Source organism: Campylobacter sp. GB48 (assembly GCF_049221845.1).
Lineage (GTDB): Bacteria > Campylobacterota > Campylobacteria > Campylobacterales > Campylobacteraceae > Campylobacter_D > Campylobacter_D lari_C.
This window is the reverse complement of the sequence record NZ_JBMJAR010000010.1, coordinates 1-47,253: the sequence shown is the minus strand read 5'-3', so window position 1 is coordinate 47,253 and position 47,253 is coordinate 1. Positions and strand designations below refer to the sequence as shown.

At 29.3% G+C, this 47,253-nt stretch carries 46 protein-coding genes and 8 tRNA genes; 37 read left to right on the top strand and 17 right to left on the bottom strand.

Annotated elements, in window-relative coordinates; translation table 11 throughout:
- Nucleotides 1–679 precede the first annotated feature (679 nt).
- Together ACOTVC_RS06335 and ACOTVC_RS06330 are read left to right on the top strand one after the other, a co-directional pair.
- Entirely contained in the window at nt 680–1,144 is a 465-nt protein-coding gene (locus tag ACOTVC_RS06335; protein ID WP_039628094.1) for a hypothetical protein, read from the top strand.
- 22 nt (nt 1,145–1,166) lie between these two features.
- Nucleotides 1,167–1,619: a DUF411 domain-containing protein gene (locus ACOTVC_RS06330; protein ID WP_214116958.1), complete on the top strand. Its 453-nt coding sequence runs from the start codon at nt 1,167–1,169 to the stop codon at nt 1,617–1,619.
- Nucleotides 1,620–1,629: 10 nt separating this feature from the next.
- Here ACOTVC_RS06330 and ACOTVC_RS06325 read toward each other — a convergent pair whose 3' ends face one another.
- The 3 genes from ACOTVC_RS06325 to exbB are packed head-to-tail and all read right to left on the bottom strand — an operon-like array spanning nt 1,630 to nt 3,093.
- The gene (locus ACOTVC_RS06325) at nt 1,630–2,283 is read right to left on the bottom strand and encodes an energy transducer TonB family protein (protein ID WP_421628013.1); all 654 of its coding nucleotides are present in this window, start codon (nt 2,281–2,283) and stop codon (nt 1,630–1,632) included.
- Nucleotides 2,280–2,669 carry a TonB system transport protein ExbD gene (exbD, locus tag ACOTVC_RS06320; protein WP_421628011.1) on the bottom strand — a complete coding sequence of 130 codons (390 nt, stop codon included), beginning with the start codon at nt 2,667–2,669 and terminating at the stop codon, nt 2,280–2,282. Before exbD ends, ACOTVC_RS06325 begins: the two co-directional genes overlap by 4 nt.
- Nucleotides 2,662–3,093, bottom strand: coding sequence for a TonB-system energizer ExbB (gene exbB, locus ACOTVC_RS06315; protein ID WP_149062773.1), 432 nt, complete (start codon nt 3,091–3,093; stop codon nt 2,662–2,664). The genes exbD and exbB overlap by 8 nt, the downstream gene beginning before the upstream one ends.
- A gap of 155 nt (nt 3,094–3,248) precedes the next feature.
- Here exbB and ACOTVC_RS06310 point away from each other — a divergent pair, with 155 nt between their 5' ends.
- The gene (locus ACOTVC_RS06310) at nt 3,249–5,342 is read left to right on the top strand and encodes a TonB-dependent receptor domain-containing protein (protein WP_421628009.1); all 2,094 of its coding nucleotides are present in this window, start codon (nt 3,249–3,251) and stop codon (nt 5,340–5,342) included.
- Here the strand turns inward: ACOTVC_RS06310 and ACOTVC_RS06305 are convergent.
- Both ACOTVC_RS06305 and rho read right to left on the bottom strand, forming a co-directional pair.
- Nucleotides 5,339–6,871, bottom strand: coding sequence for a DNA polymerase III subunit gamma/tau (locus ACOTVC_RS06305; protein ID WP_421628008.1), 1,533 nt, complete (start codon nt 6,869–6,871; stop codon nt 5,339–5,341). The genes ACOTVC_RS06310 and ACOTVC_RS06305 overlap by 4 nt on opposite strands.
- A 2-nt stretch (nt 6,872–6,873) precedes the next feature.
- Nucleotides 6,874–8,178, bottom strand: a complete 1,305-nt coding sequence (gene rho / locus ACOTVC_RS06300; RefSeq protein ID WP_214116556.1) for a transcription termination factor Rho — start codon at nt 8,176–8,178, stop codon at nt 6,874–6,876.
- 174 nt (nt 8,179–8,352) lie between these two features.
- Here rho and ACOTVC_RS06295 point away from each other — a divergent pair, with 174 nt between their 5' ends.
- Together ACOTVC_RS06295 and ccoS are read left to right on the top strand one after the other, a co-directional pair.
- A complete protein-coding gene (locus tag ACOTVC_RS06295; RefSeq protein WP_421628006.1) occupies nt 8,353–10,698 on the top strand; it encodes a heavy metal translocating P-type ATPase in 2,346 nt (781 codons plus the stop codon).
- Nucleotides 10,695–10,904: a cbb3-type cytochrome oxidase assembly protein CcoS gene (gene ccoS / locus ACOTVC_RS06290; RefSeq protein WP_039617783.1), complete on the top strand. Its 210-nt coding sequence runs from the start codon at nt 10,695–10,697 to the stop codon at nt 10,902–10,904. The genes ACOTVC_RS06295 and ccoS overlap by 4 nt, the downstream gene beginning before the upstream one ends.
- Nucleotides 10,905–10,915: 11 nt before the next feature.
- Here the strand turns inward: ccoS and ACOTVC_RS06285 are convergent, their stop codons facing one another.
- On the bottom strand, nt 10,916–11,221 hold the full coding sequence (locus ACOTVC_RS06285; protein WP_039617785.1) for a cytochrome c553: 306 nt from the start codon (nt 11,219–11,221) through the stop codon (nt 10,916–10,918).
- Nucleotides 11,222–11,351: 130 nt separating this feature from the next.
- Here ACOTVC_RS06285 and ACOTVC_RS06280 point away from each other — a divergent pair, with 130 nt between their 5' ends.
- From ACOTVC_RS06280 to gmhA, 4 genes are read left to right on the top strand one after another with little or no spacing between them, the layout of a single operon-like run.
- Nucleotides 11,352–11,867: a D-glycero-alpha-D-manno-heptose-1,7-bisphosphate 7-phosphatase gene (locus ACOTVC_RS06280; RefSeq protein WP_214115409.1), complete on the top strand. Its 516-nt coding sequence runs from the start codon at nt 11,352–11,354 to the stop codon at nt 11,865–11,867.
- Complete coding sequence (rfaD, locus tag ACOTVC_RS06275; RefSeq protein WP_214116560.1) at nt 11,864–12,817, top strand: ADP-glyceromanno-heptose 6-epimerase; 954 nt, start codon at nt 11,864–11,866, stop codon at nt 12,815–12,817. Before ACOTVC_RS06280 ends, rfaD begins: the two co-directional genes overlap by 4 nt.
- Nucleotides 12,810–14,183, top strand: a complete 1,374-nt coding sequence (rfaE1, locus tag ACOTVC_RS06270; protein WP_039641027.1) for a D-glycero-beta-D-manno-heptose-7-phosphate kinase — start codon at nt 12,810–12,812, stop codon at nt 14,181–14,183. The genes rfaD and rfaE1 overlap by 8 nt, the downstream gene beginning before the upstream one ends.
- Nucleotides 14,173–14,733: a D-sedoheptulose 7-phosphate isomerase gene (gene gmhA / locus ACOTVC_RS06265; RefSeq protein WP_039641029.1), complete on the top strand. Its 561-nt coding sequence runs from the start codon at nt 14,173–14,175 to the stop codon at nt 14,731–14,733. Before rfaE1 ends, gmhA begins: the two co-directional genes overlap by 11 nt.
- 7 nt (nt 14,734–14,740) lie before the next feature.
- Here gmhA and pyk read toward each other — a convergent pair whose 3' ends face one another.
- The 6 genes from pyk to ACOTVC_RS06235 form a co-directional block, all read right to left on the bottom strand.
- Nucleotides 14,741–16,192 (bottom strand): pyruvate kinase, encoded by a 1,452-nt coding sequence (gene pyk / locus ACOTVC_RS06260; protein WP_421628003.1) that lies wholly within the window; start codon nt 16,190–16,192, stop codon nt 14,741–14,743.
- Between the two features lie 12 nt (nt 16,193–16,204).
- A complete protein-coding gene (locus ACOTVC_RS06255) occupies nt 16,205–17,551 on the bottom strand; it encodes an FAD-dependent oxidoreductase (protein WP_087685340.1) in 1,347 nt (448 codons plus the stop codon).
- A gap of 108 nt (nt 17,552–17,659) precedes the next feature.
- Complete coding sequence (locus tag ACOTVC_RS06250) at nt 17,660–18,283, bottom strand: type III pantothenate kinase (protein ID WP_214099533.1); 624 nt, start codon at nt 18,281–18,283, stop codon at nt 17,660–17,662.
- Nucleotides 18,270–18,602, bottom strand: coding sequence for a hypothetical protein (locus tag ACOTVC_RS06245; RefSeq protein ID WP_087685342.1), 333 nt, complete (start codon nt 18,600–18,602; stop codon nt 18,270–18,272). The genes ACOTVC_RS06250 and ACOTVC_RS06245 overlap by 14 nt, the downstream gene beginning before the upstream one ends.
- A gap of 1 nt (nt 18,603) precedes the next feature.
- Complete coding sequence (locus tag ACOTVC_RS06240) at nt 18,604–19,599, bottom strand: hypothetical protein (protein ID WP_214099534.1); 996 nt, start codon at nt 19,597–19,599, stop codon at nt 18,604–18,606.
- Entirely contained in the window at nt 19,596–20,141 is a 546-nt protein-coding gene (locus ACOTVC_RS06235) for a hypothetical protein (RefSeq protein WP_214116871.1), read from the bottom strand. The genes ACOTVC_RS06240 and ACOTVC_RS06235 overlap by 4 nt, the downstream gene beginning before the upstream one ends.
- A 150-nt stretch (nt 20,142–20,291) precedes the next feature.
- On the opposite strand from ACOTVC_RS06235, the gene gatC reads away from it, so the two are divergent.
- From gatC to ACOTVC_RS06195, 8 genes are read left to right on the top strand one after another with little or no spacing between them, the layout of a single operon-like run.
- On the top strand, nt 20,292–20,579 hold the full coding sequence (gatC, locus tag ACOTVC_RS06230) for an Asp-tRNA(Asn)/Glu-tRNA(Gln) amidotransferase subunit GatC (RefSeq protein ID WP_087685344.1): 288 nt from the start codon (nt 20,292–20,294) through the stop codon (nt 20,577–20,579).
- A 21-nt stretch (nt 20,580–20,600) separates the two neighbouring features.
- A complete protein-coding gene (locus tag ACOTVC_RS06225; protein WP_214116869.1) occupies nt 20,601–21,170 on the top strand; it encodes a CvpA family protein in 570 nt (189 codons plus the stop codon).
- Nucleotides 21,160–21,615: a Fur family transcriptional regulator gene (locus ACOTVC_RS06220; protein WP_087685346.1), complete on the top strand. Its 456-nt coding sequence runs from the start codon at nt 21,160–21,162 to the stop codon at nt 21,613–21,615. The genes ACOTVC_RS06225 and ACOTVC_RS06220 overlap by 11 nt, the downstream gene beginning before the upstream one ends.
- A gap of 11 nt (nt 21,616–21,626) precedes the next feature.
- Nucleotides 21,627–23,129, top strand: a complete 1,503-nt coding sequence (gene lysS / locus ACOTVC_RS06215; RefSeq protein ID WP_421627999.1) for a lysine--tRNA ligase — start codon at nt 21,627–21,629, stop codon at nt 23,127–23,129.
- Nucleotides 23,130–24,371, top strand: a complete 1,242-nt coding sequence (locus tag ACOTVC_RS06210; RefSeq protein WP_421627997.1) for a serine hydroxymethyltransferase — start codon at nt 23,130–23,132, stop codon at nt 24,369–24,371.
- The gene (locus tag ACOTVC_RS06205) at nt 24,368–24,913 is read left to right on the top strand and encodes a DUF1882 domain-containing protein (protein ID WP_257906660.1); all 546 of its coding nucleotides are present in this window, start codon (nt 24,368–24,370) and stop codon (nt 24,911–24,913) included. The genes ACOTVC_RS06210 and ACOTVC_RS06205 overlap by 4 nt, the downstream gene beginning before the upstream one ends.
- 19 nt (nt 24,914–24,932) lie before the next feature.
- Entirely contained in the window at nt 24,933–25,715 is a 783-nt protein-coding gene (locus ACOTVC_RS06200; protein ID WP_214116863.1) for an SPOR domain-containing protein, read from the top strand.
- Nucleotides 25,712–26,494 (top strand): shikimate dehydrogenase, encoded by a 783-nt coding sequence (locus ACOTVC_RS06195; RefSeq protein ID WP_087685350.1) that lies wholly within the window; start codon nt 25,712–25,714, stop codon nt 26,492–26,494. Before ACOTVC_RS06200 ends, ACOTVC_RS06195 begins: the two co-directional genes overlap by 4 nt.
- Here ACOTVC_RS06195 and dnaJ read toward each other — a convergent pair.
- Nucleotides 26,491–27,612: a molecular chaperone DnaJ gene (dnaJ, locus tag ACOTVC_RS06190; RefSeq protein ID WP_087685351.1), complete on the bottom strand. Its 1,122-nt coding sequence runs from the start codon at nt 27,610–27,612 to the stop codon at nt 26,491–26,493. The two genes, ACOTVC_RS06195 and dnaJ, sit on opposite strands and share 4 nt — an antisense overlap.
- A gap of 113 nt (nt 27,613–27,725) precedes the next feature.
- Between dnaJ and ACOTVC_RS06185 the strand changes: the two genes are divergently transcribed.
- The 3 genes from ACOTVC_RS06185 to recR are packed head-to-tail and all read left to right on the top strand — an operon-like array spanning nt 27,726 to nt 30,201.
- Entirely contained in the window at nt 27,726–28,397 is a 672-nt protein-coding gene (locus ACOTVC_RS06185) for a response regulator transcription factor (RefSeq protein WP_039617824.1), read from the top strand.
- Nucleotides 28,394–29,626: an ArsS family sensor histidine kinase gene (locus ACOTVC_RS06180; protein ID WP_421627993.1), complete on the top strand. Its 1,233-nt coding sequence runs from the start codon at nt 28,394–28,396 to the stop codon at nt 29,624–29,626. Before ACOTVC_RS06185 ends, ACOTVC_RS06180 begins: the two co-directional genes overlap by 4 nt.
- A complete protein-coding gene (gene recR, locus ACOTVC_RS06175; RefSeq protein ID WP_214116953.1) occupies nt 29,626–30,201 on the top strand; it encodes a recombination mediator RecR in 576 nt (191 codons plus the stop codon). The genes ACOTVC_RS06180 and recR overlap by 1 nt, the downstream gene beginning before the upstream one ends.
- On the opposite strand, the gene ACOTVC_RS06170 is transcribed toward recR, so the two are convergent.
- From ACOTVC_RS06170 to ACOTVC_RS06160, 3 genes are read right to left on the bottom strand one after another with little or no spacing between them, the layout of a single operon-like run.
- On the bottom strand, nt 30,188–31,210 hold the full coding sequence (locus tag ACOTVC_RS06170; RefSeq protein WP_214116951.1) for a hypothetical protein: 1,023 nt from the start codon (nt 31,208–31,210) through the stop codon (nt 30,188–30,190). The two genes, recR and ACOTVC_RS06170, sit on opposite strands and share 14 nt — an antisense overlap.
- Nucleotides 31,207–33,000 carry an excinuclease ABC subunit UvrC gene (gene uvrC, locus ACOTVC_RS06165; RefSeq protein WP_421627990.1) on the bottom strand — a complete coding sequence of 598 codons (1,794 nt, stop codon included), beginning with the start codon at nt 32,998–33,000 and terminating at the stop codon, nt 31,207–31,209. The genes ACOTVC_RS06170 and uvrC overlap by 4 nt, the downstream gene beginning before the upstream one ends.
- Entirely contained in the window at nt 32,993–33,445 is a 453-nt protein-coding gene (locus ACOTVC_RS06160) for a hypothetical protein (RefSeq protein ID WP_039617832.1), read from the bottom strand. Before ACOTVC_RS06160 ends, uvrC begins: the two co-directional genes overlap by 8 nt.
- A gap of 134 nt (nt 33,446–33,579) precedes the next feature.
- On the opposite strand from ACOTVC_RS06160, the gene nhaD reads away from it, so the two are divergent.
- Both nhaD and guaA read left to right on the top strand, forming a co-directional pair.
- On the top strand, nt 33,580–34,938 hold the full coding sequence (gene nhaD, locus ACOTVC_RS06155) for a sodium:proton antiporter NhaD (protein ID WP_087689945.1): 1,359 nt from the start codon (nt 33,580–33,582) through the stop codon (nt 34,936–34,938).
- Nucleotides 34,939–34,947: 9 nt separating this feature from the next.
- Complete coding sequence (guaA, locus tag ACOTVC_RS06150) at nt 34,948–36,483, top strand: glutamine-hydrolyzing GMP synthase (RefSeq protein WP_214116723.1); 1,536 nt, start codon at nt 34,948–34,950, stop codon at nt 36,481–36,483.
- Here the strand turns inward: guaA and ACOTVC_RS06145 are convergent, their stop codons facing one another.
- Nucleotides 36,484–37,035 carry a class I SAM-dependent methyltransferase gene (locus ACOTVC_RS06145; RefSeq protein ID WP_214116722.1) on the bottom strand — a complete coding sequence of 184 codons (552 nt, stop codon included), beginning with the start codon at nt 37,033–37,035 and terminating at the stop codon, nt 36,484–36,486. It lies immediately after the preceding gene.
- 112 nt (nt 37,036–37,147) lie between these two features.
- On the opposite strand from ACOTVC_RS06145, the gene ACOTVC_RS06140 reads away from it, so the two are divergent.
- From ACOTVC_RS06140 to ACOTVC_RS06070, 15 genes are all read left to right on the top strand, one after another.
- Nucleotides 37,148–38,587 (top strand): hypothetical protein, encoded by a 1,440-nt coding sequence (locus ACOTVC_RS06140; RefSeq protein ID WP_214116721.1) that lies wholly within the window; start codon nt 37,148–37,150, stop codon nt 38,585–38,587.
- Nucleotides 38,588–38,849: 262 nt separating this feature from the next.
- Nucleotides 38,850–40,100, top strand: coding sequence for a phosphoribosylamine--glycine ligase (purD, locus tag ACOTVC_RS06135; RefSeq protein ID WP_214116720.1), 1,251 nt, complete (start codon nt 38,850–38,852; stop codon nt 40,098–40,100).
- The gene (locus ACOTVC_RS06130) at nt 40,097–40,555 is read left to right on the top strand and encodes an RDD family protein (RefSeq protein WP_214099543.1); all 459 of its coding nucleotides are present in this window, start codon (nt 40,097–40,099) and stop codon (nt 40,553–40,555) included. The genes purD and ACOTVC_RS06130 overlap by 4 nt, the downstream gene beginning before the upstream one ends.
- Complete coding sequence (locus ACOTVC_RS06125) at nt 40,545–42,581, top strand: LPS-assembly protein LptD (RefSeq protein ID WP_421628015.1); 2,037 nt, start codon at nt 40,545–40,547, stop codon at nt 42,579–42,581. Before ACOTVC_RS06130 ends, ACOTVC_RS06125 begins: the two co-directional genes overlap by 11 nt.
- Nucleotides 42,581–43,237, top strand: a complete 657-nt coding sequence (locus ACOTVC_RS06120; protein WP_214099545.1) for a phosphoribosyltransferase family protein — start codon at nt 42,581–42,583, stop codon at nt 43,235–43,237. The genes ACOTVC_RS06125 and ACOTVC_RS06120 overlap by 1 nt, the downstream gene beginning before the upstream one ends.
- Nucleotides 43,238–43,369: 132 nt before the next feature.
- Entirely contained in the window at nt 43,370–45,478 is a 2,109-nt protein-coding gene (locus ACOTVC_RS06115; protein ID WP_039641081.1) for a polyribonucleotide nucleotidyltransferase, read from the top strand.
- Between the two features lie 88 nt (nt 45,479–45,566).
- Nucleotides 45,567–45,642, top strand: a tRNA-Lys gene (locus ACOTVC_RS06110).
- Nucleotides 45,643–45,657: 15 nt separating this feature from the next.
- Nucleotides 45,658–45,733 (top strand) — tRNA-Val (locus ACOTVC_RS06105).
- Between the two features lie 20 nt (nt 45,734–45,753).
- Nucleotides 45,754–45,830 (top strand) — tRNA-Asp (locus tag ACOTVC_RS06100).
- Nucleotides 45,831–45,832: 2 nt separating this feature from the next.
- Nucleotides 45,833–45,908 (top strand) — tRNA-Lys (locus ACOTVC_RS06095).
- Between the two features lie 15 nt (nt 45,909–45,923).
- Nucleotides 45,924–45,999, top strand: a tRNA-Val gene (locus ACOTVC_RS06090).
- Between the two features lie 20 nt (nt 46,000–46,019).
- Nucleotides 46,020–46,096: transfer RNA gene (locus tag ACOTVC_RS06085), tRNA-Asp, on the top strand.
- 2 nt (nt 46,097–46,098) lie between these two features.
- Nucleotides 46,099–46,174, top strand: a tRNA-Lys gene (locus ACOTVC_RS06080).
- Nucleotides 46,175–46,179: 5 nt separating this feature from the next.
- Nucleotides 46,180–46,255: transfer RNA gene (locus tag ACOTVC_RS06075), tRNA-Glu, on the top strand.
- Between the two features lie 466 nt (nt 46,256–46,721).
- Nucleotides 46,722–46,853: a hypothetical protein gene (locus ACOTVC_RS06070; RefSeq protein ID WP_257906029.1), complete on the top strand. Its 132-nt coding sequence runs from the start codon at nt 46,722–46,724 to the stop codon at nt 46,851–46,853.
- The last annotated feature ends 400 nt before the right edge of the window (nt 46,854–47,253 follow it).

Below are 47,253 nucleotides of genomic sequence, written 5' to 3'. Positions count from 1 at the left end.
TATTTTTTGTGGTTTTTATTTAATTGTATTCCTTTTTATTTTTTAATTTATTTTTATTCTTTATTGTTTTATTTTTTTGCTATGGTTTGTATTTTTGTTTTTAGTTGTTTGTGTTTTTAGTGATTTAGCTTTTGGATTTATATTGTTTGGGGATTTAGTCGTTTTAAGTTTAAAATGTTTATAGCGAGTTTGATAAATTTGGTTTTTTTAGTTTTTACTGCTTATTTTTTTGCTTTTTTATTAATCTGAAAAATTAGGTTGTTTAGTTGTTTAGTTGTTTAGTTAAACGGTAGGATACGTTTTTATTGTGAAATTTTTTAATTAACTGTAGCTTTAAGATTTGATAGAATGCTTACTAAGAATTAGATGGCTTGATTGTTTTAGTTATTTTTATGGCTTAGATTTGTGTTGTTTGGTTATTGAATTGTTTTAATGGTTTATTTGATAGGTTGGGGTTGGGTGATGAGAAAATAGTAAATTGTTTGACTATTTAGTTGGATTATTTTATTATAGATATTTTTGTTTACGACATTATTTTTAAATTTTTATGATTTTAGATTGTGATTTATGTTTTAGTTGAAAAGGTTGATAATTTTTTAATGGTTTGCTAGGTTTGTAACTTATATATTGGAATATTTTTTGCTTGTTGTAATTTATAAATTTATTCAGGAGCATAAAGATGTTTCGTATAGAGGAAAATCGATTTTCTAATCACTCATATGATATTTTTAGTTCAAAACAAAAAAATGAAAAACAAACTGTGCAATCCCATCAAGAACAAGCATTTTCACTTGAATTAAATTCAAGCATCCAAGAAAAAAATAGCTTATATGATAGACCTTTAAAGGAATTGTTTCAAGAAGCAAAAGAAGCTTCAGAGAATGCCTTGAAAGAATACAAAGAGGAAATGTATTATAATAAAGAGACCGGTAAATATGAGAAAAAATTTACAGAAAGTAATGAAAAATACAAAGAAAAGATAAAAGAGAAAATAGAAGAGCAAATTAAAGAAAATATACAAAATAGTTTGCAAGATAAAATTTCTCATATCAATATTCAATTAAGTCCTAAGCAGTTAATAGCACAAGCACAATTTGAAGAAAAACAAAAAGCGACTCTTAAAACATCGGATGTTTTTATGTAATTATTTAAGATAAAGGAGAATTATGAAAAAAATTATTAGTGTTTTAGCATTATCAAGTATAGCTTTAATTGGTGGAGATAAATTATTGAATATTTATGAAAGTCCCACTTGTGGATGTTGTGATCTTTGGGCTAATTATATGAAAGATAAAGGCTATAAAGTGCAAATACATAAAAGCGAGGATTTTTTAAAAATAAAAGAAAAAATGAATATTCAACCTGTGTATCAAAGTTGCCATACTGGTGTAATTGATGGTTATGCCATAGAAGGACATGTTCCTGAAGATGCAGTTGCTTGGCTTTTGAAAAATAAACCTGAAGATGTTATAGGTATTTCTGCTCCTGGTATGCCTCAAGGAAGTCCTGGGATGGAGCAAGGTTATGAAGAAGAATATCCTGTAGTTTTAATGCTTAAAAATGGAGATTATAAAATTTATGGGATCTATAAAGGACATAATTTAATTACCACAAACTAAGCAATTTTGCTTAGTTTATTTTATATATTAATGGTATTCTTATACGAAAAGTTTTTTCATATTGTGGAAAATTCTTAGATGCTATACGTATAGTTTCTAAGGCACTATCGTTCAATAATTTATATTTTGATGGTTTTAATATTTTTAAGTTTAATAGATTTTTATCTTTAGTCCATGTGAATTCTACTAAAATTTCACCACTCATTCGCATTTTTTTGGCTTGTCTAGGAAAGATTAAAGCTTCATCTATAGCTTGTTTGACTTCTTTTAAAAGCTCATTATTATTAGCTAAAGATATGCTTTCTTGAGAAGTTATTGGAGTGTTTTTTTCTTGGGTTAAAGTTTTTTGGGGTTTTATTTCTTCATTTAATTGATTTGTTATCTTGGCATTAGTTAAAGTATTTACTTTTTTAGGTTGAACAACAGACTTTTCTTTTGTTTGTTCTAGTTTTTTTATTTTTTCTTGTTTAGGCTGTTCGGTTTTTACTTTAGGGAAATCTTGTAAAAATTGTTTTATAGCTATATTAAATTTTTCTTCTTTTGAAGCACTATGTTGTATATGTAAAAAACTCTTAGTATAAATAAAAACAAAAAATAAAGGCAAAAAGAGAAATAAAGTGATAAAAAAGGATTGATTTTTATGATTATTTATAAATGTTTTCATTTTTTTTGCTCTGTTAAAATTTGAAAATTTTCATGATTTTTATTTTTTAAAATATCAATAATTTTTACAAAACTTTCAAATTTTGCTTCTTTATCACTTCTTAACTCTACTAATGTTTTAGAATCTATAGTGTCAAATTTTTCTTTTATTTCTTCTAGGGAGATTGCTTTTCCATCGATATAAAATTTATTTTCTTTATCAATCAAAATGCTCACTTTATCTTTATTTTTATTTATAGAATTTGAATTTTCACTTTGTGGTAGATTGATTTTGATTTCACCATGCGCGATAAAAGTGGATATGCTTAAAACAATGGCTAGCAAAACAAGCATTATGTCTATAAAAGGAATAATGTTTAAACCTTCATTTTTTGGTAATTTAAGCATTTTTATCCTTAAAAATACGATATGCATTACTCAAAGTTGATATTTTTCTAAGCAATCCATTATAAGCCATTAAAGAAGGAATGGCAACTAAAATTCCTAATGCTGTAGCTTTTAAAGCTAGCGATAAACCAATAACAATAGATTTAACATCAATATTCCCACTTGCGCCCATGTCATAAAATGTAATCATAATTCCCACTACAGTTCCCAAAAGTCCTACATAAGGAGCATTAGTGTAAATGATATAAAGCATGGTGAGATTTTCACTAATCGCATCATCAAATTTTTCTTGACATTGATAATCATTTAGCTTAATTTTTCTAAAAAACAAGATACGCTCAATAGTGCACCATATAGCAATAAATGCCATTATTCCTAAAACAATAAATATAATTAAGTCAATGTAAGTTTTTAAAAATTCCATTTTATCCTCGTTTTATTTTTTTTGTGATTATATTGCTAAAAATTAAATTTTTTATTAATAACAATTATCATAATTGATACAATAAATTTATTTTAAATTAATAATTATTATCATAATATTCCAGTTTTGAAAATATATTTACAAGAAAGGAAATAATGAAAAAACATTGTTTATCATTTTGTGTTGCTAGTTTTTTGGTCTGTAATGCTTTATCACAAGAAGTTTTATTAGATAGCTCCATAGTAAGTGCTTCTGGTTTTTCTCAAGATATTAAAGAAGCCCCTGCCACTATAAATGTGATTAGCAAAAAAGATTTAGAAAGTAAGCCTTATAGAGATGTTGCCGAAGCTATTGCTGATATTCCTGGTGTGGATTTATTTGCTAGTAAAGGAAAAACTGGATCTTATAATATTACCATGAGAGGTATTACTGGTTATACTTTAATTTTAATTGATGGGCGCCGTCAAGGGATAGGCGGAGAAGTAGGACCTAATGGTTTTAATGAAATTTCAAATTCATTCCTACCTCCAATTTCTAGCATAGAAAGAATAGAAGTAATCAAAGGACCAATGAGTACTTTATATGGTTCTGAAGCTTTAGGTGGTGTTGTAAATATCATCACAAAAAAAGTAAGTGATAAATGGGAAACATCAGTTAGTCTAGATAGTATTTTTAATGCACATAAAGAATGGGGTAATACTTATGGCACAAGTATATATTCAAGCGGCCCGTTGATGAATGATCGCCTAGGATTAACCTTACGTTTTAGAGAGTTTTATAGGGAACAATCTAATGTTGAATTTAGCAATGGAAGTGGACAAAGAGTGCAAGGCGATCAAGCACAAAGCCCTACAAAAGCTAATAATTTTAATTTAGGAACTAGGTTAAATTACTTAGTAGATGATTATAATACTTTGATATTTGACATTGATTTTTCAAGAAATCATTATGATAACAAAAAAGGTCAACTAGGCACATTAACAAAACCAACAGATAAAAATGATGGCTCTTTAACAGGTGGTTATACAGACACTATGCAAGTGGATAAGTTGGTAACTTATTTAAGTCATGAGGGTGTGTATGAAGATTTTTCGATTACTTCTACTTTGCAGTATAACCGTGTAAGTAACTATGGGCGTGAGGTGGTTGGCCAAGCAAATCAGCCATTTTTAGGGCAAAATAGAGATATAGTTGCTGAAGATATTATTTTAGATACAAGATCAGTTATTCCTTTAGGCCAAAGTCATATTTTAAGCGTGGGTGGTGAATATAGACTTGAAAAAATGCAAGATAAAATCGCTAATCCAACGAATTTTGATCAATATTTATTAGCTTTTTTTGCAGAAGATGAATATAGTATAAGAGATGATTTGAGATTTACTTTTGGCGCAAGGTATAATCATCATGAAATTTTTGGAAATAATATTTCACCAAGAGCTTATTTGGTTTATAATCCTACTAGCGAACTCACTTTAAAAGGTGGTGTTTCAACGGGCTTTAGAACTCCATATGCTAATAGATTGATAGCTGGTGCTTATAATTATAGCGGACAAGGTAAATACCCTATGTATGGAAATCCAAATCTAAAAGAAGAAACATCGCTTAATTATGAATTAGCTGCCGTTTATAATAATGATTTATTTTATATTTCAGCAACTGGCTTTTTAACCAATTTCAAAGATAAAATTTCTAGTCAAAAATTCGACAAAGATAGCATGATTTCGGGTATTGGAAAATGTGAAGCTGATACATGTTATCAAGCGATTAATCATGGTAAGGTTGAATATAAGGGTATAGAGCTTGGAGCGGGGATCACTCCTTTAGAGCATTTAAATTTAGATTTAGCTTACACTTATCTTGATAGTGAAGTAAAAGATGCACAAGATAAGGCTGTGATAGGAAAGCCAGAAATTGATAGTTTAAAACACAATATCATGTTAAAAGCAAGTTATAACATCTTTAATAAATTTACTCCATGGGTAAAAGGTGAGTGGCAAATAGATCGTTATATGGGTGATACAAATATTAATAGAGAATACTATCAAGATGTCTTTTTAGCTTCTATGGGCGTGCGTTATTATATCAATAAAAAATGGAGTATTAATGCAGCAATTTATAATCTTTTTGATAAAAGTTTTACAAATGACTGGGAATCTTATAAAAACAAAGGTGAAGATACTTGGGTAAATACTTATAATCGTATAGAAGAGGGAAGAAGAATTTATATTTCAATCAATGGTAGTTTTTAATTTTGTATAGTTGGTGAACCAAAGAGTTTACTAAGAGCTTCTTTGGTTTCGTCTTTAGGATCGTATTTTTTAGCATCTTTTTTAAAATTTTCAAAATGCTCATTTAAATTTGGAGTGCTTTTTACTTCTTGTTTTATGGGAGTTTTGAATATATCTTGTAGTTTTTGAGTGTCTATGGTTTCTGTTTTTTGAATTTTGATTTGTGCTTTTTCTCCAAAAAGCTCATGAAGTAATGTTTTGATTAATTTAAAACCATTATTTAAAACCATTCTATCATTATCTTTAGCGTGTGAGCTAATACTTAAAATATCATCTTCAAAAGAAATAAATTGAGTGGTTTTTTTAAAAACTTCAGCTAAATCATAATCTCTTTTATATATTGCTTTTAAGAGATTTTCATAAGGATTAAGTTTTTCTTCTTTAGGAGTTTGTTGAATAGAAGGAATTTCTTGTTGTTTTGGACTTAGCATGCTATCTTGTTTTGAGCTTTTAATAGCCTCATCAATGCTTTTTAAATAAGTTGCTTCAATAAGCATGAAAGCCATAACGCAAAGTACAAAGCTATCATCATCACTAGAATTTAACATAGTCTTAGCGCGTGAAAGAATTCTAAAAAATCTTTCATAAATTAACATAGAAAAAAGATTATTTTTGGCAAAAAATGCTTCTTTTAAAAAAAATATCATCTCATCAATGACATTACTTGCTTCATAATCTTCAAATTCTTTTAAAAACTCAAGAACTTTATCTTTGTCATTAGCTAAAATGGCTTGATAAAATTCTTCAATTTTAGCTGGATCTAAAAAGCCTAGCATTGCAGTGATTTTTTGTGTTTGTATATCATTTTGACAATATACTATGGCTTGATCTAGTAAGGTTAGGGTATCTCTTAAGGAGCCATTTCCACTTCTTGCAATGAGTTTTAAAGCTTCTTTTTCGTAGTTGATATTTTCTTTTTCCAAAATCCACTCAAGATGATTTAAGATATCATGGGTAGAAATTTGCTTAAATCTAAAATGCTGCGTTCTTGAAAGAACTGTGGCAGGAAGTTTTAAGGGATCGGTTGTTGCTAGTATAAATTTTACATAACTTGGTGGCTCTTCTAAGGTCTTAAGCAAGGCATTTGCTGCTTGTGGGGTAAGCATATGTACTTCATCGATAATAAAAATTTTAAACCTAGCTAAAGATGGAGCGTATTTGACTTGTTCGATAAGCTCTTGAATGTCTTCTAAGCTTCTATGGCTTGCAGCATCCATTTCTATAATGTCTATATTAGAACCATTAAGTGAAGATAAACATTGAGAGCATTCTCCACAAGGGTTAGCACTTGGTCCCTTTTCGCATACTAAGGCTCTTGAAAAAATTCTTGCACTTGAAGTCTTTCCGCTTCCACGTAATCCTGAAAACAAATAAGCATGTGCTAAGCGATTATTTTCAAGAGCATATTTTAAGCTTGTAGAAACAGTATTTTGCCCTACAAGTTCATTGAAATTTTTTGGTCTGTATTTAACAGCAAGAGCTTGAAGCATTGCTACTCATTCATGATAGATAATAACTCTTCATTGCTTTTGGTTTTTAGCATTTTAGAGTATAAGAATTTTAAAGCCTCTATATCATCCATTTGTGAAATAGCTGATCTAATTGCCCAAATTTTTTGAAGTTTTTCGACACCTTGGAGCAATTCTTCTTTTCTAGTACCCGATTTTATGATGTTAATTGCAGGGTAAATTCTTCTATCTGAAATATTTCTATCAAGAACGATTTCACTATTTCCCGTTCCTTTAAATTCTTCAAAAATTACTTCATCCATTCTTGAGCCTGTTTCTATCAAAGCAGTTGCTATAATGGTTAATGAGCCACCATGCTCTATATTTCTAGCTGCACCAAAAAAGCGTTTTGGTTTATGCAAGGCATTTGCATCAACCCCACCGCTTAAAACCTTACCACTACTTGGCGTAGCGGTATTATAAGCTCTTGCTAATCTTGTAATAGAATCAAGCAGAATAATGACATCTTTACCTGTTTCTACCATCCTTTTTGCTTTTTCTATAACAAGCTCAGCTACTCTAACATGATTATAAGCAGGTAAGTCAAAAGTAGAGCTAAAAACCTCACCTTTAACACATCTTTGCATATCTGTAACTTCTTCAGGGCGCTCATCTACCAAAAGTACAATCAAATGAGCCTCTGGGTGATTTTTAGCAATAGCAGTAGCTAGTTCTTTCATTAGTTCAGTTTTACCAGTTCTTGGAGGTGCTACGATTAAGCTTCTTTGGCCTTTTCCTATAGGGGCAAATAAGTCAAGCATTCTACCTGTTAGTTTTAAAGGATCGTATTCTAATTTGATTTTTTCAGTTGGAAAAATTGGAGTAAGATTGTCAAATAAAGGTCTTTCTCTGGCTTCTTTTAATGGAAGATAATTAATTGCTTCGATTTTTAACAAAGCGTAGTATTTTTCTTGTTCTTTTGGTTCTCTAACTTGACCGGTAACTATATCCCCAACACGCAGAGCAAATTTGCGAATTTGTGAGTTTGATACATAAGCATCATTAACGCTATCGCTTAAATTTGAATCCATGCCACGTAAAAACCCATAGCCTTCAGGTGAAATTTCTAAAATTCCTGTAAAGAGTATAAAACCACCTTTTTTGGTTTGTGCTTTTAGAATTTCAAAAATAAGATCTTGTCTTCTAAATTCTCTTGGATTTTCTATTTCAGCTTCATTGGCAATTTTAACTAAGCTTTCTAGATCAAGCAACTTTAAATCTTCTATCTTATAACCTTCCACCGGAATGTGTGTTCTTTGATGTTGTTTTTTTTCTTTTGTATTTTCCATATATCCTCTAAAATGTAGAAAATGTAGTATTTAATAATGAATAAGAGATTTTATTCAAAAAAATGCTTCTTTGTCAAATTTTTAAAATTATAATATAGCTTTGTAAATAATTTTTAAAATAGTGATTTTAAAAAAATGATAAAATATTGCAAAAATTATCAAAGAAAGTATAAGATGAAATGCAAACACTGCCAATTAAGCTTTAGACAAGATCAAATGATAGAAAAAAATGGAAATTATTTTTGCTGTAAGGGTTGTGAGAGTGTTTATGAGATTTTGCAAGAAAATAATTTGGAAGAATTTTATGAAAAACTTGGCAATCAAACTCTAACTCCTGCGATAATAGAACATAATGTTAAAGATTATGAAAAATACATACAAAAAACCAAAGAGGATTTTAGTGAGATTTTTTTACTTATAGAAGAAATTCATTGTGCTGCTTGTGTTTGGCTTAATGAGAAAATTCTCATTAAAAGCGAAGGAGTGATAGAAGTTGATATTAATTCTATTACTCATAAAGCTAGAATTGTTTTTGATAAAAAAAGCATAAATTTAGCAAAAATTATCCAAAGTATAGAAAGTATAGGTTATAAGGCTAGTGTGTATTTGCCTACAAAGAATGAACAAAGAGCAACTCAAACCAAAAGAGATTTTTATGCAAAATTAATAGTTGCCATAGCTTGTGTGATGAATATCATGTGGATATCTGTAGCCAAGTATGCTGGGTTTTTTAGTGGCATGGAAGCTGATACTAAGGATATTTTGCATTTTGCTGAATTTTTACTTTGTACTCCTGTGCTTTTTTACACAGGCTCGATTTTTTATAAAAATGCCTATTATGCTTTAAAATTTAAAAGTGTTAATATGGACACTTTGGTAATTAGTGGGGCAAGTTTAGCTTATATATATTCAATATGGGCAATGTTTTCAAGAGCTTCGCAAGTGTATTTTGATTCTGTAGCGATGATTATTTGTTTTGTTTTTATAGGAAAGTACTTAGAGCTTTTAAGTAAGAAAAAAGCTCTTGATACGCTTGATCATTTGCGATCGTTTTTAAGTAGTGAAGTAAGGGTTTTAAAAAATGACAAAATAGAAAATATCGATGTAGAAGAAGTGCAAATAGGGGATATTATAGAATTAAAAGAAGGCGATAGGGTTTTAATAGATGGAGTGTGTGTTAGTGGTAATATTAGCTTGGATATGTCTAGTTTAAGTGGAGAGAGTTTACCGCTTGATGTGCAAAAAGATAATATGATTTATTCTGCCTCTTTGGTTTTAAGCGGGAATGCTTTATATAAGGCAAATGCACTTTATAAGGATTCTAAATTAGCTAGGATTATTAATTTGCTCGAAAACTCAAGTTCAAAAAAAGTCAAAATAGAAAAAATGGTACAACAAGTAAGTAAGTATTTTTCACCTATTATCTTAACTTGTGCTTTGTTTTGTTTCGCTTTTACTTTTTTTGTATTAAATTTGGGTTTTGAAGAAGCTATGATACGCATGGTTTCTGTGTTAATCATAGCTTGTCCATGCGCTTTGGCTTTGGCTACTCCTGTGAGTTCTTTAGTGGCAATTAGTGCTGGTTTGAAAGAAAAAATTTTATTTAAAGAAGCAGGTGTTGTGGAGGATTTGAGCAGGTGTAATGTGGCTGTGTTTGATAAAACAGGGGTTTTAACAAAGGCTAGTTTAGAAGTTAAAAAAAGCTTTTTGGATGAAAGGTTAAATAAAAATGAGTTATTACATTTCTTACACCTAACTAACCACCCAGTGGCTAAAAGTATTTTGAAATTTTTAGATGAAAAAATTGATAGTAGAATAGAATTTGAAAAAGTTCAAAATTTTCAAGCAAGAGGTTATAAAGCTTTTTTGGGCAAAGATGAATTTTTGGGAGGAAATGAGAAATTTTTTAAAGAAAATCATATACAAGTACAAGAATTTCAAACTACGCATTTTATATTTGCTAAAAATAAAACTATATTAGCAGTTTTTGAATTAGAAGATAGTATGAGAGAAAGCTCTGAAGAGTTGATTAGATTTATGAAAGAACGTAAAATGCAAATTTATATGTTAAGTGGTGATAATTTATCTGCTGTGAGTAAGGTAGCTGAAAAATTAAAAATAAATAATTTCAAAGCCGCATGTATGCCAGAAGATAAAATGCAAATAATAGCTAATTTAAATCAAACAGGTAAGGTTTTAATGGTAGGAGATGGGGTAAATGATGCTTTAGCACTTTCTTATGCAGGTGTTGGGGTTTCTTTAAAAGAAGGTTCTGAGCTTGCTATGGAAAATAGTGATATTATATTGTTAAAAAATGACCTAAAAAGCTTACAAAAAGCCATACAAATAGCTAAAAAAACTTACCAAATTATTAAGCAAAATTTAGCTTTTTCTTTGCTTTATAATGCTTTGAGTATGCCTTTGGCTTTTTTTGGTTTGATTAATCCTTTAATTGCAGCCTTATCAATGTCTTTTAGTAGTATAATAGTAATTTTAAATGCTTTAAGGATAAAAAAATGAATGGCGTTTTGATGATGATGATAGGTGTTTCTTTAGTTGCTTTATTTTTGGCAATTTGCGCTTTGCTTTGGGGTATAAAGAATAAGCAATTTGATGATGATTATAAATTTACTACTTTAAATGATAGTGAAGATGCTTTAAACGATGCAGTGATTTTAGAAAAAAGAAAAAAAGAAGCCATGGAAAAGAATAAAAAACAGCCATAAAGGCTGTTGAATTATTTTTTCAAGCTTTCGATATAATCTTCAATAGCTTTAAAATCTTCTTCTGTTAAGCCTTTAAGGTTGATTTTCATAATTGCGCCTTGGCCATAAGCATTTCTTTTACCTGCTGCATAATCTTTCATATATTGTAATCTTTCAGCTGCAGTTAGAGAATTTAAAGCAGGAACTTTATTAAGGTAAACTTTATCTGCTTTAGCACCATGACATACTGCACATTTTTTATAAAGTGTAGCACCATCTGCAGCAAAAGCTGAAACGCCAAGACATGCTAAAGCTGATAAAACAAGTAGCTTTTTCATTGTATCACTCCTATATAAATTGAAAATAAAATGTTTTTAATTATAAGATTTTTTTATTTAAAGTCGCTTAAAAATTTTTTTTACTTGATAAATTATAAAAATCTTAATAAAAATACATTATAATTTTTTTATGAAAACAAAGGCATTATTTTTAGATAGAGACGGTGTTATTAATATAGATAAAAAATACGTTCATAAGATTGAAGATTTTGAATTTTGCGATGGTATTTTTGAACTTTGTGACCTTTTTCAAAAGCAAAATTTTGTAATTTTTGTTGCAACTAACCAATCAGGTATTGCAAGGGCTTATTATAATGAAAAAGATTTTGAAATTTTAAGCTCGTATATGCTAGGTGAGTTTTTGAAAAAAGGCATTAAAATAGAAAAAATTTATCACTGCCCGCATTTAGAAAATTGTGAATGTCGTAAGCCAAAACCTGGTATGTTTTTAAAAGCACAAAAAGAATTTAATATAGATTTTTCACAATCTTTTTTTATAGGGGATAATTTAAGTGATATGCAGGCTGGAATTAATGCTGGTATAAAAAATCTATTTTTAATCAATGAAAATTATAATGATGATGAAAATTATAGAGTATTTAAAAATTTAAAAGAACTTTTGCATTATTTAAAGGATAGAAAATGAAAATAGTGATAACGGGTGGAGCGGGCTTTATAGGCTCTGCTCTTGCTTTGGAACTTCAAAATAAGCATGAAGTCTTAATTGTGGATAAAATGCGCTCAAGCGCTACTTTTGAAAATGGAAATTTAGAAAGTTTTGGTCATTTTAAAAATATTTTAGATTTTGAAGGTGAGCTTTATGTGGGTGATATTAACGATGAAAAAACTTTAAAAGTTATAAAAGCTTTTAAACCTGATGTAATTTTTCATAAAGCTGCAATTTCAGATACAACTGTTTATGATCAAAGCAAAGTTTTAAAGACTAATTTAAACACTTTTAAAGATTTTATAGAACTTGTCTTAGAGCTTAATGCAAAATTAATTTATGCAAGTTCAGCTTCAGTTTATGGAGATGCTCCAAGCCCACAAACTGTAAATTTAAGCGAAGCCCCTAAAAATCCTTATGCATTTTCAAAATTAATGATGGATAAATTAGCAAAAAAACACTTTGATAAAATGCATATAGTTGGGCTTAGATATTTTAATGTATATGGCAAGGGAGAATTTTTTAAAAATACCACTGCTTCTATGATTTTGCAATTTGGACATCAAATTTTAGCGGGTAAAAGTCCACGTTTGTTTGAAGGAAGTGATCGAATTTATCGTGATTTTGTATATATTAAAGATGTTGTGAGTGCAAATTTACAAGCTTTAGAAGCAAAAAGTGGAATTTATAATGTAGCCACAGGCAAAGCAAGAACTTTTCAAGATATAGTAGATATTTTACAAAAAGAATTAAATACTAATTATCCTTGTGAATATATTCCTAATCCTTATAAAAATGCTTATCAATTCCATACCCAAGCAAAATTAGATGAGAGTTTTTCATATAAAGCTAAATTTAGTCTTGAAGAGGGTATAAAAGATTATTTAGATGAGATTAAAAGGCTTTATGAAAAGGAAGTAAATGCTTGATTTTTTAAGTTCTAAAAAGCCAAAAATTTTAGTTGTTGGGGATTTTATGGTGGATCATTATATATGGTGTGATTGCACTAGAATTTCTCCAGAAGCTCCTGTAATGGTGATGAAATCACAAAAAGAAGATAAAAGACTAGGTGGAGCTGGTAATGTATATGCGAATTTAAAAAGTCTTGGTGCTGAGGTTTTTGCTCTAGGGCTTGTGGGTGATGATGAGAGTGGGAGATTTTTAAAAGAGAATTTAAATGCAAAATTATTAGTAGAAAAAGGTAGAAAAACCCCTCTTAAGAGTAGGGTTTTATCACATTCTCAGCAGGTTTTAAGACTTGATGATGAGAATGATTTTGATACTAAATTAGAAGATGAAATTATCAAAGAGTATAAAAAAATCGCAAAAGATTATGATGCAATTATTTTGAGTGATTATGCTAAAGGAGTTTTAACTTCAAAAGTTACAAAGGCTATGATAGGGTATGCAAATACTTTAAATTTACCTATTTTGATTGATCCAAAAGGAAGTGATTTTAGCAAATATCAAAATGCAACCTTGCTAACTCCAAATAAAAAAGAAGCTACTTTGGCCTTAGGGCTAGAAAAAATAGATAATTTAGAAAAAGCTTTAAAAAAATTAAAAGATGATTTAAATCTAACTTATTCTATTATAACTTTATCTGAAGAAGGAATAGCACTTTTTGATGAAAAATTACACATTATTCCTGCAAAAGCTTTAGAAGTTTATGATGTAACAGGAGCTGGAGATAGTGTTATAGCTATGCTTGCTTATGCTTTGGCTTTAAAAGTTGATATTGTAAAAGCATGTGAGTTAGCAAATGATGCAGCAGCTGTTGTGGTGGCAAAAGTGGGAAGCGTGAGTGTAAGTTTAGAAGAGATTAAAAATCTAAAAAAAGCTTCTTTTGAAGATAAAATTAAAAGCAAAGAAGAGCTTGTAAAATTGCTACAAGATCAAAAAGTAGTTTTTACCAATGGGTGTTTTGATATTATGCATTATGGTCATATAAAATATCTTGAAAAAGCTAAAAAATTAGGAGATATCTTAGTTGTAGGTTTAAATTCAGATGAAAGCGTAAAAAGACTAAAAGGAAACTCAAGACCTATAAATTTAGAATTCCAACGTGCATGTATGCTTGCGAGCATGTATTTTGTAGATTATGTAGTGATTTTTGATGAGGATACTCCTTATGAATTGATAGAGTTTTTAAAACCTGATGTGCTAGTTAAAGGAGCTGATTATAAAGACAAAGAGGTAGTGGGTTCAAATTTAGTAAAAAAAGTAGAATTGATCGACTTTGAAGATGGATTTAGCACTACCAATATAATTAATAGGATTGCAAATGATAAATAAAATCGAAAAGGAATTTATTCAACATCAAAAAACCTTGGAGGAAAGTTTGAAATTAAAAGAGCAAATTGTCGCAGTTGCTCAAGAGTTAAAAGTATGTTTGAAAAATGGAAGGAAAATTTTAATTTGCGGAAATGGTGGAAGCGCTGCAGATAGCCAACATTTTGCAGCTGAACTTAGTGGAAGATATAAAAAAGAAAGAAAGGCTTTAGCTGCTATTGCCCTAAGTACTGATACTTCTGCTTTAAGCGCTATAGGAAATGACTATGGTTTTGAATTTGTTTTTTCAAGACAAGTTGAAGCTTTAGCTAGTGATAATGATGTATTGATTGGAATTTCTACTAGTGGAAAAAGTCCAAATGTGATCAAAGCTTTTGAAAAGGCCAAAGAAATTGGTGCTAAATGTATAGGACTCAGTGGAAAGGGCGGTGGAGTGATGAATGAATTATGCGAGCATAATATAGTTATTCCAAGCGATGATACAGCTAGAATTCAAGAAATGCATATTTTAATTATACATTGTTTATGTGATTTGATAGAAGAAGAATATTAAGTTTGGGTTATTTTCCCAAACTTAAATAATATTCAATTTGATCTTTTTGTAAAATTCTAATTAAATTTGTACTTCCTGCAACACCTACTGGAAATCCTGCGGTAAGAGTGTAAACCCCATCTTTTTTCATAAGACCTTTTTCGACTCCAAGTTTTACAGAATTGCTTAAAAGTTCTGTTAAATTTTCATGTTTTTCTATTAATATAGCAGGTTGAACTCCCCAAACTATACTTAAAAAATTTAAAGCTTTTTTAGAATGAGTGATAGCTATGATATCCATTTTTGGACGATATCTTGCTGTTTTAACCGCAGAAGCGCCACTACTTGTGATGGTAAAAATTGCATTTGCATTTAAATCAGTTGCTAGTTGTGTGCTTGATTTAGCAATGATATCGGTTTCATTGAAACATTTAAAGCTTTCAAATTTTTCATAAGGATAGTTTTTTTCTGTTTCAATGATAGTTTGAGTCATAATATCAACTGCATTTGCTGGATCAATCCCCACTGCACTTTCTTCACTAAGCATAACCGCATCAGTGCCATCAAGCACAGCATTAGCAACATCTGAAATTTCAGCTCTTGTGGCAGTTTTGGATTTTGCAAGTGAAAAAAGCATTTGAGTAGCAGTGATGACAGGTTTATTGGCTTCATTAGCCTTTTTAATGATAAGTTTTTGTATATTTGGCACTCTATAATAAGGCACTTCAATGCCCAAATCCCCTCTTGCTACCATTATACCATCACTGCTATTTATAATTTCATCGATATTTTCAACCGCATCAAATTTTTCTATTTTTGCAAAAATAGCTATCTTAGCATTATTTTCATCGAGTATTTTTTTAACTTCATCAATATCGTGAGCATTTTGCACAAAAGATATGGCCAAAAAATCTACATCGTTTTTAATGCCCCATGCGAGATCGTCTTTATCTTTTTGAGTGATAACATCAATATTAATTTTTGTATTTGGAAAATTAATTCCCTTGTTTGAGTTAAGCACCCCGCTATTTTCTACTTGGGTTTGGATAAAATCTTTTTCAACTTGCACTACTTTGGTTTTGATGGAACCATCGCAAAGATAGATGTATTCTCCTGCCTTTAGCATAGAAAGAATTTCAGGATGATTAATACAGACTTTATAATGCTCATTAGAAAGTTTTTCTCCTTCAAAAGTATCCTTGTAAAAGTCTAGTCTATCTCCATTTTTTAATTCAAAAGCTTCTAGAATTTTTAAAGTTCTAATTTTTGGCCCACTAATGTCTTGTAAAATTCCAATTCTTGCATTAAGTTCAGCTGCAACTTTTCTAATGGTAGCTAGATTTTGACTATGATACTCATGGGTTCCATGTGAAAAGTTTAAACGAAAAACATTCACTCCATTAATAATCATTTGTCTTATTGTAGCTTCATTTTCGCTTGCTGGTCCAATCGTTGCAACTATTTTTGTTTTTTTTAACATTTCTTATCCTTTTTATAGTAGTTCGCTAATAAATAAATCCTCATTAAAATTAGCACCCAAGTATTGACAAATAAGTTTTGCATCTCTATAACCATTACCAAGACAACTTGTAGCACCTGGGCTTGGGGTCATGTTGAAAATGATACCTGGAATTTCAGTAATGCTTGCCTCTCCAAGCATTAATTCTCCTGTCTTTTTATCAAGTACTTGAGGGCGTACTCCGCCAAAATTTTTAGCATAGTATATATCATCTGTTTTTAAGCTAGGAACTATTTTTCTTGCATCTTTTACAAAAAGTCTTTTATTAATGTAAGGAATTTCAAACAAATAATTATAAAGAATATAATTTCTAATAGTAGAATCCTTAAAAAGATTAAGGCAAATTTTGACTACATTCATGTCTAAGTTAAGTGTTTTGAAAAATTCAGGTAATGATTTAAAACCATGGTATCTTTCTAGCATAGGAATAACTAAAGCAGTAGGACCAAAGCGCGTATTCATATTAGCTAATAAATCAGGATCACCATGTAGCGCAGCAAATGGGAGTTTTGGATTTTGTACCATATATACTTTACCATTTAAAATTTTTCTTTTTGCCATGTAAAAACTTCCTGCAACAGGAAAACAAGATTTGTCTAAACCTATACCCATTTTATGTGCTAAAAATAAGGAGTGTGCACCTGCATTTACTACAATTGATTTTGCACTATATTCTTTAAAATCTTTTGTTTTTATATAAAAAATATCATCTTTTTTTTCTATAAAAACAACTTCTTGATTATAAGCTACATGAGTGTTTTTTCCTTGTTTACAAGCTTGCTCTATGAGGTTTTGACTCATTAATCCAAAATCTACTGTGGTATAAATTTCACCTTCCTCTACACCCATAGCTACTATATTATCTGCTCTATCATTGATACCATCTTCACCTAAGACAACATTAGGTTCTATTTGCTTGATATCGTTTTTGGTGTAAAATTTAATGTAAGGATATAATTCTTTAAATTCCTCATGTCTATTTTTCATATACTCGCATTCTTTGTCTCCAACCGCAAGTGCAAGTTTTTGATGTGAGTGCATAAATTTGTTTTGAGCATTTTGTAAAAGTCCATATTTTACAATCATATCTGCTGTTTTTTTGACTTTTCTTGCTTTTTCTAGAGTATAGTTTGTTTCTATATCGCCACAGTGGATGGTTTGAGAATTGCTTGTGCTATGACTGTTTAAAGTTGCAGCATTATTGTATTTTTCTAATAAAGCAATATTTTGAATATTTGTATATCTAGCTAGTTCGTAAAATACTGCAGCACCAGAAATCCCACCGCCTATTACTACGGTATCAAAATGTTTTTGATCCATTGTTGTTTTTCCTTTTGTGTGTTTACTTTTGCTAATGATATCAAAATATAGTTGTTTTGAGTTTAAATAAAGCTTATAAATTAAAGTGTAGAGATATAGAAATAAATTTTAAAGTATAAAATTTTCACAAACAGCTTTTTTCATACCTCTAAAAATTAAAAATTTATCATAAATAGCATAGTCGAAAAAATTTGCAAGAAATTGCCCATCGCCGCCTGTAAAATATAATTTTTTATCATATGCACTATCTTTTATAAGCAAATATATGCTTTTAAAGACACCATAACTCAAAGCATCGATAGTTCTTTGAGGAAAAGCATCGAAATTAATCTGAGTGTTTAGTTCGCACTTTAAACGAGAAGAAATATTAGAAAAAGATTTTTTATAGCTTTCAATACCAGGAAGAATAAAACCACCAAGATGAATAGAATTAGAGATAATATCTACAGTGATTGCAGATCCTGCATCGACTACAACACCATCTTCTATAGTATAACACGCTGCTACTCTATCAACACCTAAATTATTATAAATGGTATCAAAATTAAAATATGGAGCAAGATTAATAAATAAAGGATTTTGTTTTAATCTTTGCTCTAAATTTGGATTAACATTAATATAAAATACTTTCTGTGTTGGCTCATATTGTAAAAACTGTTCTATACCCATAGAATGAAATTTTTGCTCATTTAGAAAACTTGCGGTTGTATTGCCAATATCACATAAAAGCATAGCTTTTAATCCCTTTGGTAGTTAAATATTCTTTTGCTTTTGAGCAAATTAAAGCTTGATGCAAAATAAAGTAATTTTGAAAATTTAAGTTTAGAGTTTGGCTTATATTTTGAAAAATATCTTCAAAATCTAAACTTTCTTTTATTAAAATTTTACTTTTTGCAAAAGAAAATAAAATTAAACAACACTGTTTATTTGTATTCTCTCCATATATACAAATTAATTTTTTCTTTTTACTAAAAGCATGGATATCTAAGGATTTAGTATTTTTTAAAACAATCCCATATTTTATAAGAATATCACTAAGCTCTTGATTCATTTTAGTTTAATTGTAAAAATTTATTTTGAAAGAAAAATTTGCCATTAGTCATAAAACTTTTTTTATCAACGGCTTCACTTAGTTTATATACTGTATAATCTTTCAAATTTGTATTTAGCTTGATCAAATAACCTGTTTTTTCAAAAATATACAAAGAGTTGTTATACAAGGTGCTTTTAGAAAACAGAGCAAACTGAAATTTTATTTCATCGATTTTTCTAAGATTGTAATCATTTTTAAGAATTCTTCCATCTTTTGTAAGTATGAAAATTTCATTATCATTGGTATTTACTTCTTTAATATTTTCATTTAAATATAAGGTTCTATTTGGAGTAACAACGATGATTTTTTGTGCTGTTGCAGCCACCATGGTATCGTTTTTTACATGAAGGTAGATGATGTTGTTAAAAAACTCTTCACTGCTTACTAAAATTTCTTTACTAACTTTTAATGTGCTTTTGTTAAGTATGGCTAATTTTCCATTAAGCATAGGATATATGATAATAGTATTTAAAAAATAAGGATTAGCATAACGACTGTCTTGAGCATAAGCTGTGCCTAAATTTTGAAGCATTTTAATACCAAGATTTTTATTTGCATATACTAAGGTATTGCTAGCTAAAACCAAGGCTATATCATCTCCATCTATACTTGCACTTACTACGCTTTCATTGAATTTATGAGAAAATAATTCATCACCTTGTAAATTTAAAATTTTAAAGTTTCCGTTATCATCACCAATAAGAACTTCTTCTTGTTGCATATTTAAAATATGATAATTTTTATCTAGTTTAAAATTAATAATATTCCCCATGGTATCAATAAAGGAATTGCTATTTAATTGTGCTATATTGTTATTGAAATTGATAATCTTACCATTAATATTATGTGAGTTATAAGGAAGTTGTTCTGTTTGTGTTGGTTGATAATACTCTCTTTTTGTGCCACAAGCACTAAAAAATATTAAAGTTATAATAAATAAATAAAGGTGCTTCATTTTATTCCTTGGTAATGTTTTAAACTTGTAATAATTTGCCATAAAGGTGAATTTATAGGTATTTTATTAAATTCTATATCTGCATTTTTAAAATCATTTTGTTTTAGAAATTCAAAACCTGTTAGCAAGGTATTATAATCTTTTAAAAATTCTGACTTTTGATTATTTTGAGCAAGTACTATTTGTTTTAACAAAGGATCTATATCAAGACTTAAAGTTTTATTAAGATCTTGACTGTTTTGATTCATCATGAATATGGTGTATAAATTTGCATTTTTTTGTTTTAATTCTTCGAGTAGCTTTTGATCTGAAGGATTTTTTAATAAGTTATTAAAAATTATATTGCTTTCTTGAATATTAGTTTCTTGTTTTAAATTATAAAAATAACTACCACCAAAATATGCAATTAAAAGCATAATAATTGTAATGAAATAGTATTTGTATTTTTTTATAAAGCGCTCAGATTTGATAAAATTTTCCATCATTTGCTCTTGAGAGCTTAATTCTTCTTGGACTGCTTTTAAGTTTTCTTTTAAAGCCATATTTTCCCTTTTTTAGAAAGAATAAATATTATTTATTGTTTTAAGTCTATAATTGTAACATATAAAAATGAAAAAATAAATAATTTTATGTTATAATTTTTAATCTAAAAAAGAGTTTTCTTGGATATAAATTAAAAATTAAGGTAAATCATGCAAATTGATGATAAGTTATTGACTAAACTTGAAAAGCTAAGTGCTTTAAAAATTGCCGATGAGAAAAGACAAGAATTAGAAGAGCAATTAAGTCAAATTGTTAATTTTGTAGAAAAACTAGATGAATTAAAACTTGATGATGTGGAAGCTATGACTAGTACTACAAAAGGTGGAACACCATTTAGACTAGATGAAAGTATAAAATCTGAAGTATTTGATGTAATTAGCAAGCATGCTCCAAATTCTCAAGAGGGATTTTTTATAGTTCCTAAAATAATTGAATAAAATATTTGGAGTTTAGCGTAGATGGAAAATTTTTCGTGGTTTGATGTATTTGTTTTGGGCTTAACTGTGATTTTGGGCTTAAAAGGCTTGGTAAGTGGCTTGTTTAAGGAAATTTTTGGTTTATTAGGCATAGTTGGTGGAGTTTTACTTGCTTCAAGATATGCTAAAGAAATGGCAGAAATTATTAATAATAATTTTTATGCAATTGAAAATGAAAATCTCGCAATTTTTGCGGGATTTTTAGTTCTATTGATTGTGATATGGATAGCTTGTATGGCTTTGGGAAATATATTATCAAAAATGTTTAGTATGAGTGGTCTTGGTTTTATAGATCGTATTGGTGGATTTTTATTTGGTAGTGCTAAAATATTTTTGATTTTTGCAATTTTGGTAGCTTGTATTAATAATATAGAATTTTTAAATTCAAGCTTGGAAAAATATGCTAAAAATAGTTATACGTTGGATTTACTCAAGCAAACAGGTGAATATATAATGAATACGGATTTTACTCAAAATGGTTTAGATAAAATACAAGAACAAATTATAGATTCTAATATAAGTCTAAATTCGGAGGTAAATAATGCAAATTGAAAATATAGAATATGATGTTTTGCTTGAGTGTTTTAAAAAAACACTTAAAGACAATGGTTTAAAATACACTAAACAAAGAGAAGTGCTTTTGAAAACCTTATATAATAGTGATATGCATTATACCCCAGAAAGTTTATATGTAGAAATTAAGCAAAAAAATCCTGAACTAAATGTAGGCATTGCAACAGTTTATAGAACTTTAAATTTATTAGAAGAATCGGGTATGGCTACTTCTATATCTTTTGGTGCCTCAGGGAAGAAATTTGAACTTGCAAATAAACCTCACCATGATCATTTAATATGTAAAAGTTGTGGAGAGATTGTAGAATTTGAAAATCCTATTATTGAGCAACAACAAATGTTAATCGCAAAAGAATATAATTTTAAATTAACAGGACATTTAATGCAACTTTATGGTCTATGTCCACAATGCAGTAAAAAATAAAGGTATATTTAATGTTTGATAATATTCTAGAGCAACAAAAAATTCAAAAAGCGCAAGAATTAAAAGAATTAGGGATCAACCCTTATCCGCACTTTTTAAAAAAAGAAATGAGTATAAGTGAATATAAAAGTAAATTTGCTTACATTAAAGATATGGAAAATCAGCGCGATGAAAATGTTCATGGAGTATTAGCAGGAAGATTAAAGCTTCTTAGGATAGCTGGTAAATCAGTGTTTGCTAATATAGAAGATGAGCAAGATAATCTGCAAATTTATTTTAATCAAAATATTTTAGGGGAAGAATACTTTGCCATTTTAAAAAAATATCTTGAAGTAGGCGATATTGTTTTGGTTAAAGGGTTTCCTTTTATGACAAAAACAGGAGAATTCAGTCTTCATGCGGAGCAAATTCAAATAGCTACAAAAGCCATAGTGCCTTTACCAGAAAAATATCATGGGTTGACAGATATTGAGCAAAGGTATAGAAAAAGATATCTTGATATGATTATGAATAGTGAGGTGAGAAAAGATTTTATTTTACGTTCTAAAATCGTTTCTTATATTAGATCTTTTTTTGATAATAAAGGGTTTTTGGAAGTTGAAACTCCTATGATGCATCCTATTGCAGGGGGAGCAAATGCAAAACCTTTTGTGACTTATCATAATGCTTTGGGTGTGGAAAGATTTTTAAGAATTGCCCCAGAATTATATCTAAAGCGTTTGATTGTAGGCGGTTTCGAGGCGGTTTATGAGATTAATAGATGTTTTAGAAATGAAGGGATGGATTTAACGCACAATCCTGAATTTACTACAATCGAGTTTTATTGGGCTTATCATAATTACCATGATTTAATGGATTTAACAGAAGAGCTTTTTGCTATGCTTTTAGATAAGTTAAATTTAGATAAAAAACTTGAATTTGATGAAAAAATAATTGATTTTTCTAAGCCATTTGAAAGAATTACTTATAAAGATGCATTAAAAAAATATGGTGGTTTAGACGATGAGCTTATTAGCAATAAAGAATTAATTTTAGAAAAGCTAAAAAAAGACGGCTTTGAAGCTAATGAAAAATTAGAATTAGGTCGTTTACAAGCTGAACTTTTTGATAATTATGTTGAAGATAAATTGATTGATCCTACTTTTGTGATAGATTTTCCTATTTCTATAAGTCCTTTATCTAGAAGAAGTGATAAAGATAAAGATATTGCTGAAAGATTTGAGTTGTTTATCGCAGGTAGAGAAATTGCTAATGGATTTAATGAGCTTAATGATCCACTAGATCAATATGAAAGATTTTTAAAGCAAATTGAAGCAAAAAATGCAGGCGATGAAGAAGCATGTGAAATGGATGAAGATTTTGTTAATGCACTAGGTTATGCTATGGCGCCAACTGCAGGTCAAGGCATAGGAATAGATAGATTAGTTATGCTTTTAATTAATAAAAAATCAATTCGTGATGTAGTGCTTTTCCCAGCTATGAGACCACTTAAAAATGAGGTAAAAGGAGAGTAAATGTTGGAAAATTTTGATAAAGAAATTTTTGATTTAACCCAAAAGGAGCTAGCAAGACAATGTGATGGTCTTGAAATGATAGCAAGTGAAAATTTTACCATACCAGAAGTAATGGAGGTTATGGGAAGTATTTTAACAAATAAATACGCAGAAGGCTATCCTGGTAAAAGATATTATAGTGGATGCGAATTTGTAGATGAGATTGAAACGATTGCTATAGAAAGATGTAAAAAACTTTTTAATTGTAATTTTGCCAATGTACAACCTAGTTCAGGTTCACAAGCAAATCAAGGTGTGTATATGGCATTATTAAATCCTGGTGATAGAATTTTGGGTATGGATTTAAGCCATGGAGGACACTTAACTCATGGTTCTAAAGTAAGTTCTTCTGGAAAAGTTTATGAAAGCTTTTTTTATGGAGTTGAGCTTGATGGAAGAATTAATTATGATAAAGTTAGAGAGATAGCAAAAGAAGTTAAGCCAAAACTTATTGTTTGTGGTGCTAGTGCTTATCCTAGAGTGATTGATTTTGTTAAATTTAGAGAAATAGCAGATGAGGTTGGTGCGTACTTATTTGCTGATATTGCACATATTGCAGGTTTGGTTGTAGCAGGTGAGCATCCTAGCCCATTCCCTTATGCTCATGTTGTAAGTTCTACTACACATAAAACTTTAAGAGGTCCAAGAGGCGGGATTATTATGTGTAATGATGAAGAAATTGCCAAAAAAATCAATTCTGCAATTTTCCCAGGTATTCAAGGTGGTCCACTAATGCATGTAATTGCTGCTAAGGCAGTTGGGTTTAAATACAATTTAAGCGATGAGTGGAAAATTTATGCTAAACAAATCATTAAAAATACTGCTACTTTGGCACAAGTTTTAATAGATAGAAAATATGATTTAGTTAGCGGTGGTACTGATAATCATTTGATTTTATTAAGTTTTTTAAATAAAGAATTTAGCGGTAAAGATGCAGATTTAGCACTAGAAAGAGCAGGTATTACAGCTAATAAAAATACTGTTCCAAGTGAAACTAGAAGCCCTTTTGTGACGAGTGGTTTAAGACTTGGAACAGCGGCTTTAACAGCAAGAGGCTTTAAAGAAGAGCAAATTGCTATTGTTGCAAATTATATAGCTGATATTTTAGATGATATACAAAATACTAAATTACAAGAGGAAATCAAGGTTAAACTAAAGGATTTAGCAAGTAATTTTATTATTTACGAAAGGGCTTTATTTTGATTACAACAATGGATTTAGCTTTAATTAAAATGGTTACGAGCCATTATTATATAAAGCGTGATACTATAGTAAATAAATATGAATACAAGGGTAGAATTTTCTTTGATAAATTTGAGAAAGTCAATGCTCCATTAACTGCTAGTGTTATACAAGAGCATATGGAAAAAAAGATAATCGTGGCGCATTCTTTGATCAATAGTTTTGATAAGGTTGAAAATATTGTATTTGATTATAATGGTTTTAATGCGGAACGTTTTTGGCATAGAGCACAACTTGTTTTAAGAGAAGAAGGTTTTATTAATTTTACCGCTTATAGAACAAGAACTAATAATCACTTGCATTTATATATCCATAAAGGGCATACAACCTTTAACGAGGCTTGTTCTTTGGGCTCAAAGTTATCTTTACTTTTTTCCCAAAAAATGCCTGTAGAGTGGAAAGTTTTTCCTAGTATGGACATACCTAAAGAATTTAATATCTTAACCTTACCTTATGAAGTTTATCAAAAAGAACGTGGTGCTTCTTGGTCTAAACATATGTAATTTTTTGAAAGGATAAAAAATGGAAGAAAATAACAAAAATGAATTTGATGATATTATTTTGCAAAAAAGCAATAAAAGCGAAAAGCTTAAAAAAATTTTACTTAGATCGATTATTTTAATCATTGTATTTTTGGTTGTTATGATAGCAATGAAGCTAATCAATGATCCAGGTGAAGAAAAAACATTGCAAATGCCATCAGAGCCTCAAGAGCAAGCTGCTTATGAAAATAATTTTAATTCTTTACCTATTACAGATAACACCAAAGAAGAAGATGAATTTGAAGCTTTAGCTAGAAAATTAAAAGAAGAAAGCTCTTTGGCTGATACAAATACTACTATAGAGGAAAAGCAAGAAATTCTAAGTAATAGTGTTTTAGATCAAATTGCTACAGTAGAATCAAAAGAAGAGCCAGTTAAGGTGGAAGAAAAACAAGAAGAGATTAAGCCTGTAGAAAAATCCATAGAAAAACCAATTCAAAAACCTTCTGAAAAACCAAAAGCTCCTGAGCAAAGTAATACAAATGAATTGTTTGAGAGTATAAAAACCCCAAGTGTTCAAACGCAACTTCCTGTAGGTGCTTATATTCAAGTTTTTTCTTTAAATAGTTTAGATCCTAAGTCAAAAGAATTAAATATACTTAAGGAAAATGGATATGATTATAAAATTTACAAAACAATAGTAAATGGCAAAGAATTAACAAAAGTTTTAGTTGGGCCTTATAAAGAAAGTGAACTAAAGGCTGAGTTAGAAAAAGTACGCTCTAAAATAGCAAAAGGTGCTTTTACATTTAGAGTAAAATGAAAACTTTTGCAGTTATAGGCGATCCTATTATGCATTCTAAATCTCCAAGAATGCATAATAATGCCTTGCAAGCTCTCAAAAAAGATGCAGTTTATACAAGATATCATTTAACAGATAAAACAAAATTAAAAGAAATTGTTCAAAAATTTGATGGTGTTAATATTACCATACCTTTTAAAGAAGTAGCTTGTGAAATAGCTGATTTCAAAGATGAAAGTGTTATGCATATAGGCTCTGCTAATACTTTGCTAAATAAAAATAACAAAATTTATGCTTACAATACAGATTATCTAGGATTTTTAAAAGCGATTGAGGGTTTTTCTCTTATCAAAAATGCTTTGATTTTGGGTGCTGGGGGTACAGCTAAAGCTTTAGCTTATGCTTTAAAATCTAGAAATATTGAAGTTACAATAACAAACCGCTCTAGTGTTAGATTTGAAAATTTAACCGGTTATCCATGTTTTTTATATGATCAACTTGATTTAAGTAAAAAATTTGATTTGATTATTAATACAACTAGCGCAGGTTTAAATGATGAAAAATTACCTTGTCAAGAAGAGATTTTAAAAGGTTTTTTTCAACAAGCCAAATATGCTTTTGATGTGATTTATGGTAAAAATACACCTTTTTTAAAATTAGCAAGAGAAAATGGCTTGACAATAAAAGATGGTGCACAAATGCTTTTATGGCAAGGTGTTTTTGCTTTTGAGTTATTTTTAGAGTGTCAAAAAACAGAAGAAATTTATAAAGCCATGGAGATGGCTTTAAAACTTCTTTAGTGACTAAACCAAGATTTTATTTTATCAAACAAGCTTTCTTGTTCTATAAAAGCTTCTTCATCTGCTAAACCAAAGCTTTTTTCAAGTTGTAATAGTAGATTTTTTTGTTCATCAGTAAGTGTTTTTGGAAACTTTATTTCAATTTGTACAATATGCGAGCCTAATTTTCCATTATGAATATTTTTAACACCTTCGTTAGCTAATTCAAATTTTTGTTTATCTTTTGCACCTACTGGAAGCTTAAGATTGGCCTCTCCTCTTATGGTAGAAACTTTAATAGTCTTTCCTAGAGCAGCTTGGGTAAAAAATACAGGTACTATGGTATAGATATCATCATCATGTCTGATAAATTTATCATCATCTTCTACGATGATTTTGATATATAAATCACCTCTTTGAGAAGAATTTGGAAGCTCATTGGCTTTGTTTTGCACTCTAAGGCTCATACCGCTATCTATACCTTCTGGTATATCAAGCTCTATACGATCTTTAATTTCTTCATAACCATTACCATGGCATATTTTACATTTATCTTTGATAATTTGACCACTTCCTTTGCAATGATCACAAGTTTGCACAAAAGTCATAAAACCTTGTCTAACACCAACTTGCCCTTTTCCTCCGCAATGAGAACAAGTATCTAATTTTCCATTTTCCGAGCCACTTCCTTTGCAGGATTTGCAAAAGCTTTTATAGGTAAAATCGATCACCTTTTTGCAACCAAAAACAGCTTCTTTAAAGCTAATTTTTGTTGTTATTTTTAAATCATGAGGATATTTATTTCCTTTTTCTTTTTTGCGTGTTGAACTGCTAAAACCAAATCCATCTCCAAAAAAGCTTGAAAATATATCGCCTAAGTCAACATCTCCAAAACCGCTAAAACCGCCTGCTTGTCCTTTAAGCCCTTCTTTTCCATATCTATCATATATACTTCTTTTTTCATCATTACTAAGCACTTCATAGGCTTCGTTGACAAGTTTAAATTTTTCTTCAGCTTCTTTATCTCCTTGGTTTCTATCAGGATGATATTTTAACGCCATTTTTCTATAAGCTTTTTTTATGGTTTCTTTGTCTGATGTTTGAGAAATTTCTAGTATTTCATAATAGTTAAGTTCCACTTTTTTCCTCTCTTGAAAAATTAATATTGTAATTTTAGCAAAAAAATAAATGAATAGTTAAATTATGTGTTATAATATTAAGTTTGTAACATATTTTCACTAAAGGGGTAGAGATGATTAATGTTTTAATGATCGAAGATGATCCAGATTTTGCAGAGTTTTTGGCAGAATATTTGGCCCAGTTTAATATAAAAGTTACTAATTATGAAGATCCTTATTTAGGAATGAGTGCTGGTATAAAAAACTATGATTGTTTAATTCTTGATTTAACTTTACCTGGACTTGATGGTCTTGAAGTTTGTCGTGAAATAAGGGAAAAATATAGTATTCCTATTATTATTTCTTCAGCTAGAAGTGATTTAAGTGATAAAATTGTAGGACTTCAAATAGGTGCGGATGATTATCTACCAAAACCTTATGATCCAAAAGAAATGCATGCAAGAATTATGAGTTTGATTCGTCGTTCAAAACGCGTAAATGAAACTCCTGAGAAAATTATCAATTCAGCATTTAAAATTGATGAAAAAAGACATGAGATTAGTTACAATGACGAAGTTTTGGTTTTAACACCCGCTGAGTATGAAATTTTAAGTTATATGATAAGACAACATGGATTTTCAGTTAGCAGAGAGCAACTTGTATACCACTGTAAGAGTTTAAAAGATAAAGATTCTAAGAGTTTAGATGTAATTATTGGTAGACTTAGAACTAAGATTGGTGATAGCTCGAAAGCACCAAAACACATTTTCTCAGTTAGAGGAATAGGATATAAATTAATAGGATGAAAGTAACTATTAATCTTAAGATCACAGTCCTTTTTGCAACGGCTTTTTTATTTGTTTGTGCCTTGTTTGTGCTTTTGGGTAAGGTTCAGATAGATTCTTATTTGACTAATGAACAAAGCAGACAAAAAGAAATTGTAGAAAAGATAATATATAATTTAGAAAGAAAAGAAGGTTTTTCAGTACATGAGTATCTTCTTTCTAAATCTTTTAAATTAGTTGAAAATGAGCGTAACATAAAACATATTGTTGCCAAAGGTGAAAAAGTACTTAGGATTAATTCCTTACACGGAAGCTTTTCTTCTATTATCTATCATAATCAAATTTTTTTCTATGTAGAGCAACTTAACACAAAACATCTTTATGAGTTAAATGCATCTGCGCGTCTTGAATATTTATTTTTATTGAGTTTCTTTTTTAGCTTGATTTTGATTATATTTTTATATTTTTCAGTATTAAGATCTTTAATGCCTTTAAAAATTTTAAAAAAGAAAATTAAAAATATTAGTGCAGGTAAAATTGAACCTTTATCTGAGTATTCTCAGATTAATGATGAAATTTCTGAAATTTCTTTTGAATTTGATCATGCTATCAATAAAATTCAAGAACTTGTAAAATCAAGACAGTTTTTCTTAAGAATGATTATGCATGAGCTTAAAACACCTATTGGAAAAGGTAGGATAGTTTGTGAAATGCTAGATAATCAAAAGCAAAAAGATCGTTTGGTGGCAATTTTTGAAAGACTTGAATTATTAATAGATGAATTTGGAAAAATTGAAAAAGTTTTATCAAGAAATTGTCAGCTTAATTTGCAAACTTATCATCTGAGTTTGATTTTAGAGCAAGCTGAAGATTATTTAATGAGAGATGATTTTTATCAAAAAGTAAAAATTACTTATAAAGAGGATACTATGATAGTTGCTGATCTAGAACTCTTTTCTTTAATGCTTAAAAATTTAATTGATAATGCTATTAAATACTCAGTTGATAAAGCTTGTGAGATTATATGTTCTGGAGATTATATTATTGTTAGAAATAAGGGAATTCAACTTAAAAAAACTTTTGATTATTATTTAAAACCTTTTGTAAGAGAGTATAATACTCAAGTAGAAGGAATGGGACTAGGGCTTTATATTATTAATAATATTTGCAATCTTCATGGTTATAATCTAACCTATAGTTATGAAGATGGTTATCATACTTTTAAAATTGTTTTTTCAAGGTTGAAATAATTTTGAAAGGCTTAGAAAAATTTAATGAGCTAGTAGCTGCTTTTTCTGCATTGCCTACTATAGGAAAAAAATCTGCTTTAAGGCTTGCATATCATGTTTGTATAAAAGATCCTTTGTTGGGTTCTAAACTTGCTTATCATATTGAAGAATCCATAAGAATGATAAGAAAATGCACACAATGTGGTGCTTTAAGTGAAAATGAATTATGTGAAGTTTGTTCTAATATAGAAAGAAATCGTAATATTATCTGTATAGTTCAAGATTCTAAAGATGTCTTGGTTTTAGAAGATAGCAGAAGTTACGATGGGCTTTATTTTGTACTTGATGATACAAGTGAAGAAAATATTATAAAATTAAGAAGCATGATTGAGCATAATAAAACCACAGAAATATTTTTTGCTTTCACACAAGGCTTAAATTCTGATGCTATTGTTTTTTTTATAGAAGAAAAATTAAAAGATTTAAATTTAAGTTTTTCGCAAATAGCTCAAGGTGTTCCAAGTGGTGTGAGTTTGGAAAATGTTGATTTTATATCTTTGCATAAAGCTATAAATCATAGAACTAAACTTGATTGATATATTGTTTTAACAATGCCAACCATTCATTTTTGTTAATATCATTTAAGATTATATTGGCAAAATCACAGTTTTTAACTCTATCTTTGGAAAAAAGTAAAATGGTATTTTGTGAATTTTTTATTTTATATTCTTGCAAAATTTGACTGATATGTGTAAGATCAAATTTTATAACTTCATAATCAATTAAAATCAATTTGAAATTTAATTGTAATGCTTTTTTAAAATCACTTAAATTATTTACAGCTTGGTTGTTTTGGCAAAATTGATTGGTTATATTTAAAATAAGATCGTTTTCAAAACTAGTAGATTTAAAAATCAAAACATTATGAGAATTTCTTTTTTTGTAAGTTTCTTGTGTGAAATTGGCATTTAAAAAATTAATAATATCTTCAGCACAAATTTTAGTAAAAGTAAAATTTAAAATATCATCAACCTTTTCTTTTGAGATAATAAGGCTAAAATTCTTTTCTTTGTAATCCTTTGTAATTTCACTGTTAATTCCTATATTTGATAATATACATTGCAAAAGAAAATTTTCAATAACATTGTTGTTTATAATACCTGCATGTATATTTTCAAAACAATCATTTGTGGGAATTTTATTGTGGTGGTATTTTTGTAAAATTGGTTTTAGTGTGTATAAATTATCTGTTTGTAAGTAATTTAAACCTTGGATAAGATATTGAAAATCTTTTTGTGTAAGTTGGTTTTGTAGCTTTTGATCTTGTAATTGCTTGTTAGTTAAATCAAATGATAGTTTTAAATTTTCTTTTAATTCTTCCAAAGAATTTGATTTTGGCAAAGAAAGATATTTTTCAATTTCTTGTGTTAAAATTTTATTTTTTTTGATTTTTTGATTTTTTAAGATTATATAAATACACGCAATGATAAAAATCAAAATACTCATAAAAGTATAAATGAAGAATAGTTTTTGATCGATAGGATATAAAAAATAATAATTTAAAAAACATAAAATTAAAGTCAAAAGACTAATAAATAATATCATAAATTTTCCTTGATTAATTTAGCTATTTTTGCATTGGAAAGTGATTTTAATTCATCAAAATTAGCTTTGCTGATCTCATCAAAACTACCATAATAATCTAAAAATTTTTTAATATACCCTTGAGAAATTCCAAGTTGTATTAATCTAGAACTTTGTAAATCTTGTTTTCTTTTTGTTTTTTGATGAAAACTAATTGCAAAGCGATGTGCTTCATCGCGTAATTTTTGCAAAAATTGTAATTTTTTATCATCAGTTGAAAGTTGAATTTTACCTTCTTGGGTATAAATTTTATCTTTCGCACTTCCTTTTGCTCTATAAGCTTTTGTATCCATTTTTTCTTTAGAAATGGCTAAAATATCTACATTTGCCCCAGAACTTTTGATGATGTCATTTGCTAGTTTTAATAAAGCATATCCCCCATCAATTAACCATAAATCAGGTGGGGAATTTTTATCAAATGACATAGCTCTCTTGCTAAGAGTTTGAAGCATTTGATCATAATCATTTTTATAGGATAAATGGTAGTGTCTATAGGAATTTTTATCAAATTTTCCATCTTTATAGGCTACCAAAGCACCGACATTTGCTTCGCCTTGCATATGGGAATTGTCAAAAATTTCTATACAATTAGGATAATTTTGTAAGTTAAAAAATTCTTTTAATTCTTTTAAAAATAAATAATCATCACTTTTTAAGTGTTTTTGTATGTTTATTTTTGCATTTTCTAGCGCAAGTTCGCACAAGGCTTTTTTTTCACCAAGTTTTGGAGTCTTAAGATGAAATTTCCTAGAAAACCTTTCACTAAGTAAATTTTGCAAAAGGTTCATATCTTCAAATTCTTCATGCGTATAAATTCGGGTTGAATTTATTGGGCTATCTTGGGTGTAATTTTCTAATATGTATTGCTTATATACTGCATTTAGGTCAAATTCTTCTTGATGATTTAGGGTTAGCACTTTATGGTTTGAGCTAATTATTCTGCCATTATTTATAACAAAACGCACCATAGAGAGTATATTTACTTCATGGTATATGGCAAAAACATCAAAATCTTCTAATTTTGCAAGGTCTATTTGTATTTTTACGCTTAAATCTTCTATTGTTTTGATTTGATCCCTTATAATAGCTGCTTCTTCGTAGTTTTCGTTTTTTGCATATTCAAGCATTTTATTTTCTAAGTTTTTTGTTAAAGATAAGGGATTTAAAAGAGCTTGAGTGGCCTTTTGGATAATTTTTTCATATTCTTGTTTAGAGATTTTTTCTTCACATGGTCCTTTACAGCGTTTAATTTGATAAAAAAGGCAAAGTTCTTTGCAGGATTTTTTTTGTCTTAGTTCAAATGATAAATACAAAGCATCTAAAAGCTCTTTTGCTCCTTTAAAAAACGGACCAAAATATTTTATTTTGTTTTTTTTGATGATTTTTCTTGTAATTTCAAATCTAGGAAAATCTTCGTTTAAATCTATGTAAATATAAGGGTAGGTTTTATCATCTCTTAATAGTATATTGTATTTTGGATGAAGTTGCTTTATAAAAGAATTTTCTAGTATTAAAGCATCAGCCTCGCTTTTTGTGGTGATAAATTCTAAATGATGTGTTTGGCTAATCATTTTTTGAATTCTTAAGCTATTATTGGGATTTGGGCAAAGATTTGGAGTGAAGTTAAAATAACTTCTAACACGGTTTTTTAAATTCTTGGCCTTACCTACATATAAAAGCTTACCTTGAATATCAAAATACTGATACACACCTGGCAAATTTGGCAAGGTTTTGAGTTCATTTTCAAGCATTTTTTATAAGCTTTCGTAATTCTTCAAATTTATTATATAAAATAGGATTTTCAAAATGATTTTTAAAATTTCCATTAGAAAGCTCTAGATGAGTTTTTTTATGATCAGCAAAAATACTATTTTTAGATATAAAGTTTTTATCGCTAAGTATTTTTATATTTTCTACTTTTGCAAAATTACTCATTGGCCTAGCTAAAGTATAGTTTTTTATGAGACTTTTAATCATTTTTTTGGTATTATCGTGATTAAGCTCCATATACGCAATGTGGTGTTTAACTAAAATAATCAAAGTATTATTTTTTATAAAGAGTTTAGTAATCATTTGTTGGTGATTGTGATTAAACAAATTTAAAAACTCTTTATATTGAAAAAACATTTTTAAAGGTTTATAATGTTTAAAATCAGCAAGCTCGTTGATGATGTAATGACTCGTTTTAATTTTCATTTAATTATTTTAACATTTTTTTTATTAATATTTCTAAATGCATGTGGCTATAAGGATGCTCCATTTTATGAGATAAAAGATAATAATGGCAGTGCAAAAGAGATTAAAAAATTCCAATCTTTGGAGAGTGAAATATGAGTAGAATACTTTTTTTACTTTGTTTTAGTATTAGTTTTTTATTAGCAGGTCAAACTCATGAGTTGAATTTGGCTTTTAGCGCTTTGGGTATAGGTGTTTTAATAATTTTTATATTAGGTTACTATTTTATCGCAGCAGAAGAGAAATATCATATCAATAAAACTAAGCCTGCTTTATTTATAGGAACTTTATCTTTTGTTATCATAGGTATATATATGGTAATGAATGATTTAGATACGCAAATGCTTGAAGAGAGTGTTAATCATCTTATTTTAGAAATTGCACAAATTGTCTTTTTCTTGATAGCCGCTATGACTTTTATAGAAGCTTTGATAGAAAGATCAGTTTTTGAAACTTTAAAATACAAACTTGTAAGCAAGGGTTATACTTATAGAAAGTTATTTTGGCTAACAGGTATTTTAGCTTTTTTTATTTCTCCAATTGCGGACAATCTTACAACAGCTTTGATTTTATCCACTGTGCTTTTAACTATAGATAAACATAATAAAGAATTTTTAATCCCAGGTGCTATAAATATTGTAGTAGCAGCTAATGCCGGTGGAGCTTGGTCGCCTTTTGGTGATATTACTACTTTAATGGTTTGGACAGCAAAAAAAGCCACATTTTTTGAATTTTTTGCTCTTTTTCCTGCTTCTTTTATTGGCTGGTTACTTACTGCTTATTTATTGTCACGTTATGTGCCTAATATTAAGCCAAATTTCCATAAGGATAATTTAGAAAAAGTAGAAATTAAACCAGGCGGTAAAGTTTTTATTGTGCTTGGTTTTTTAACTATAGCTTTAGCAGTATTTATTCATAGTATTTGTGATTTACCTGCAATGTGGGGTATGGTTTTTGGTCTTTCATTGCTTAGCTTATATATGTATTTTTTCAATAGAAAACAAGGTAAAAAAGATTTAAATATTTTTCATTATATGACGCGTATTGAAATGGATACTTTATTATTTTTCTTTGGTATTTTATCTGCAGTAGGTGCTTTGCATTTTGTTGGTTGGCTTGCATATGCTTCTGATCTTTATGCAAAATTTGGAGCTACTAGTATTAATATAGGAGTAGGATTTTTATCCGCTATTGTTGATAATGTTCCGGTTATGAGCGCGGTATTAAAAGCAAATCCAAGTATGGATGATACTCAATGGCTTTTGGTAACTCTTACAGCGGGAATAGGGGGATCTTTGATTAGTTTTGGTTCAGCTGCTGGAGTAGGAGTAATGGGTAAAATGAAAGGAATTTATACTTTTAATGCTCATTTAAAATATGCATGGACGATTTTGGTTGGTTATATAATATCTATTATAGTTTGGTATGTACAATTTCAATTGTTAAATTTATAAAGGAGTTAGATGAAAAAAGCAGATATTTTAGTTTTGGACTTTGGTTCACAATACACGCAACTCATTGCTAGAAGATTAAGAGAGCAGGGTGTGTATGCAGAAATTTTGCCTTTTAATGTGAGCTTAGATGAGATTAAAGCTAAAGAGCCTAAAGGTATTATTTTAAGTGGTGGGCCAGCTAGTGTATATGCAAACGATGCTTATTTTTGCGATAAAGGTGTTTTTGATTTAAATATACCAGTTTTAGGAATATGCTATGGTATGCAACTTATGGCGCATCATTTTGGAGCAAATGTTGCTCCAGCAGGTCATAAAGAATATGGCAAAGCAACTATAGATATTCAAAGTGATAGTGATTTGTTTAAAAATTTACCTAAAAAGCAAACAGTATGGATGAGCCATTCTGATAAGGTTGAGAATTTACCACAAGGTTTTGAGGTTTTAGCAACTAGCGAAAATAGTCCATTTTGTGTATTTGGAGATGAGAAGCGTAAATTTTTTGCTTTACAATTTCACCCTGAAGTGCAACATAGTGAATTTGGAAAAAGCATTTTGAAAAATTTCGCAAAATACGCATGCAATTGTGATAGTGTATGGAATATGGGATCTTTTGCAAAAACTCAAGCACAAAAAATCAAAGAAGAAGTAGGAAATGATAAAGTACTTTGTGCAGTAAGTGGTGGAGTGGATAGTAGCGTAGTGGCTGCATTATTAGCAAGTGCAATAAAAGATCAAGTAGTAGTTGTTTTTGTTGATAATGGTCTTTTAAGAAGCGGTGAAAAAGAACAAGTTGAGTATATGTTTAGACATACCTTGGGTATTGATCTAATTAGTATTGATGCTAGAGAAATTTTTTTAAGTCGTCTAGCGGGAGTGAGAGATCCTGAGAAAAAGAGAAAAATTATAGGAAATACTTTCATAGAGGTTTTTGAAGAAGAAGCTAAAAAACATAAAGATGTAAAATATCTAGCACAAGGGACTTTGTATACGGATATTATCGAAAGTTCGGTTGTAGGAGCTAGTAAGACTATAAAATCTCATCACAATGTGGGTGGCTTGCCTGAAAAGATGAATTTAAAACTCATCGAGCCTTTAAAGGAAATTTTTAAAGATGAGGTAAGAGCTTTAGGAATGGAACTTGGTTTAAGTAAAGATGTAGTTTATCGCCATCCTTTTCCAGGTCCAGGTCTTGCTATACGTATAATGGGAGAGGTAAATGAGTCTAGTTTGGAGCTTTTAAGAAAAGCAGATGTTATTTTGATTGAAGAATTAAAAAGCAGTGGTTGGTATGATAAGACATGGCAAGCTTTTTGTGTGCTTTTAAACGTGCAAAGCGTTGGTGTAATGGGAGATAATAGAACCTATGATAATGCAGTTTGTGTACGTGTAGTTAATGCAAGCGATGGTATGACTGCGACTTTTTCTCATTTGCCTTATGAATTATTAGAAAATATTTCACGCCGTATTATTAATGAAGTAGAAGGAATCAATCGCGTAGTGTATGATATTTCTAGTAAGCCACCAGCAACGATTGAATGGGAGTGATTATTTAGTACAAAAATATACAAAAGCAGGAGGGAGATTTTGCCAAATGATAGGTGAAATTTCTACCTTGCTAAAAGTGGCAAAAAGTTTTTTCTTAAAAGCCCTTCCTTTTGGTGTTGGGAGTATATAAGCAAATGTTGCAAAACAACCATTTTCCTCTAAAGCATCATGAATAGATTTTAATAATAAATCTTGCTCTTTGGAATTTAATAAAGCCCAAGGAATTCCTGAGATAATTAAATCAACACTGTTGATTGCTCTTTTTTTTAGCATATTTGGTAAAAATTCTGCTGAGTTGACTTCTATATCTATATTTTTTATATTTTGTTTTAATTTTTTTGCCATGTGAGGATTGATTTCAACGGCAAAAAATCTTGCATTATGACTTTTTTGTTTGAGGATATACTTTGTAAAACTTCCCGTACCGGGCCCTATTTCAACGATATTTTTTGCATGTCGAACATGAGAAGTTATGAGTTTGCTTAATTTTTTGGAGCTTGCGCAAAATGCTCCTATTTGTTTTGGGTTTTTAAAATATTGATATAAAAACATAAATAAAATACCTAAAGATGTTTATTTTGTGAAATTTTAAAATATAATTGTAAATTTATAAAAACAAAGTTAAAATAAGAATTGAATTTTTCTTTAGATCAAGGATTTGGATATGCACGGAAAAATAATGGTTTATGTGGATGCTACTGGAAGAGGAACAGTAATTAATCTTGCAAAAACATTTTTTGAATTTAACAAGCATGCGTGGCACGATAAAAGAAGTATGCCAACAGTTGGTATGTTTGTTGAATTTAGATCCGATGGAAAGCATATCACCGATTTAAGACCTTCCAAATTTCAAGAATTCGGAGATAGCGATTTTATCAGAGAAAGAGATTTTTGGAAAACAGATAGTGATGATGAATTAGAAGATTTAAGACTGACAAGACGTGATGCCTATGTTCAAGAACTTTATAAAGAAACAGATTATGACAATCTTGATAAAATTGTATTGAACTTAACTATTCCACAAGCAATTCAAAGATATTTTTACAATGAAACTTTATCAATTAATGCAGTAAAAGATATCAACACAGATGAGGTGCCATATATTATTGATTTTTTTGCTATGAAGCGTTTTTTATATAAGGCCTTAGATACTTTATTATTTTCGGATAATACTATTAATCAAGCTGATTTTTCTGCAATGAAAAATATCATAGTGCATCTTGAAATGGCATATAAAGATATGAAAGATAAACAAAAACATATCAATATGGAGCGTTTGTATGATGAGGTGTTTTTATCTCATCAATGTCATTATCAAGCACTTTTAGCTTCGATTGATAATAGGAAAAATAGAAAATTAGCACTAGATCGTCAGATGAGTACTTTAATTACAGATATAAAATCAAAACAAGCAAGATTAGAATCTGAAAATGGTAAAAAACGCCAAGAATTTGAAGAGCTAATACAAAGCAAAAAACAAAAATTAATAGAAATTAAAAATGAAGCTGACTATTTTACAAAAAGCGTAGAAAAATTAGAGGCAATGAAAAAGTCTTTTTATGAAAAAAATCTTACTATTTTTAGTAATAGTTTTAATATGGCAAGAGAAAAACTTTTTGAAAAAATTAAGCAAGGTTTGAATATTTGTGCTACAAAATTAGACATAGAAATTTGGAAAAAATCCTTAAAATCGACAAGTATAAAAAATTCTTATTTTAAAACGGCAAGTGAAATTTCTTTTTGTACACTTTCTTTTGCCGAGCTTTATTTAAATAGACTAAATAAACATGCCTTAAACCCAAATGATCAATTGTTGTTTTCTTATGTTAAGAAGGTTCGAAAAGAATGCGAAAAGAATTTTTTAGTGGTTACTTCTAATCCTGATTTATATATTAATATGAAGATTCAAATTTTTGCAATGAATCCTTATTATGTAGTTAAACATGCACCTAAAAAAGTAAATTATCAAGGATTAATGAAAAACACTGAATTTGATATAGTTTATGTCGATGAAAAGACTATATGGGCACCTGTTGCTGATGTTATTTTAGAGGGGAAATATTTCTTAAAAAAAGATTCTAAAACTAAATTTAAAATTTTATAAAAATCCTTTTAAACCCTATTTTTAAGTTTTCTTGGTTATAATTATATCGCCTAAATGGTTCGATATGGTACTAAAGAGGATCCAACACATTAATTATAAGCTGTGATGTGTGATTTACCGTGTTCTGTGACTTCGTTTGAGTTTTGAAAAAAGCGAGAAGCTGCAGCCTTTAAAAATCACCTAATGGCATACTTTGACTTTTTGAGGGTCAGACACTTATACTCCGGCCATTTGGGTTTTTGCAACACTTTTAAGGAAAATAATGAAAATTTTAATATTAGGAAGCGGTGCAAGAGAGTATTCTATCGCTTTGGCTCTTCAAAAAACAAATGATAATTTAGAATTTTATTTTGCTCCAGGAAATGGTGCTACTGCTAAAATAGGAACTAATCTTAATATGAAAGATCCTAAGGTGATTACAGCTTATGCAAAGGCATCTGAAATTGATCTTTGTATAGTCGGGAGTGAAAATTTTTTAGCAGAGGGTATAGTAGATCTTTTTAAAGAAAACAATATTGCTATTTTTGGACCTACTAAAGCTGCTGCTATGCTTGAAGCTTCAAAATCTTTTATGAAGAGTTTTTTAAAAAAATATAAAATTAAAACAGCTAAATTTTTAAATACAATAGATTATGAAAAAGCTAAGAAATTTATTACATCCTTAACACCTCCTATTGTTGTAAAAGCAGATGGTTTATGTGCAGGTAAAGGGGTGATTATCGCACAAAGTCACGAAGAAGCTTTAGAAGCCACTAAAAATATGCTAAGTGGAGAAAGTTTTGGTGAGGCTGGAAAAATTGTTGTAATTGAAGAATATCTTGATGGCTTTGAATTAAGTGTATTTGCAGTTTGTGATGGAAACGATTTTATATTATTGCCTGCTGCGCAAGATCATAAAAGATTATTAGATAATGATAAAGGACCTAATACTGGGGGTATGGGAGCTTATGCCCCAAGTGCTTTAGCAAGTGAGAATTTGTTAGAGCAGGTGAAAAAAGATATAGTGGCACCAACTCTTAAAGGTATGAAAGAAGAAGGTGCTGAATTTGTTGGAGTGTTGTTTATAGGTTTAATGGTTGTAAATAATAAACCTTATGTTTTAGAGTATAATGTGCGTTTTGGCGATCCTGAGTGTGAGGTTTTGATGCCTTTGATAGAAAATCCTTTGGATTTATTTTTAGCATGTGTGAATAAAAATCTTGCTAATGCTCATATAAAAATTAAAAAAGAATTTGCCGTGGGTGTGGTTTGTGCAAGTAAAAATTATCCTTATAAGGACTCACCAAAAGCTTTAATTGATATAGATGATATTCCACAAAATTCTCATATTTCTTATGCTGGTGTAAGTTTGGATGATGATAAATTATATGCTAGCGGTGGTCGTGTATTGGTTTGCGTGGGAACTGGCAAAAGCATTGAAGAAGCTCAAAAAAATGCTTATTTACTTTGCGAAAATGTCCATTTTAAGGGAAAACAATACAGAAAAGATATTGCCTTTCAGGTTCTTAAATGAGCGCTAATCAAGAATTATTTGATAAGCTAGAAAAAGAAGAAATAAAAATAGCAAGTTTTAAAAAAAGATTTTTAGCTTATATTGTTGATAGTTTTGTAATTTTGGGTATCGTAAGTATTATTTTGCTTGATAAAATTAATTCCATGCAAACTTATGATGAAATTCATAATCTTTTAATGCGTTTTGCTGGTGGAATTTTGATTTTGCAGTTTGCATATCATAGTTTATTTGCTTATTTGTATGGTGCAACTTTAGGAAAAATGCTTTTGAAGATTATGATAATTGATCAAGAAATGCTAGATAAGCCAAATTTTACTCAAAGCGCTTTAAGAGCAGGTGTAAGACAAATTAGTGATATGTTGTATGGTTTAGGATTTGCTTGGGCGTTGAGTAATATTGTTTTAAAAACTTGGCATGATTATGCAGCCAAAACAGTGGTGATAGATCTTGCGTAAAATATTACTTTCTTTAGCTTGTGCAGGAAGCTTGTATGCTTCTAAAGTAGATATTTATGCTTTAGATGTTGTAAAAACAAATGATATCATAGAAGCAAAAAATAATGTGGTTGTAGTTTCTGATTTATATTTAATCACTGCAAGTGAGGCTAAATTTAATGAAACAACAAAAGATTTAGAATTGTTTGGTGATGTGAATATTTTACGAGGGCAAAAAGAAAGAACTAATTCTGCTTATACTAAAATTAACCTCAAAGATAATACAACAGCTTTTAAAAATTTATTTTTTTCAAATAATGATTTGGAGGTTTGGTTGCAATGTCATCAAGCTGATTTAAATGATAAATTTGTTGTAACTAAAAAATCGGTTGTTTCTAGTTGTAATGTAGAAAATCCTGATTGGGAAATTCGTTTTGATGAAGGAAAATTAAATAAAGAAAGTAATTTTTTACATCTTTATAATGCAAGATTGTATGTTAAAAATACTCCTGTGATGTATTTGCCTTATTTTGGCTTTAGTGTGGATACTAAAAGAAAAAGTGGTTTATTAATTCCTCAGGTAGTTTTAAAGCAAAGCGAGGGGTTGTATTACAACCAGCCAATTTATTATGTTATTGATGATAATGCAGATATTCAATTTGAGCCTCAAATTAGAACAAAAAGAGGTTATGGATTATACTCAACTTTAAGATTTATTGACAGTCCTTATTCTCAAGGTGAAATTAGCGGTGGTATTTTTGGAGAAAAATCAAGTTATAAAAGAAAGGAAAAATTAAAAAACAAAGAACATTATGGCTTAGAAATCAAATATTCAAGTGAAGCTTTGTTTAAAAGTCTCTTGAATGATGAGTTTCAAGAAGGTTTGTGGATTGATGCTACTTATTTAAATGATGTAGATTATATAAATTTAAGCTCTAGTGCAAAAACCGAGGCTTCTTTAGTTACTTCAAAAATAAATTATTTCTTATCCGATGATGATAATTATTATGGTGCTTATGCAAAGTATTATATAGATACTTCTAAAATTAGTAATAAAGATACCATGCAAGAATATCCATCCTTTCAATATCATAGATATTTAAATGGATTTTTTGATAATTATATACAATATAGTTTGGATGCTTCTTTTCATAGATATTATAGGTATACAGGTATTTATGCTAAAACATTAGATTTTGATTTACCTTTAATTTACCATACAAGCTTTTTGGATGATTTTTTAAATTTTACTTTTACTGAAAGAATATATGCAAATTTTGTAGATTATTCTAATACAGATAACAAGAACCAAGAACATTTGTTTCAAAATTCTCATAATTTTTCTTTATATACAGATCTTTCTAAGCCGTATGAAAATTTTTACCATACATTATATTTAGGGGTCAATTATTTTATACCTGGAGCCAAATCAGGCAAAATTACTGAAGATTTTATAGATTTAAAAAATGATCCTGAGCAGTTTAATTTTTCAATGTATCAGTATTTTTATAATACTTTAGGCAAAAAAAAATTATACCATAATCTAAAGGCAAAATATTTTACCAAAGAAGGTAGTTTTGGTGGTTTTGATAGTGTTGTAGAATATTTTTATAATGATTATATAAGCTTGAGAAATGAAGCAGAATATTCTGGGGTAGATAATAGGTTTGATAAAGTATTTAGTGAAGCTTTGTTTGATTATGGTGAGTGGAAGCTTAGTTTAAATCATGCTTATAGAATTTATGAAAATGAAAAATACAATTTTTTAGGAACTAAAGCTCAATATAACATAAACAGTAATTATCAAATATTTGGTGGTTTGTGGTTTGATTTAAATAAAGATCCTGAAAAATGGGAAGTAGGTTATACCTATCAAAGAAAATGTTGGAATTATTCTTTGATGTATCGTAAGGATATTTCACCTAAGCTTACTAGCGGAGGGATTAGCGCTAAAGATCAAAGTGGCGTATATTTTATGTTTAATTTTTATCCGTTGGGCGGAGTTTCTTATGATTTTTCTTTGGAAGAAAATGAAAGGTCTATATAATGCTTTTTGAAGATGAAAAAGATGCGCTTGATAGATTATATGATATATTACCATTAAATAAACTAAAAGATTATATTATTATTACACCTTCTTTAAAATCTATAGTTTTTGTCGATGTACTGGCACAAAAATTAGAAATCCCATATGATTTTTTATTTACAGAGCAAATTAAAGCTCCTAATAATGATGAATGTCAAATAGCTATGATTAGTGAGACAAAAGAGCTTGTTTACAATGAGGCTTTAGTTAGAGCTTTTGATATAAGCTTAGATTATATTTATGGTGAGGCAAATAGGACTTATGAAGAAAAAATTTTAAAAAATGTATATCGTTACAGAAAAGGAAATCTTTTAAAAGATTTAAAAGGAAAAAATATTTTAATGTTACATGAGGGCTGTGAAAGCGGGATTACTGCTTCTTCGTGTATTAAAAGTTTGCTAAAGGAAGAAGTAAATAGTATTATTTATGCCACTGCCTTAATGCCAAGTGATGTGTATGATTATATTAGTGTTTTTGTAGATGAGGTTTATTGTGTGCAAAAGATTGATCATTTTGTAAATATTGAGTTCTATTTTAAAAATAAAACGATTTTGCAAACCCATGAAATTTTAGATATTTTAGAAGAAAGTAGATATTATTTACCTTTAAAAAAGTAAATTTATATCTAAACAATTTGTTGTTTAGATATAAATTTATAGGCAAAATAAAAACAGGCTTTTTAAGTTTTAATTTTTAAAATTTAAAAAGCTTATTTGGTTTTGTCTATGATAAAAATTTAAAGGAAAATCATGCGACATGAAATAAATATCAATAATCATCTTGAAATATTTGATACCGATAAGGTAGCAAAACAAGCTGCTGGTGCAATTTTAATGCAAGAAAAAAATGCAGTAGTCTTAGCAACTGTAGCAAGAGAAGAAAAAATAGTAGAAGAGGATTTTTTACCTCTTACAGTGCAATATATAGAAAAAGCCTATGCAGCAGGTAAAATTCCAGGTGGCTATGTAAAAAGAGAAACTAAACCAGGTGACAATGAAACACTAAGCGCAAGGATTATAGATAGAAGTTTAAGACCTCTTTTTCCAAAAGGCTATGCTTATCCAACACAAATTGTTGTGATGGTTCTTTCTGCTGATCCTGAAGTAGATTTACAGGTGATGAGCTTAAATGCTGCAAGTATTGCTTTATATTTAAGTGATATTCCTATCAAAGCACCAGTTTGTGGTGTAAGAATAGGTCGTATAAATAATGAATTTGTTTTAAATCCAAGTAACAGTGAGCTAAAAAATAGCACCCTAGATCTTTATGTAGCAGGTGTTAAAGATGAGCTTTTAATGATAGAAATGAGAGCTTTGGCAAATAAGCAAAATAACAAACATTGTATAAATGAGTTAAGTGAAGATGATACTTTAAAAGCTTTAGATTTTGCAAGTAATGCAATTTTACGTGGCTCTAATGAATATGAAAAAACATTTGCTGCTTATAGAAAAAATTCCAAACTTGAGTTTAAAATAGAGCTAGATAATGCTCAAATTATTGACTATATAAAAAATACTTATATGACAAAACTTAAAATTGCTATTAATCAAATGGCAAAAAGTGAAAGAGCGAGTGAAATTTTGCAAATTGCAAAAGAAATTGAAAGCGAAGCAATAGCTATTGAAAATGAATGGAAATTTGAAGATATTGAAAAAGCTTTGCATGTATGTAAAAGAGAACTTATTAGAAGCCAAATTATTAATGAAAATAAACGAGCAGATGGTAGAGGTTTGAAAGATGTTAGGAAGATAAATATAGAAACAAATATTTTACCAAGTGCTCATGGATCTTGTCTTTTTACTAGAGGACAAACCCAAGCTTTAGTTGTTGCAACTTTAGGAAATGATAATGATGCGCAAATGTCAGATTTGCTAACAGAAAAAAATCCAATTTGTGAAAAATTTATGGTTAATTATAATTTCCCGGGGTTTTCTGTGGGTGAGGCTAGCCCTATAAAAGCTCCTGGTAGAAGAGAACTAGGACATGGAAATTTAGCAAAACGAGCTTTGCATCCTAGCGTGGATGTAGATTATGCTCATACTATTCGTTTGGTGTCTGAAATTTTAGAAAGTAATGGTTCTAGTTCTATGGCTACTGTTTGTGGTGGTGCTTTAGCTTTAAGAGCTGCAGGAGTAAAAAGTGAAAAACTAGTAGCAGGAGTGGCAATGGGGCTTGTTTTTGAAGATGAAAAATATGCTATTTTAACCGATATCATGGGGCTTGAAGATCACGATGGAGATATGGATTTTAAAGTGGCAGGAAGTTGTGAAGGGATCACTGCGTTGCAGATGGATATAAAACTTGGTGGTATAGAGCAACAGGTTTTAAAAGAAGCTTTATATCAAGCAAAAGAAGCTAGAGAACATATTTTAAAACTAATGGAAGAAGCTGATAGAAGCATCATTGTTAATGAAGCTATTTTACCAAAGATTGAAATTTTTAATGTAGATCCAAATAAAATTCCTGATATCATAGGTCAAGGCGGTAAAACTATAAAAGAAATTATCGAAAAATTTGAAGTTAATATCGACTTAGATAGAGATAAAGGCGAAGTTAAGATAGCAGGAATTAATCATGATTTAATTTCTCAAAGCAAAGAATATATATTAAATTTACTCCATTCTAAAGGTTCTAATAAAAAACGCGATAGAAAAGAAATACCTAAATTTGATATCGGAGAAGAATTTATAGGAAAAGTTCAAAAAGTTGTAGAATTTGGAGTTTTTGTAGAACTTAAAGAAGGTGTGGATGGTTTATTGCATAATTCTAAGATTAAAGAAAAGTTAGAAGTAGGCAATGAAATTAAAGTTAAAGTTGCAGAAATTAAAAATGGAAAAGTTTCTTTAGATTTAGCCTAAATTTTGAGCATATTAAAAAATATGCTCAAAATTTTATATTATATCTTGACAAAAGAATATTCTTTTGGCATAATTTCATTTTTTGAATGTCTCGTTAGCTCAGCCGGTAGAGCATCTCCCTTTTAAGGAGGGGGCCGTTGGTTCGAATCCAACACGGGACACCACTAAAAATCTTTAATGGTCGCTTAGCTCAGTTGGTAGAGCGCCACCCTTACAAGGTGGATGTCATAAGTTCGAGTCTTATAGTGACCACCATTCTTTATATTATTTTAGGTGCGGCGGTAGTTCAGCTGGTTAGAATATCGGCCTGTCACGCCGGAGGTCGCGGGTTCGAGCCCCGTCCGCCGCGCCATTGTCTCGTTAGCTCAGCCGGTAGAGCATCTCCCTTTTAAGGAGGGGGCCGTTGGTTCGAATCCAACACGGGACACCACTAAAAATCTTTAATGGTCGCTTAGCTCAGTTGGTAGAGCGCCACCCTTACAAGGTGGATGTCATAAGTTCGAGTCTTATAGTGACCACCATTCTTTATATTATTTTAGGTGCGGCGGTAGTTCAGCTGGTTAGAATATCGGCCTGTCACGCCGGAGGTCGCGGGTTCGAGCCCCGTCCGCCGCGCCATTGTCTCGTTAGCTCAGCCGGTAGAGCATCTCCCTTTTAAGGAGGGGGCCGTTGGTTCGAATCCAACACGGGACACCACTTATGACCCTTTCGTCTAGTGGCTCAGGACGTCACTCTCTCTGTGTGATAACAGAGGTTCAAATCCTCTAGGGGTCGCCATAAGTTAAATTAATTTTTGTTTTTTTATTGTCTTGTAATATAGGAGATTAGAAAATTATAATATTTTGTTGATCTATTATATAGACAATAATGATGAATATTTTACTATTAGTATTGTATAAAACAATGTAAATATAGCAGATACATATAAGACTTTTACGTGAAACTCTTAAGTAGGGATTTAAAAAATTATTTGATTTTGGATATAGAAGCATATTTTAATAATTTTTTAAGATATAATAGTAATATTAAGATTTGTTGTGTGCTTTCTAGTTTAAAAAACACTTGAGAAAAATTCTAAAATCATGAAAATAATTTTTGCACAATATAATCAATACAATCATTATGGTGATCTATAGAAATTCCTATTTGAAAATTTATTTGATATAAAATTCATTTTGTCACCACAAAGAAAAGTTTATATTCTTCACTTAATAAGATTTGTGGAAAATATTGAGTTGTTTTTATGATCTTTAAAATCTATCAAGAATTTACCATAGGGATGAAAAATAAATTAGCAGAGATGAAAAACTATATTCAAGTTCAAATAATAAATTTACACACAAATACAATCAAAGAGTTAAAATGGGTATTTTAATGGATTTTTTTTAAAAATATAGGCTGGTAAAATAAAAATACATGATGTTTTGTTCACATAATACAAAAATAATTTTTACGCAAAGGCTTTAATAAGCCTTTATCTTACTCTCCTTGCCATTATAACTACCACATACTATCAACCAACATCCCATTTTTGCTAAACTCTAATACTTATATTATATATCCATCATCTCCAGTCTTTCAATATCAAACCTATATATTACATATCATAATACACCTCTATCTTCTTTCTCTACTCTTTCTTCTACCCCCCCCCTCTTTTTTATCCTAAAACAAATTCCCACATGTCTAATCTATTTAATAAAACTTTAAGCTTTTATTGATATAATTTCATTTCCTTTTTTAACGAAAGGGTTTTAAAAAGCTAAGACTTTTTG

What these genes read in the sequence shown, in the direction of transcription:
- ACOTVC_RS06305 (WP_421628008.1), bottom strand. Translation starts at nt 6,871, where the DNA reads ATGCTTCAAGCTCTTGCTGTTAAATACAGACCAAAAAATTTCAATGAA.
- ACOTVC_RS06145 (WP_214116722.1), bottom strand. Translation starts at nt 37,035, where the DNA reads ATGTTTTTATATCAATATTTTAAAAACCCAAAACAAATAGGAGCATTT.
- ACOTVC_RS06280 (WP_214115409.1), top strand. Translation starts at nt 11,352, where the DNA reads ATGAAAACAAAGGCATTATTTTTAGATAGAGACGGTGTTATTAATATA.
- ACOTVC_RS06225 (WP_214116869.1), top strand. Translation starts at nt 20,601, where the DNA reads ATGGAAAATTTTTCGTGGTTTGATGTATTTGTTTTGGGCTTAACTGTG.
- exbB (WP_149062773.1), bottom strand. Translation starts at nt 3,093, where the DNA reads ATGGAATTTTTAAAAACTTACATTGACTTAATTATATTTATTGTTTTA.
- ACOTVC_RS06070 (WP_257906029.1), top strand. Translation starts at nt 46,722, where the DNA reads ATGATCTTTAAAATCTATCAAGAATTTACCATAGGGATGAAAAATAAA.
- ACOTVC_RS06115 (WP_039641081.1), top strand. Translation starts at nt 43,370, where the DNA reads ATGCGACATGAAATAAATATCAATAATCATCTTGAAATATTTGATACC.
- pyk (WP_421628003.1), bottom strand. Translation starts at nt 16,192, where the DNA reads ATGTTAAAAAAAACAAAAATAGTTGCAACGATTGGACCAGCAAGCGAA.
- gatC (WP_087685344.1), top strand. Translation starts at nt 20,292, where the DNA reads ATGCAAATTGATGATAAGTTATTGACTAAACTTGAAAAGCTAAGTGCT.
- ACOTVC_RS06250 (WP_214099533.1), bottom strand. Translation starts at nt 18,283, where the DNA reads ATGCTTTTATGTGATATTGGCAATACAACCGCAAGTTTTCTAAATGAG.
- ccoS (WP_039617783.1), top strand. Translation starts at nt 10,695, where the DNA reads ATGAATGGCGTTTTGATGATGATGATAGGTGTTTCTTTAGTTGCTTTA.
- guaA (WP_214116723.1), top strand. Translation starts at nt 34,948, where the DNA reads ATGAAAAAAGCAGATATTTTAGTTTTGGACTTTGGTTCACAATACACG.
- ACOTVC_RS06140 (WP_214116721.1), top strand. Translation starts at nt 37,148, where the DNA reads ATGCACGGAAAAATAATGGTTTATGTGGATGCTACTGGAAGAGGAACA.
- ACOTVC_RS06295 (WP_421628006.1), top strand. Translation starts at nt 8,353, where the DNA reads ATGAAATGCAAACACTGCCAATTAAGCTTTAGACAAGATCAAATGATA.
- ACOTVC_RS06160 (WP_039617832.1), bottom strand. Translation starts at nt 33,445, where the DNA reads ATGAAAATTAAAACGAGTCATTACATCATCAACGAGCTTGCTGATTTT.
- uvrC (WP_421627990.1), bottom strand. Translation starts at nt 33,000, where the DNA reads ATGCTTGAAAATGAACTCAAAACCTTGCCAAATTTGCCAGGTGTGTAT.
- ACOTVC_RS06200 (WP_214116863.1), top strand. Translation starts at nt 24,933, where the DNA reads ATGGAAGAAAATAACAAAAATGAATTTGATGATATTATTTTGCAAAAA.
- ACOTVC_RS06120 (WP_214099545.1), top strand. Translation starts at nt 42,581, where the DNA reads ATGCTTTTTGAAGATGAAAAAGATGCGCTTGATAGATTATATGATATA.
- ACOTVC_RS06235 (WP_214116871.1), bottom strand. Translation starts at nt 20,141, where the DNA reads ATGGCTTTAAAAGAAAACTTAAAAGCAGTCCAAGAAGAATTAAGCTCT.
- purD (WP_214116720.1), top strand. Translation starts at nt 38,850, where the DNA reads ATGAAAATTTTAATATTAGGAAGCGGTGCAAGAGAGTATTCTATCGCT.
- ACOTVC_RS06335 (WP_039628094.1), top strand. Translation starts at nt 680, where the DNA reads ATGTTTCGTATAGAGGAAAATCGATTTTCTAATCACTCATATGATATT.
- ACOTVC_RS06330 (WP_214116958.1), top strand. Translation starts at nt 1,167, where the DNA reads ATGAAAAAAATTATTAGTGTTTTAGCATTATCAAGTATAGCTTTAATT.
- ACOTVC_RS06285 (WP_039617785.1), bottom strand. Translation starts at nt 11,221, where the DNA reads ATGAAAAAGCTACTTGTTTTATCAGCTTTAGCATGTCTTGGCGTTTCA.
- ACOTVC_RS06240 (WP_214099534.1), bottom strand. Translation starts at nt 19,599, where the DNA reads ATGAAGCACCTTTATTTATTTATTATAACTTTAATATTTTTTAGTGCT.
- ACOTVC_RS06325 (WP_421628013.1), bottom strand. Translation starts at nt 2,283, where the DNA reads ATGAAAACATTTATAAATAATCATAAAAATCAATCCTTTTTTATCACT.
- ACOTVC_RS06170 (WP_214116951.1), bottom strand. Translation starts at nt 31,210, where the DNA reads ATGATATTATTTATTAGTCTTTTGACTTTAATTTTATGTTTTTTAAAT.
- ACOTVC_RS06310 (WP_421628009.1), top strand. Translation starts at nt 3,249, where the DNA reads ATGAAAAAACATTGTTTATCATTTTGTGTTGCTAGTTTTTTGGTCTGT.
- rfaE1 (WP_039641027.1), top strand. Translation starts at nt 12,810, where the DNA reads ATGCTTGATTTTTTAAGTTCTAAAAAGCCAAAAATTTTAGTTGTTGGG.
- exbD (WP_421628011.1), bottom strand. Translation starts at nt 2,669, where the DNA reads ATGCTTAAATTACCAAAAAATGAAGGTTTAAACATTATTCCTTTTATA.
- rho (WP_214116556.1), bottom strand. Translation starts at nt 8,178, where the DNA reads ATGGAAAATACAAAAGAAAAAAAACAACATCAAAGAACACACATTCCG.
- nhaD (WP_087689945.1), top strand. Translation starts at nt 33,580, where the DNA reads ATGAGTAGAATACTTTTTTTACTTTGTTTTAGTATTAGTTTTTTATTA.
- gmhA (WP_039641029.1), top strand. Translation starts at nt 14,173, where the DNA reads ATGATAAATAAAATCGAAAAGGAATTTATTCAACATCAAAAAACCTTG.
- ACOTVC_RS06130 (WP_214099543.1), top strand. Translation starts at nt 40,097, where the DNA reads ATGAGCGCTAATCAAGAATTATTTGATAAGCTAGAAAAAGAAGAAATA.
- ACOTVC_RS06255 (WP_087685340.1), bottom strand. Translation starts at nt 17,551, where the DNA reads ATGGATCAAAAACATTTTGATACCGTAGTAATAGGCGGTGGGATTTCT.
- lysS (WP_421627999.1), top strand. Translation starts at nt 21,627, where the DNA reads ATGTTTGATAATATTCTAGAGCAACAAAAAATTCAAAAAGCGCAAGAA.
- ACOTVC_RS06210 (WP_421627997.1), top strand. Translation starts at nt 23,130, where the DNA reads ATGTTGGAAAATTTTGATAAAGAAATTTTTGATTTAACCCAAAAGGAG.
- ACOTVC_RS06245 (WP_087685342.1), bottom strand. Translation starts at nt 18,602, where the DNA reads ATGAATCAAGAGCTTAGTGATATTCTTATAAAATATGGGATTGTTTTA.
- ACOTVC_RS06195 (WP_087685350.1), top strand. Translation starts at nt 25,712, where the DNA reads ATGAAAACTTTTGCAGTTATAGGCGATCCTATTATGCATTCTAAATCT.
- ACOTVC_RS06180 (WP_421627993.1), top strand. Translation starts at nt 28,394, where the DNA reads ATGAAAGTAACTATTAATCTTAAGATCACAGTCCTTTTTGCAACGGCT.
- ACOTVC_RS06185 (WP_039617824.1), top strand. Translation starts at nt 27,726, where the DNA reads ATGATTAATGTTTTAATGATCGAAGATGATCCAGATTTTGCAGAGTTT.
- ACOTVC_RS06220 (WP_087685346.1), top strand. Translation starts at nt 21,160, where the DNA reads ATGCAAATTGAAAATATAGAATATGATGTTTTGCTTGAGTGTTTTAAA.
- rfaD (WP_214116560.1), top strand. Translation starts at nt 11,864, where the DNA reads ATGAAAATAGTGATAACGGGTGGAGCGGGCTTTATAGGCTCTGCTCTT.